The following is a 57095-nucleotide window of genomic DNA, read 5'->3' as shown; positions in this document are numbered from 1 at the left end:
GCTTCGCGTAAATCAGTCCATAGAAATGGAAGCCCATCGAGATGTAATAGTCGCGCGGCCGGCCCGGTCCATCGGAGTACCAGCCATCGCCAAGATAGTAGTGCTCCATGGCAGCGAAATGCTTTTCCAGCGCCTGCGGATGGGTCGACATGTCACAATAATGGAAGCCAACCTGCACCAGAATCGGAAAGAAGTGCCAGTTGTTATCGGGGATATCCTGGGTCTCGCACTGCTTTAGCCAGCGCCATAGATTCTCTTTCTCCGTCTCAGTGAAATGTGCCAGTACGGTTTCGCCCGCCAGCGCCAGCAGTAAGCCGTAAGCCGCCATTTCGACGATTCGCTGATCGAAAGGACCGACATCGCCCCAGTAATCAGCATGCTGCGGATTGGTGCCGTTTTTTATCGCCTGTAAATAGAAAGAGAAGTGTTGCGGCTCGCTGCCGCCAGCCAACAATGGCGTGATGCCCCACAGCAGACGGGAAAAGGTTTCCATGCTCGCGACCTGCTGGCCGTAGTGAGCGGTAAAGTTCGCTAAATCAATGCGGCTGGCGTCTTTTTTAAAATAAGGCGTCACCGCGTTCAGCATATCGTTAACCAGCCGCAGTACCTCATCACGGCTCGTCAGTGGGTTATCCACATGAATATTTTCAGGTTGCACAGGGTCCTCCCGCATAACACGAGGGTAGAGATAAGTTATTGTTATTTGGCTTTTTAAAGCCACGAGTGCGACGTCTGAATGAAGAGTAACCGCTTTTATTCCCGGTGCTGAGTGAGCAGACTCACAAAATTAAACCGGCATTTCATTTTTGCTGGATTTTGTCGATCGAGAGAGGGATAAATTACAAATGATGGTCTAAAAATTTAAATCTGTTGTCCTGGAGGGAAAATGGGTGAAACGCAACTGCTGGAACGCATTACGCTCGATCGGCAGGCCATTTCATTTAACCGCATGTACACCACCAGCGCGGTTTACTACCACTGGCATCAGTGCGTTGAATTGCTCTATATTTCCAGCGGTTATGGCATCGTGGTGGTGGACAATCAGCACTACACCGCCCGTCCGGGGCGTTTATTTGTCTTCCCGCCCTTCCGTTTGCACAAAGTGCAGGTCGATCATAGCGATAAGAACCCCTATCACCGCACCACCATGCACATTGCGCAATCGGTCGTCGAAAGTGCGCTCAGCACCTTTCCGCGCCATCAGGCCCGCTTCGCCTCGCTGGCCGCCAGCAATCTCCCGGCACAAATTTACGATCTCAGCACGCACGCGGCGTTTATTGAGAGAATACTTGAACAGTTTCAGCGCCTGGAGGACAACGCGCAGACCGAAGCCTGCGAGGTGGCATTTCTGGTGATGCAGTTGATGACATGTCTGCCCGAGCAGCCGCAGCCCTACCCGCCGCGCCAGCAGACCGTCGCCTCGCGGATAATGAGCTGGGTCGAAGCCCACTATGCCAGCAAGTTTTCGCTCGATCGGTTAGCGCACGACCTGGGGCTCTCGCGAAGCTATACCTCACGCATTTTCCGCCAGCAGACCGGCGGTAGCATCCACGAATATTTGCTGACCCGGCGGATTAAAAGCAGCTGCGATCTGTTACGGTACAGCGATGAGCCTGTTGACGCCATTGCACTGGCAGTGGGGTTTAGCGAGGTGACCTATTTCATTACCTGCTTTAAAAAGATGATGCGTAAGACGCCGCTGCAGTATCGACGGAGTAACTCCGGCACCAGAATTCCCGGTTAAGGCGGTTTTAACAAACAAAAAACCCAGGTCGCATAACGACCTGGGTTTCGAATTTGGCGGAAGCGTAGAGATTCGAACTCTAGAACCCTTTCGGGTCGCCGGTTTTCAAGACCGGTGCCTTCAACCGCTCGGCCACGCTTCCAAAGTGAGGCGCACTATAAACATCTATTAGCGCCTTGTAAAGCAGGAATTTTTCTATTTCTACGCCCTGGCGTTTAACTGCGCAAAAAATCGCTCATTCCCCGATCCCCGCGTCGCTCTCTCCCACTTGTACATACCGTTACACGGCAACGCTCATCCTTCTAAATCGCTCTGGTATAGAATGCCCCAAAATAGACGGCCATTTGTTGTGTAATTGTTATAAAGCCGATTATCAACGGATTTTAGAAAATTGCCGCCATGTAGTCTTACTGGTTAATGATGAAAATCAAAAATACGTTTTGCTTACATATCCTGATGGCAGCCCTGGCCATTTTATTCCTCAGCATTCACCCGCTGGTGACCAGCTTTGATCCGCCGCTTAAATTCCAGCCGCTGATCAAATCCATGGCGGGCACACCGAAAGAACAAGCGGAAAAAATTGCCACCATTTCCCATGCCCTGGAGGGGAATGCCATTTTCTTCATTGGCGCCTCTGAAGTTGCCACCTCTGAAGATGAACATTACGCGGTCTATCATTATTTTAATCAGCAATTACACCAACCCGTCGTGGCGTATGGCGATGCGTTTGTCGATGATGAAACACAATTTTTACTGTTTTCACGTTTTAAAAATAGCCTTAACGCAAACAGTAAAGTGGTTTTATTGTTGGCACCTGACAGCTTTTACTCAAAAGGTCTGCCACCCGCTATCTATGCGGATAATTTTCCGGGCTCTGTTTTTGATCCCCTGATGAAGGATCCGCAGGCACGTCCGATCCTCGTGAATTATTTAAAACATATTGATGCTAAAGAGATAAGCCATTTAACCTTTGGGCAAATGCGTGTCTTCGGCTGGCACCCCGATCTGATTTGGGATGAGATCGGTTTCCAGTTCGCTAATTTTTGTACCCTGATAAAAAACGACTGGCTGTCGCTGCTCAATATCAGGCCTGAGACGGCGCAACCCTGGCCGCAACAGCCAACCACCCACATGACTCCGGACTGGAATAAAGAGCTGGCGAATGCCCGTGAATTAAATAAAGTTCGCCAGCAAAGCGCGGCGACCCTGTGGATGGACAAAACGATTTACGAAGAGGACGGTAAGCCGCAGCAGTGGGATGACACGCCGGTGGTGCCCGGCCAATTCGCTGCGTTCAGGAAAACCGTCCAGCTGCTGAAGGCACATCACGTGCAGGTCATTGCTATCGTCGACCCGGTTAACCCGTGGGCGCTTTACCATACCGACACTTTCCGCCCGTACGATAAGCAAATTCAATCCATTCTGAAAGAGAACCAGATCCCTTATTTAGATATGTACGCTATGCCTTATCAGAATGGCTGGAACTGGGACCGACTGCACCCGACTGAACTGGCCTGGGTGCCTATGCTTCGCTTTATTGCACAGAGTTTTAAATAATGAAAATCGCGATCCGTCTGTTTATCCTTTATCTCCTGCTTGGGATCACCATCGTCGCGTGGACCGCTGTCGATGACAGCATGAGTATGCAACTGCATTTTGAATATCAGAAATTCTGAGGCCGAATGATGTACAGCTCAGGACTGTTTTTTGTCTGTTTATTTTCATCGGCAGGGGTATTTGCGCTGATTAATCGCCTGCTGCGCCATCGCCTGACCTGGTTATCGTCCTTGGTCGTCCTGACAGCATTAGGCTGGGGCTATATTTTTCAGGGCGATTATCGTATTCCGGCGATCGTTTTTGGCTGTTTTTATCTTTTCGCCACGTTAAAAGAAAAAGGATGGTTAAAAACCTGGCAGGCGATCGTGTTAACGCTGCTGCCACTGTTTTTGGTGAAATTACATTTTAATCACCATCTCGGCATGATCGGTCTCTCTTTTATGACCTTTCGCGCGGTGGATGTGCTGTTGTATCGCAGTAAAAAAGAGGGCCAGAATATTCTGCACTATTTCTGCTACCTCTTTATGCCCTTTATTATTCTGGCCGGGCCGATGTACCGCTGGCGGACATGGATGAGCGATGTGAATAAACCCGCATTCACCCTTAACCGTGAACAATGTTTAACAGCGTTAGAGCAGATCGTCACCGGCATCATCCAGAAGTTCCTGTTTGCCATGCTGATCGATTCGCTTGTGGTGCAGCCCTGGAGCCATAAGCCATTTTCGCTGACCGTCGGCGTGGTGATGTCGATTGCTTACAGCGCCTATCTGTACTTTGATTTTGCAGGTTACAGCAATATGGCCATCGGTGCCGGGCGCTTATTCGGGCTGAATATTCCGGCAAACTTCAATATGCCGCTGCTTGCAAAGAACCCTCAGGACTTCTGGCGGCGCTTCCACATCAGCCTGTCTGAATGGCTGCGCGATGTGGTGTTTATGCCCGTCTATATGAACCTGATGAAGTTCAACTTTTTCCGTCAGAACAAAACGCTGGCGCAAAATATCGGTATTTTTTGCACCCTGTTCTGCATGGGGGCATGGAATGGCCTGGAACGCCATTATGTCATCAGCGGCGCGCTGTTTGGCGCCATTTCTGTCGCACACAACATGCTGCTGTGGTCAGCCAAACGCAGCCCGGCATTACACCGCGGTTTGCAGTATCCGGCAGTTGCGTTTTTGGGGCGAATTCTGACGCTGGGCAGCGCCGCAGGATCCCTTTACATCTTTAGTGGAATGTCTCCTCTATGAAATATCACACCGATCTACAGGAACTGCAGGATTTCTTACGTGCGGCATTGCGCGATCCCGCCTCCCCGCAGCAGCTGGCCATCACGGGTAGCGACGAAACCCTCAGCTGGCTACAGCTTTCCGCCGCCGTGATGGACTGGGCGGAACGCTATCAACGCTGCAAGCCTATCGAAGGCACACCGGTCGTATTATATGGTCATCAGCAGGCCGAGTTCGCCGTGGCGATTTATAGCTGCCTGTTGCACAACATTCCGTACATCCCGGTGGATTGCATCTACCCGCAGGAGCGGCTCCGGGAGATTTGTAGCCTGGCCAGTGTCCCTTACTATTACGACGTTGCAACCCGGCAGTTTATTGCCACCGGTGAAGCGGGCAAGGTCCTGGAAGAGCAGGATCTGGCCTATATCATGTTTACCTCAGGCAGCACCGGCAAACCGAAAGGCGTGCAGATTGGACGTGAGAGCGTCTGGCACTTCATGAAATGGGTCAGCCAGGACTTTTCCCTGCCGGCAAAACCGGTGCTGATGAACCACGCGGTGTTCAGCTTTGACCTCTCCCTGATCCCTTTGCTGGCGAACCTGGCGATGGGCGGACACATCGTGCTCAACGCCAAAGAGGCTATTCAGAAAGAGAACTGGCTGGCGCGACTCAAAAGAAACGCGGTCTCCGCCTGGGTGTCCACGCCCTCTTTTGCCTACCAGCAGCTGCTGTCCCCGCAGTTTAACAGCGAGTATTTGCCTGAACTCGGCGTCTTTATCTTCATTGGTGAAGTGCTCAATAAAGCGCTGGTTAAACAGCTGCGCCGCCGTTTCCCGCAGGCCAAAATCATCAACTCCTATGGCCCAACGGAAGCGACCATTGCGACGACGGTGGTTGAAATTACGGATGAGATCCTCAACCAGGACAGCGCCGTGCTGCCGGTGGGGGTCATGATGCCGGAGAGCAGAATGGACATTTCCGCCGAGGGCGAGCTGATTATCTGGGGTAAAAACGTCATGCGCGGCTACCTCGGCCTGCCGCAGGAGAACGCGGCAAAATTACTGCATCGGGAAGATGACGCGTGTCGCGGCTACCGGACCGGCGATCTGGGTTATGAAGCGGGGATGATCTATTGCCAGGGTCGCAACGATAGTCAGGTCAAACTGAATGGCTACCGTATTGAAATCAACGAGATCGAAAACCGTCTGCTGGCCATGTCCGGCATTAATGAAGCGGTAGTGATGCCGCTGATGAAACCCTGCGGCAGCGTGCTGCGTATTGCCGCGTTCTGCGTGACGGAAATGGCACCGGACACGATCAAAACCTCGCTGTCGAAAGTGGTTCCCCACTATATGGTGCCTTCACAAATTATCGTAAAAGACGCGTTGCCGCTGAACCCTAACGGCAAAATTGACCGCAAATTGCTGGACGCTTACGCCCGCACTCATTAATTATCCAGGAAACATAATGGAAAACGAAATTCTCGCCCTGTTCGAAAAAGTATTATCCCGTAAAGTGGGCTTTCACGATGAACTGATTGAATCTGATATTCTCGACTCTATTCTGGCAGTCGATATGGTGCTGGAAGTGCAGGACGTTTACGGCTGTATGATCCCGCCAACTGACGTAGCGACGGTGTTGAAGACCCCGGCAGATCTCGCCCGCTATATTGAAGAGAACCGCTAAGCCCCGCTGTATGACCCCGCCCTGGGGGCTCTGGCGCGCCGCACCAGAGCCCTGAATGCAAAATGAATACCTTTCACGGGAATGAAACCCACCGCTGATATGATTTCTCCTACACTTTAGGGGTCGTGTTGTTTTTAACAGAGGAGTCTGCGGTATGGCATTCGTAACAACGAAAGACGGCGTCAACATTTATTACAAAGACTGGGGTCCGAAAGAAGCTCAACCCATTGTTTTCCATCACGGCTGGCCATTGAGTGCCGATGACTGGGATAACCAGATGCTCTTCTTCCTTGCAGAGGGCTATCGCGTTATCGCTATCGATCGTCGTGGTCATGGACGTTCGGATCAGGTCAGTGAAGGTCACGATATGGATCATTATGCGGCCGACGCGTCGGCCGTGGTTGAAAGCCTGGATCTGCACAATGCCGTGCATGTCGGTCACTCTACCGGCGGCGGCCAGGTCGCCCGCTATGTAGCGAAATACGGCCAGCCGCAGGGGCGCGTCGCCAAAGCGGTGCTCGTCAGCGCCGTTCCCCCGCTGATGGTCAAAACAGAGAATAACCCCGGCGGGACACCCATCGAGGTGTTTGACGGCTTCCGTAGTGCGCTGGCAGCCAATCGCGCGCAGTTTTACCTCGACGTAGCCAGCGGCCCTTTTTACGGTTTTAACCGGGATGGCGCGGAGGTTTCACAGGGTACGATTCAGAACTGGTGGCGTCAGGGAATGATTGGCAGTGCCAAAGCGCACTATGAGGGGATTAAGGCGTTTTCAGAGACTGACCAGACGGAGGACTTAAAAGCCATCACGGTTCCCGTTCTGGTAATGCAGGGCGATGACGATCAGGTCGTACCGTATAAGAATGCCGCCCTTCTGCAGGACAAGCTGCTGGCGAACAGCGTGCTGAAAATTTATCCAGGCTTCCCGCACGGGATGCACACCACGCATGCGGAGACCATCAACGCGGACATTCTTGCGTTTATCCGTTCATAAAGGTCAGGTTTTAAATTCACGCCAAAAGAAAAACCCCAGCTTAACGAGTAAGCTGGGGTTTATATCTGGCGGAAGCGCAGAGATTCGAACTCTGGAACCCTTTCGGGTCGCCGGTTTTCAAGACCGGTGCCTTCAACCGCTCGGCCACACTTCCTAAGTGAGGCGAACTATAAACACCTCACCGCGTGCTGTAAAGAGTGGCTGCAATCGTTCGCTGTAAAAATAGCCAAAACGCGTTTAATCGGTTGAACTGACGACATATCGGCGATTTTAACAGCATAACATTCAGCCCGCCCTCTTAATGCTTTTTGATGTACATGTCTTTTGTGAAATAGTACCCGAGCTTATCCGGTGTGAATCCCCCTACCCACGGTTTGACCAGGTGGGTACGAACGTAGTGATAAACCGGAATGGCTGGCACATCACGGCCAAGCAGATCCTCCGCCTGCTGGTAGAACTTACCCCGTTCCCCGGCTGTTTTCGCTTTCGCGGCGTTGATCAGGGCCTGGTCGTACTCCGGATTGCTGTACTGGCTGGTATTTTCGCTGTCGCCGGTACGGAAGTTGTTCAGGAAGGTTGCTGCATCGTCGTAGTCCGCAATCCATGCGTAACGCACCGCGTCAAAGTTGTGGGTGTGCATGGTATCCAGCATGGTTTTCCACTCCTGATTTTGCAGCTTCGCGTCCACGCCGAGGTTTTTCTTCCACATGGAGCTGGCGGCAATCGCGATGCGCTGGTGCGATTCAGAGGTGTTATAAAGCAGGTTGAAGCGCAGAGGATGGCTTTCGTTATACCCCGCTTCGCTGAGCAGTTTTTTCGCCTCCGCGATGCGCTTGTCCAGCGGCCAGCTGGCGTAATCCGGGTTCTGCAGCTTGACCCCACCGATGTCCGGCTGGCTAATCAGCCACGCCGGACGCTGCCCCTGCCCTAACACTTTCCCTGCAATGATGTCTTTATCCAGCGCCATATTCAGCGCCTTACGCACGCGCGCGTCGTTGAACGGCGGGCGCGTGGTGTTGAACTCGTAGTAATAGGTCGCGAGCTGCGGTGAAACGTCCAGCTCGCTGCCAAGGGTTTTCTTCAGCTGGGCAAACTGGTTAATGGGGACCGTGTAGACAATATCAATTTCACCCGCTTTATAGCGGTTCACATCCGAAGCTTCAGAGGTGATGGGCAAATACGTCACTTTGTTGATAACGGTATGCGCATTATCCCAGTAGCGCGCGTTACGCTCCGCCACAATGCGTTCGTTGACCACCCACTGAGAAAGTTTATACGCCCCGCTGCTGACGAAATGCTCCGGCTTGGTCCACTTATCGCCAAAACGCCCAATCAGCACTTTGTCCACCGGTACCAGCGACGGGTGCGCCAGCATCGCAAGGAAAGCCGCGTTTGGCTGCGTGAGCGTCACTTCCAGGGTGGTATCGTTAATCGCTTTTACCCCCAGCGTATCGGGGGCTTTTTTCCCCTGGGCGATATCGGCCGCGTTGGCAATATGCATGTTGCCCGGATAGCTGGCATACGGTGACGCCGTTTTAGGATCGATCAGGCGCTGCCAGCTCCAGACCACATCTTCTGCGGTAATCGCTGTCCCGTCGCTCCAGGTGATGCCCGGCCGCAAATGGAACGTCCAGACGGTATTGTCTTTGTTCTCCCACTTTTCCGCCAGCCGGGGCTGAATTTCACCCGTCGGGGAGACGCTCACCAGACCTTCGAATAAATCGCTGATAATATTGAATTCGACATCGCTTTCGACTTTATGCGGATCGAGCGAAGCCGGTTCACTGCCATTATTTCTGACCAGTTCCTGTTTCTCTGCCAGCGCGGTTCCTGCCGGGACGTTGGCCGCCCAGGATGCCGTACTGGCGCACAGGATCCCGGCGGTAAGTAAAGAGAGTGTAAAGCGCGTGCGTGTTTGTGGTTTCATGTCCTTCGCCTTATTGTCTGTTTTATGACGATCCGGAGATAACTCTTAGCGCCACAAGGGTAATAACGCAATATTTTTCAGTAACCTATAAGAGGTTGATCTGGTAAATTTTCTCAAACCGCTGTTCATTCTGGTGAAATGCATTTCTGCAGAAGAAATAACCATCTCCTTCGCTAACGTGCTGAGTAAAGATGGGTAAAACCACTTTGAGACTGGCTCGCCGTTTCCTATTCTTTCCGCTAATTACATCTGTCATAAGAGAGTGACTCATGGATCGTATTATTACTTCTTCACGCGACCGCACATCGCTACTCAGTACCCACAAGGTGCTGCGCAATACCTATTTCATGCTCAGCCTGACGCTGGCGTTTTCGGCGATCACTGCCACCGCCAGCACCGTGCTGATGCTGCCGTCTCCGGGGCTGATCCTGACGCTGGTGGGGATGTATGGGCTGATGTTCCTGACCTACAAAACCGCGGATAAACCGGTCGGTATTCTGTCCGCGTTCGCCTTCACCGGCTTCCTGGGCTATATCCTGGGGCCGATTCTGAACGCGTATCTGTCTGCCGGTATGGGCGACGTGATTGGCATGGCGCTGGGCGGTACCGCGCTGGTGTTCTTCTGCTGCTCGGCCTACGTGCTGACCACCCGTAAGGACATGTCCTTCCTCGGCGGTATGCTGATGGCGGGTATTGTGGTGGTGCTGATTGGTATGGTGGCAAACATCTTCCTGCAGCTGCCTGCTCTGCATCTGGCGATTAGCGCGGTGTTTATCCTGCTGTCATCTGGCGCGATCCTGTATGAAACCAGCAACATCATTCACGGCGGTGAGACGAACTACATTCGCGCCACCGTGAGCCTGTATGTATCGCTGTACAACATCTTCGTCAGCCTGCTGAGCATTCTGGGCTTCGCCAGCCGGGATTAATTTGCATCACTGATACGAAAAAAGAGAATGCCCATGGCATTCTCTTTTTTTTGTCTTATTCTCCCCGGCAGATATAGGTAGGATAACGCCGGTCCTGAATCAGCCACACGGCGGGCGACAGTTCAGAGATCGTCAGGTAGTAACGTGCGGTCGGATAGGCGAAGCTTCCCCATTGAGCATCCGGGGTATTGTCATTGTGTCGACGCCAGGTTTTGGTGTAGCTCAATACAATGACGTTATCATCTTTCCGTTGCTCCCAGGTAAAGTCGACATCCCTGTCAACGATCAAACATTGCCCGCCAGCCCTTGCCGCGCCTTTGTAAGTCGTCAACCCGGTTCCATCCTGATGAAAATAGAACTGAGCAAAGGTATTGACCTTCACCTCACTTGCTTTTCCCTCATTGCGCGTGAAATTAAATTCTGTACTGCAGGCAAGCACATCCTTTTTACCCAGGCCGCCAGAATAGTAAAAAAGCGCTATTGCACCACCAACCAGTACACCGCTCAGCCCAAAAATAAGTTTTATTTTCATTTTTCAGCCCCGCTTTTATAACGAATGGTTTTGCACAGTCTGGTTTTACTTCCCGGGCAGGCACCAATGAAAACCTCATCCGCGGCGGAAATAGCAAAACGGGCGCTGAAATAATAAATATTATACTCTTCTCGCTCGCATGCCACGTTATTCGCCTCCAGCTGTTTCGCTAATTTCGATAACACTAACGGCCGTCCATGATCGTTAATTATCCAGATACTGCAACGCGCAATTTTTTCCTTAACTGGCGTGAGTTTCGCCGGAACGGTTATCCCCTGCGGGCGGCTAAAGTACAGGCATCCCCCTAGTGCAGCGACGATCGCGACCGCCGTAATCGCCCCCCTTTTCAGGAATGTGCGCCGCGGCTTTACGTCTTGCTGTTCAACCGGAGACTGAGAATCAACGGGTTGAATATTCTCCCGAGGCTGAAAAATCACATCGGCCTCAAAACGAAATCCATAGCGGGGTACGGTCACGATAAATTCATGCCCCTCTCCCAGCGACTGAAAGCTTTTACGTAATTCGCTTACCGCTTTATTGAGATTATTTCCTGATGGCGTAAAGCCGAACGCTTCCCACACGCGAGCGATCAATTCATCCCGGCTAAGGTCACGACCTCTGTGCTTAATAAACTCCTGTAAAAGACGAACGGCCGGTGCCGAAAGCGTTAATACAGACTCGGGTTGTCCAACAAGACTTATTGCATGTGATTCAGGATCGAATAACAACGAATTATTGCATATAAAAAACATCTTTTATTCTCGGCTGTTACCGCATGCTTTTTAATCCCTGGTACATCGACATGAAAATCACCTCCTGATCTGCTTATTTTGTAATCAGAAGGAATTTTCTTCCCATCCCTGGTCGCGGTATTTTCGCTTAACTATACAACCTTAAAGACAGAAAAGCAGGATAAAAAACTGTATTTAACGAGTTAATTAATACAAATTTTCACAAACCGCTGTTCTGGTTAAAGTTTCCCTGCCCTGAAGCGATACGAAAGCAGACGGTGTCCTGGTGTTAACGCGCCACCGATGAACTCAGAGCAGGCAGGCAGAATGTGAAACAGAAAAAAAGAGTGAACATGACAACCGCCTTTTATGTCGCCGCGCTGTCATTACCATTTTTCTCAGAAATGGCAATGGCCAATATGAGCGTGTACCCGATGGAACTTAACGTGGATAAGTCCGGGGCGGCGCAAATAAAAGTGGCTTCAAAAACGGATGATATTCAGTTCATTCGGGTGAGGCAAAAGAAAATTCTTAATCCCGGCACTGCCGAGGAAAAAGAGATTGATGTGGCCTCGTGGAAAGAAGGTGGCGTTGTTGTGACGCCAGAAAAATTTGCCCTGGCGGCTGGCGCAATGCGCGTCGTTCGTCTGGTATCGCTCACGCCACCGGAAAAAGAGACCACCTGGCGCGTCTATTTTGAAGGGGTAAAGCAACCTGACAGCATTATTCCAGGTCAGGCAGAAAGCGCTGCGGCGAAGGCGACATTGGGCGTCAATGTCATCTGGGGCGCCCTGATCCACCTCGCCCCGGAAAAAAGTGTGGTTTCACTCTCGATAGACCCTCGCAGGGGGACGTTAAAAAACAACGGTACGCTGCGCGTGCCGCTGAGAGAGATCGGTATTTGTGACGCAAATTCGTCGTGTAAATGGATTAAAGAAGACGCGACGATTTATCCGGACACCGAACGGAAATTAAAAACGCTCACAAAGACACAAGGCCATAAATATAAATTCCGCTACTTCAACTGGGTGAATAAAACCGCTGAAGAAGCTGATTTACCCGTCGTGCAATAACACGACGTTACCGTAAAGACCCCAAAGGGTTTGTTTAAAGAGCCAGGGTGCTCATTTGTAAATATGGAGATATCAATGCGTAAGTATTTTAAACCCCTGATGATTGTTGCCGCGATGACCACGTCCGTTAGCGCGCTGGCGATCCAAAAAGATATTACCGTCAACGCCAGCGTTGATTCACAGCTGGATATGACCCAGGCCGATAATACGCCGCTGCCGGCAAGCATCGATATGCAGTACCTGCCAGGCCGCGGTCTGGAAAGCTACCGCCTGAATACCAAGGTATGGTCTAACTCCGCCACCAGCAACGTGAAAGTCCGTCTGGTGAGTGCCGCGAAGCTGGCAAATGCCGACGGTGCTGAGTCCATCCCAATGACGGTGAAGCTGGGCGATAAAACCCTCTCTACCGCCGATGTTGAATATACCGGTACCGAACTGTTCCCGGGGAGCATTGAAAACGGTTCAGCGGTACTGCCGCTGACCATTTCTCAGACCACCAAAGGCATTCTGAAAACCGGTCAGTACAGCGGCGTTGTCAGCCTGATGCTGACACAAGCGACGACCACGGAAGGCGGTGCGTAACACCACAGCACCTAAGGAATAACGTCAGAGGGTGCCCACCCTCTGACGTCAGGATGATGTCGAGGCTCGTTCATGGCGTTTCACAGAAATACTCTCCTCTTTGTTGCTTTGTTACCCGCTTCCATCCAACTCGCCTGTGCCGGGATGACCGTCCCGGCAGGTTTTGAAGATCTGGCGAAAACCCAGCGCCTGTGGACAGAGGTAAACCTCTATGGTGAGTCGCTTGGCCTGTTTGAAACGGATATCACGCTTGAAACGGTCAGTTTTGTCGCACCTGAAACCGTTGTAGCAGCCATCAAACGACGGTTTAACGACGACCCTGCTCTCGTTGCCACCGTGTCTGCCACGCTGGCCGTTCCGCTTGCCCGTAACGGCAACCTGGCCTGCAGCAGCAACAGCTCCGCAGCGGGCTGCGATTACATTGATACCGACCGCGCGGCCATTATCTATGACGAGAATAACGCCCGTATTAGCCTGTTTTTAGACAAGAAATTCCTGCCTAAAGCCACCGCGGAAAATCAGTGGTATCAGCCCACGCAGGACACCGAAAATGCGCTTATCCATCAGCAGAATGTTAATTTTGTTGCCGACAGGGATTATCAGTCAGCCACCGTGCAGGGCAATGGCGCGCTGGCGCTCACGCAGGACGGCTATGTTAACCTCGACTGGACCTGGCTGGGACAGCGTTCAAGGCACCAGCAGCAACAGGAAATCACCGTTAACAATGCCTGGTTCCGCCAGGATATCTTGCGCCAGTACTATGTCCAGCTGGGCGAAATGGATACCCGCGATCTGTTCAGTAATGCCGGTGGAAATATCAACCTCAGCCAGCTGCCGCTGGGGAAAATTCGCGGCGTGCGCGCAGGCTCAACACGGGCGTGGATAAATCCGGTTCAGCAGTCAAAGGGAACCCCTATCACCGTGCTGCTTTCCCATGACGCGCGTATTGATGCCCGCCGTGGCAGTCAGCTGCTGGCCAGCTTTTACCTGAATGCCGGGGCGCAAACTCTCGACACAAGATCGTTTCCGGACGGGAGCTACACCGTCACGCTGTCGGTCTATGAAAATAACCGGCTAACACGTACCGAGCAGGTGCCGTTTACCCGAACCGGCATTACGCCATTCGACCGCGTCGAGTGGTTCCTGCAGGCGGGTGAAACCGACAATAGCGATCAAAACGAAGAACCCAGCGCGGTTGCGCAGGCGGGCGTACGCCTGCCCGTCACCGAGACCTTAGCGCTTACCAGCGGAGCAACGATAAAGCAAAACCAGCGCTTCCTGGAAAATGCGCTCGACTGGAGCCGGGGCTTCAACGCGGGCCCGATCGACGGCGTGCTGAGTACCCGGTTTAGCTACCTTTACGGCAGCGAAGGCCAGCGCGGCAATATTCAGCAAATCAGCTACAACGACGGTTTTTCACTGAGCCTCTATCGCAACGCGCTATCAGCGGAAAACTGCAACACCCGAAGCGCCGGGTTTGACGCCGTGAACGGCTGTTATCGCACCCTCTCGGTGATGTTTTCCGTCCCTGTCGGCGCCTGGTATGCGAGCCTCGGCTATTCGGATAACCGCAACGAAGGACGGTACGTTTCACGCCGGGAGCTGCCGGATAGCGACGATCGCCACGATGCGGGTTTGCCGTGGGAATCGGTCTATATGACCCGCTCGCGCTCGCGGGCCTGGCAGGGAGGCCTGAGCAATGCCTTTAGCACCCATGGTCTGAACATTAACAGCAGCGTTAACCTCTTCATGCGCAACGATGATGCCCGCGACGGCAGGGACAAAGGCGGCTACCTGAGCGTGAACCTGTCCATGGCGCATAACCGTCAGGGTGATGCGTCTAGCTATACCTCTCTGGGGGTGACCTGGCAGCACCAGCAGCGTGAAAAAAATCAGCTGAGCTACAACGTGGCGCATAACTGGTATAGCGATGCACGCGGTGAAAACGAGTACGGCCTTAGCGCATCAGGCATTAACAGCGACTCGCTGAATACCTCAGCCTATACGCGCCAGGGCGGGCGATATGGCAACGGCAGTCTGACCGTCAGCGACGCCTGGGATCGTCAGGACAGACGCCATACGCTGAGCACCAGCGGCAACTATAGCTCGACACTTGCGCTGTCGCGTTCTGGCCTGTGGCTGGGCCGCTGGAGCGACGGACGCCCTGCTTCCGCCGTCGCGGTTAACGTTGCCACACCGACTGATACCCAGGCTCCGAGCGTTGCCGTGTCGCTGGATAACAGCGGGAGCGCAGACATTCCGGGTAATAGCCGCGCCCTCTTCGCCGTACCGGGCTACCAGCAGACCACGTTGACGATTAACGAATCGCTGGATGTATCCCGGGGAGCCAGCAGTGAGATCACGCAAGGTTCAGGCAGCAGAACGCTGTTTATGGTGCCAGGCAAACTGCTGCGTCGGGATGTGCAAACCACCGCAAGCTACACCTGGCTCGGCCAGTTAACCGACGAGCGTCATTCGCCGTTTATCGGTGGTGTGCCGCTGAACGTTAACGGCTGGAGCGATCTCGGCAACGGCGGATTCAGCGCCCAGAGCGATGCCCTGCTGCATAACCTCTACCTGGTGCGTCAGCAGCAGTTTTATCAGTGCGAACTCAACGTGAAAAGTATGCGCGACGTGGTGCGCTATGTCGGCTCAATTCCTTGTCGGGAATTAACCTTCTCGGCCCTGCCGGATGCCGTCCAGCAGCAGGCACAGCTGATGCTCGCCGGACGATCGGTACCTGCCGGGCCAACTGCCATGAACGCCGACAACCTCACTAAAGGGAAATGATGTGATGAAGTACCTCTTTATTTTACTGTTGTTAAGCCTGTGGACAGGCCAGACGCTGGCGGGCGCCCCTGCGGGACGAAACACCAGCGTTGGGATCAGCTTCGATCGCACGGCACCGCCTGCGCGTTTCGATATCTGGTTGCATGAATCGGGCGGCTTTGACACCGCCGACCCGCAAAAGTGGGGACGTAATACCCTGACCTGTCAGTCCCGGACCGACGCCACGTACGGGGCCTGCATGAACTCTCCGGTCTGGTTCTCGGGTAACCCGGCCGCGCCCTATGCCATCAATTTACGTTTCACGCATACCCTCACCAGCAAGACGGTGGATATCAAGGTGTATGGCGATCACTACATGTTTATCAACAATAAAGTGTTTACCTTCGCCAGCTTTGTGACAGGCGGAACAGCCACAATTGCTGACTGGAACAGAGAGCCCTACTTCGATTTCTATATTGTGAAAAGCGAACTGGATAAGCTCGCCCTGCCGGGGATCTGGACCGCAACGCTGAAGCAGAACCTGCGTCAATGGGGGAGCGCCGACTGTGGCGGGAACTTCAATGACGTAAACGTCGGATGCCCTGGCTATCTCACTATCGCCAGGTGGCAGGCAAACATTCGCATTGAGGTGGTCGATCCGGGTAATCAGCAGATTTATCTGCCGGCATTTCCGCACTCCACGCCCATCGTTAACCTCAACCTGACTAACTTCCCGGGGCGGCCGGGTGGCAGTGAGATCCAGGGAGAAAATACGCTGGATATGTGCCTGTACGATGGTAAAAACAGCACCAGCACCCGCACCTACCTTCGGTTTGAGGACGACGGACTCGCCTCAGCGGGCCGTACTGAAGGTGCGTTTTCAATCAGGCGACGCGGAGGAAGCCAGACCGATGCGCGAGACCGTCTCGACTATCAGGTCTTTGTCACCCATCCCATCACAGGCGCAACAGACATCGTCGCTAACGGTAAAACCGTGGTCTGGCAAGGGACTAACGATCCGCAGTATCTGCGTCAGGTCGTCCTGCCCGGCGGACGCGAGAGCGTACTGTGCGTGCCAGCCCCTATTATCCTGAAAACCCCTTCATTTACTGCCAGCAGCAAAAATGCCGGGGATTACACCGGCACGCTACGCATTATCTACACACCCAGTACGTTATAAAGAGGCCGCCGTGAATTACGTTATTCTTGATAATAATCGCTTTTATGCCGAAGGTTTACGCTACGCCCTTCTGCGCCGTAACGCTCAAATGCTGGTTGAAAGCGGCGCGGTAACGTGGCGCCATTCGTTATTGGCCTGCGACACCCTCGTTGTGCGCTGCCGCTTTTCCGTCGCCGGGACGCATCAGGCGCTGGTTGAGATTCTGCTTCAGCTGGAGGCCAGCCGCTGGGAAGGAACGCTTTATCTGGTGTGCAATGAAAAAGGCTGGGCGCTGGCCACGCATCTGCGAAAGCGTTTTGCCACGCTGACCTCATATATTATTGATGACAGAATTGCCGTCGCGGATGCAGCGTATCTGCTTGCAAAAGAGCCCCGTCGGGTCCGCAGCCTGAATTGTTGCCTGACGGGCATGGAGTTCAATGTTCTCGACAGGCTGGTTAACGGGCAATCGGTAAGACATGTTGCGACAATGACGCAGATGAGCGAAAAACAGGTCTCGACGTACAAATGCAACGCGTTAAAAAAGCTGAATGCCAACAATCTGCTACAGCTTCTTCTGTAGACCGAAGTTTCTCATGCCGCCCCTTCTTTGCTAGACTAGGGGCGGTTTTTACTTTATCGACAGAGCACTATGTTCATTTTTGCAGGCCAGGAAATTGAGACCGATAGCGAAGGCTATCTGAAAGATACCACGCTATGGAGCGAACCACTGGCGGAAAAAATCGCCGAAAACGAAGGTATCACCCTCTCCCCCGAACACTGGGAAGTCGTGCGTTTTGTGCGCGAATTTTATCTCGAATTTAATACCTCTCCGGCGATCCGCATGCTGGTGAAAGCGATGGCCAATAAGTTTGGCGAAGAGAAAGGCAACAGCCGCTATCTGTATCGTCTGTTTCCGAAAGGCCCGGCTAAACAGGCCACCAAAATTGCTGGCCTGCCAAAGCCGGTGAAGTGCATTTAATAACGAATACTGAAGTTCTCGTATTCCCGGCCGGGTTGATGCGGTTCTGTTAGCACCCTGTCAACCCGCGCGCTGCGCGGGCCACCCGCTTTCAGCCACACCATCAGTTTTTCTACCTGCTTCGCGTCTCCACAGGCGACCACCTCAACGCTGCCGTCATCCATGTTTCGCGCATAGCCCGTGATCCCGAGCTGAAGAGCCTCACGCTGGGTGCTGTAGCGGAACCCGACGCCCTGAACGATGCCGTGAACCCAGGCAATAGTGCAAACTTTTGACATTTTTCTTCTCCTTAACGTAGCGTTTTCGGCAAACAGCCGTAGTGTTGCCGAAAACGGGCGGTGAAACGAGAACTGGAAAGATACCCACATTGTAATGCGATTTCGCCAATGGGTAATCGGGTCGATTGCAGCTGTGACAGCGCAACGGCCATTCTCACCTCTTCCACGATCTGGCGAAAACTCTGCGACTCTTCACGCAACTTTCTGCGCAACGTCGGCACGCTTAAGGCCAGACGGCTTGCGATATCCTGCGCAGTCCAGGATCTGGCCGGCGATAGCATAATGAACTGTCGCACCTGCTCAGTCAGGTTACTGCTTCGCTCAATAAGCAGCGGACCTGCCACGCCTTCATGCAGCAATGCCAGCAAAAGACCGAAGGCCTGATGTTTTTGTAACGCCTCCGGTAAATCCTGACGCACGGCGTGCAGCAGGTTATCCCACATAAACGTCAGCCCCTCGCTCAACGGGACACAAAGGGAATGTAACGTCGTGCCCGGCCAGGATTTCAGGTAATGCGCTTTAAACTCGGCCAGGATTTCTGGCGACAACATCAGCAAGTCCGATCGAAACATGCCGTTCGCAGGCTGATTAATAATCTCCATTGACGTATTGGCCGGGATAATAATCAGCGCATCCCTCGTTGCCACCAGGCGATTGTCATCCTGAACAATGACCTTACTGCCGTGAGTAATGTGACAAATGGCCGGAAAAAAAAGTTTAACCTGGTGCAGGCGATGCATTTTGCTGGCACTGACTTCGCCCGCCGTCAGCTGTTTATGTTGAAGGTAAAACTCCTGCACCGGGTCATCCTTATCTGCTGTACGTTGCGGTTAACTGCGTTTTTCCCAGAACGTGACTGTTTATCATATAACCGACCAGCGCGCCGCTGGCATTGTTATCAAGGGGCAGTGTGTCCACGTTCAGCGCCCAGACGGTAATCTGGTAACGGTGCGGTTTGTCTCCCTCAGGTGGACATGCTCCGCCAAATCCAGAATAACCGAAGTCATTACGCCCCTGCACCGCGCCAGCGGGTAATTTCTCACTCTTTGGGTTACCCGCGCCCGCAGGCAGTGCCATTGTTTTCGCAGGAATATTGGCGACTGTCCAGTGCCACCAGCCACTGCCGGTGGGGGCATCGGGGTCATATACCGTGATGGCAAAACTTTTCGTACCGGCTGGAGGATGTTTCCATGCAAGCTGCGGAGACTGATTATCACCGTGGCAGCCAAAACCGTTGAACACCTGCTGTTGCGCTAAACGGTGCTCCCCGGAGATATCCTGACTGGTGATACTGAAAGGCGTTGCCGCTAAAACCTGAAAACTTATCGCCGCCAGAGCGGTTGTTGCTATTACACTGCGCTTTTTCATAGGGGGGTCCTTTGCTGAACGGGAAGCCCCAATGTAAGGCACGCGGCCATACCGTAATGTGCTTAAGCGATTTGATTTTGTGCCGAAACGCTCAAAGGCATCCACAGATGATTGCGACTTGCTGAATGTGATAATCTACGCGCCATTTCCCTGAAATCGACAGAACAGCAAATTATGAGTGTACGTTTAGTGTTAGCCAAAGGGCGCGAGAAATCCTTACTGCGCCGTCATCCCTGGGTTTTTTCTGGCGCAGTTGCCCGCATGGAAGGCAAAGCCAGCCTCGGTGAAACCATTGATATCGTTGACCATCAGGGGAAATGGTTAGCGCGAGGCGCATACTCGCCTGCGTCCCAGATCCGCGCTCGCGTCTGGACCTTCGACAAAGATGAAACCATTGATATCGACTTCTTCGTTCGCCGCCTGCAGCAGGCGCAGCAGTGGCGTGAATGGCTGGCAAAGCGTGACGGTCTGGACAGCTATCGTCTGATCGCCGGTGAGTCCGACGGCCTGCCGGGTGTGACAATCGATCGCTTCGGCAACTTCCTGGTGCTGCAACTCCTGAGCGCCGGAGCGGAATACCAGCGTGCCGCGCTGATAAGCGCGCTGCAAACGCTGTTCCCGCAGTGTGCCATTTACGACCGCAGCGATGTGGCAGTGCGCAAAAAAGAGGGCATGGAGCTGACTCAGGGGCCAGTAACGGGCGAACTGCCGCCAGCCCTGCTGCCCATTGAAGAACATGGCATGAAGCTGCTGGTGGATATTCAGGGCGGTCACAAAACGGGCTATTACCTTGACCAGCGCGACAGCCGTCTGGCGACCCGCCAGTACGTCGCCGACAAGCGCGTGCTTAACTGCTTCTCCTATACCGGCGGTTTCGCCGTTTCGGCGCTGATGGGCGGCTGTGCTCAGGTCGTCAGCGTGGATACGTCGCAGGAAGCGCTTGACGTGGCAAAACAAAACGTCGAGCTAAACAAGCTGGATTTGAGCAAAGCGGAGTTTGTACGCGACGACGTTTTCAAGCTGCTGCGTAAATATCGCGATCAGGGCGAGAAGTTCGACGTTATCGTGATGGATCCCCCTAAGTTTGTGGAGAATAAAAGCCAGCTGATGGGCGCCTGCCGCGGGTACAAAGATATTAACATGCTGGCCATCCAGCTGCTGAACCCGGGCGGCATTCTGCTGACGTTCTCCTGCTCCGGTCTGATGACCACAGATTTATTTCAGAAAATCATCGCCGATGCCGCAATAGATGCTGGTCGTGATGTACAATTTATAGAGCAGTTCCGTCAGGCAGCCGATCATCCCGTGATTGCTACCTACCCGGAAGGGCTGTATCTGAAAGGGTTTGCCTGTCGCGTCATGTAACTTGAAAAGAGAAATATTGACCACACATAACGTGTAAGTCGTATTTCCCGGGAGGTGACTATGATTGCCAGCAAATTCGGTATCGGCCAGCAGGTCCGCCACACTTTGCTAGGGTATTTGGGTGTGGTCGTCGATATCGACCCGGAGTATTCCCTTGATGAACCGTCAGCAGACGAGCTGGCGGTTAACGCCGAGCTTCGCGCTGCGCCCTGGTACCATGTGGTGATGGAAGGTGACGACGGACAACCCGTTCATACCTACCTTGCCGAAGCGCAGCTGAGTAGTGAGTTGCAGGAAGAGCATCCGGAGCAACCTACGATGGATGAACTTGCTCAGACCATCCGTAAACAGCTACAGGCTCCGCGCCTGCGGAACTAAGCGTGTAAAAAAAGCCCGATAACGGGCTTTTTTTTATTATTTCGCCAGCCCCAAACGGGGGATCTCAATCGCCGGGCATCGGTCCATGACCACCTTCAGACCCGCTTCACGCGCCAGCACGGCCGCCTGCTCGTTAATCACACCCAACTGCATCCACAGGGTTTTCGCCCCGACGGCAATAGCATCCTGCGCTACGCCCCATGCGGCCTCGGAATTACGGAAGACATCGACCATATCAATTTTTTCGGGTACGTCAGCGAGCGTCGCATACCCTTGCTGGCCCAGCAACGTTTTCCCCGCCACTTTTGGCGAGACCGGGATGACGTGATAACCCTGATCGAGAAGGTATTTCATCACCCGATAGCTGGGACGATCGGGTTTATCGCTCGCGCCCACCAGCGCAATGGTCCGCGTGGATGTCAAAATCTCAGCAACATCATTCTCTTTCATGGTTTTTCTCCTGGCTTTTTTAAAAGTGTACGCCAAAGCGCACATCTCAACCATCCATCCCATACAGATGCATGAGGGCAAAACGGCAAAATATGTCTATATGTTAGTAAACGTGATTATCGAAAAATTTAGATACATTAATGCGGCGACAGTATGTCTGACGGGAGCCTCCTATGAAAACCGGTATTGCCACGGCTCTGATTGCGTTAGTGATGCCGGTTTGCGTATTTGCTACCACGCTTCGGCTCTCTGGCGACATTGATCTTCTGGTACTGGACGGAAAAAAAGTGTCCAGCTCATTATTACGCGGTGCTGACAGCATCGAATTAGATAACGGCCCCCATCAACTGGTCTTTCGGGTAGAAAAATCGATCGGCCTGGCTAACCATGAGCAACGACTGTACATCTCGCCGCCGCTGATTATCAGCTTTAATACCCGGCAAATCAGTCAGGTGAACATTACCCTGCCTCGCCTTGAAACAGAAAAGGAATCGGCGGCCTTTGACGCGTCGCCGCGCATTGAACTGCTGGACGGCGATGCGATGCCGATCCCGGTGAAGCTGGATATTCTGGCATTAACCACGTCCCCGAAAGGCCCGGATTACGAGGCGGCTACGCAGGTTTATAACAAAGCCGGTAAACGCGCCTCCCTTCCGCAGTTTGCCACCCTGATGGCCGACGACAGTACGCTGCTTTCCGGCGTATCAGAACTGGATGTTATCCCGCCTCAGTCCCAGACGCTGACGGAACAGCGCCTGAAATTCTGGTTCCAGCAGGCCGATCCCGACACGCGGGCCCGATTTTTACAGTGGGCAAAGCAACAACCTTCATCCTAAGCCACATTTTTTTCGCCTGAGGCTTGCAGCGTCAGGCGCTTCCCGTCATCGTGTAGTCAGTTAACCTGATGGATATGATTATGGAACTGACAACACGCACGCTGCCTGAACGCAAACACATTGCACTGGTGGCGCACGATCACTGTAAACAAATGCTGCTTAACTGGGTGCACCGCCATCAGTCTTTGCTGGAAAAGCATGCCCTTTCAGCGACCGGCACCACCGGAAACCTGATCCAGCGCGAAACGGGTCTGGAGGTCAATGCGATGCTGAGCGGCCCGATGGGCGGCGATCAGCAGGTCGGCGCGCAGATTTCCGAAGGGAAGATTGACGTGCTGATCTTCTTCTGGGATCCGCTGAACGCGGTTCCGCACGATCCCGATGTTAAAGCCCTGCTGCGTCTGGCGACGGTGTGGAATATTCCGGTGGCGACAAACCTCTCGACGGCGGATTTCATCATCGAATCACCGCAGTTCAATTCGCCGGTTGATATCCTGATTCCGGACTATCAGCGTTATCTTTCTGAGAGACTGAAGTAGCTTTTTTGCCGGGTGGCGGCTTCGCCTTACCCGGCCTACCCATCCTTGCCCGTCGTCGCTACGGCTTTCTCGCTACCGGCACATCAATACTCTTCAGAATATCGACAAACACGGATGGCTCCGCTTTATTGAACAGCAGCCAGACGCGGTGACGTGCGCGCGTCATTGCCACATATAGCAAACGTCGCTCTTCGGCATCCGGGAAGTCTTCCGGCACCGGCAGTAGGGCCTGTTCCATCACCGATTCACGGGCCGGAGCCGGGAAACCGTCGCTGCCCTCTTTCAGCCCCATCACAATCACATAATCGGCCTGCTGCCCTTTGCTGGCGTGAATGGTCATAAATTCAAGCTGCAGTTTCGGCCAGCGGGTAGCTGCTTTTTCCAGCGCTGCAGGTTTAAGGTGATGATAACGCGCCAGCACCAGGATACGCTCATCGGGCTTCGCATAGCCGCTGAGCTTGTCCAGCAGCGGTTCCAGCTGGTCATCCGCCAGCAGGGTGACGGCTTTTTTATCCCCAGGCCGCAGGCTGTTAAGCGGCTTGGTCAGCTGATGCGGGTTTTGCTGGATAAAACGGTTGGCGATTTCACCAATCCGGGAGTTGAAGCGATACGTGGTGTCCAGATCGCTGCGATCCCCTTCACCAAAATAGTGGTGGAACGCGGTCGTGAGTGAAAGCTGTGCGCCGCTGAAGCGATAGATAGCCTGCCAGTCATCCCCCACCGCAAACAGCGAGGTATGTTTATTTTGCGCCCGTAGCGCACAGAGCAGTGCTGCGCGCTGGGGTGAGATATCCTGAAACTCATCCACCAGAATATGTTTCCACGGACTGACAAAACGTCCTTTCTCAAGAATGACGATCGCCTGATGGATCAAACCGGAAAAATCGACGGCATTTTCCGCCTTCAACGCGGCTTTCCAGGCTTTTAAGAGCGGTGCCATCAGTTTGACCCGCTTCGAAAATAGATCGCGGATCCCCTCTGGCGCACCTTCAATCATTTCTGCCTGTGAGCCACCGTGCATCCGCATCAGGCTGACCCAACGGTCAAGACGCGATCCCAGCCGACGCGCCAGTTTATCATCCTGCCAGAAACTGCCTTCCGGCACTGCCCAGTTGAGCTCCTCTTCCAGCCACTGACGCCACCCTTTCGCCTGCGCTTTTTTCTCACTGCACTGCTGACGCCACGTTTTGATAAACAGCGCCTGGCGCGCCTGCGTGTCATTTTCCAGTTTACTGACGGAAGGCACTTTTTTACTGCCCTGCTGAATGATATGCAGCGCAAGGGCATGGAAGGTTCTGGCAGTAATGTCCCGGGTATGCAGACGCTGCTGAATGCGTTCGTCCATCTCCTCAGCAGCCTTACGGCCAAAAGCCAGCAGCAGAATCTGATCGGCAACCGCTTCACCGGTCGTCAGAAGCCAGCCTGCACGCGCCACCAGTACCGACGTTTTGCCGCTTCCTGCCCCCGCGAGCACCAGCAGCGACTGCTCGCCATTGACCACCGCGCGAGCCTGCGCAGGGTTGAGCGGCGAAGATTCCACCGTACTGAAAAAGTCGGCGTACTGGGCCAGCATGGCATCTGTCCAGGCCTGGTTATGCGCCAGCCGACTCTTATCCCTATCGTTCAGCCAGGCCTGACACTGACGCCAGGCGTCGCGACAGTTGTCGAACTCATCAAGACGCGTTACGGCAATCGGCAGGGCCGAGAGAGCCTGGCGAATCTTTTGCTGCAGCCCGGCAGTCTGCTGGCGGGTCAACCACGTTTGTTGCGCGTTGCTCTGGGCGATCTCGTCCAGCACCTGGTGCAGAACCTGGGCGGCAATCACGCTCATGTCGTGACTCCACTGCTGCCAGCGGGCGTTCAGGTGGTGATGAAAACGCTGGGTTTCCGCCCACTCGGTGCCGTGAAGACGCACGACTTTATCGTCTGGCAGAACAAACTCCAGCTCACCCCATACCAGCCCACGCTTACAGTGGATGGCCAGAAGCTGATTAAACGGAATAAGGTATTCGTGGCGTTCTCCGGAGACTTTCACCCCGGCGTTGAGCAAAACAACGCTGTCATAAGGGTGTTGTGCCAGGCGTTTGCCTAATGAAGTTGCTTTCAGTTCCATGTCCCGCCAAATCCACGAAGAGATAATTTACCTGACAGTTTAACTGCCAGTTTTAAGGTGCTCCAGCCTAAAAAAACGTTACAATCATTGGGCGTTAATTTTATCGAAAGGAAGTGAGGGTTTATGCGTACCGTTCTGAATGTCTTGAATTTTGTGCTGGGCGGTTTTGCCACCACCCTTTCCTGGCTTTTTGCCACACTGGTGAGCATCGTCCTGATTTTCACACTCCCCCTGACCCGCTCCTGCTGGGAAATCACCAAACTCTCGTTAATCCCCTACGGTAACGAAGCCATCCACGTTGACGAACTGAATCCGGAAAGTAAGAACGCCCTGATGAACACGGGGGGAACCCTGCTGAACATTCTGTGGCTGATTTTCTTTGGCTGGTGGCTATGCATCATGCATATTTTTGCCGGTATTGCCCAGTGCATCTCAATTATTGGGATTCCGGTAGGGCTCGCAAACTTTAAGATCGCCGCCATCGCCCTTTGGCCCGTCGGGCGCAGAGTTGTTCCGGTTGAAGTGGCCCAGGCGGCGCGTGAAGCGAACGCACGCCGTCGTTTTCAGTAAATAAGGACTGGCCGCGTTTATGCTAAGCCCACTGCTTCGCCGTTATACCTGGAACAGTTCCTGGCTTTACAACGTCAGGATTTTTATCGCGCTTTGCGGCACGGTAGCCCTGCCGTGGTGGTTGAATGACGTCAAACTCACCATCCCGCTCACGCTGGGGGTGGTGGCCGGGGCGCTTGCGGATCTGGACGATCGCCTGGCCGGTCGTTTGCGTAATCTGGTGATTACGCTCGTCTGCTTTTTTATTGCGTCAGCGTCCGTTGAGTTGCTCTTCCCCTGGCCGTGGCTGTTTGCGCTGGGCCTGACGCTTTCGACCAGCGGGTTTATTTTGCTGGGTGGACTGGGGCAGCGCTATGCCACCATCGCCTTCGGCGCCTTACTGATCGCCATCTATACCATGCTGGGCGTGTCACTTTACGACCAGTGGTACCAGCAACCTCTACTGCTGTTGCTGGGCGCCATCTGGTATAACCTGCTGACGTTAACCGGCCATCTTATCTTCCCGGTTCGCCCGCTGCAGGATAACCTTGCCCGTAGCTTTGAGCAGTTGGCCCATTATCTGGAACTGAAATCCCGGCTGTTTGACCCGGATATTGAAGAAGAAAGCCAGGCGCCGCTTTACGATCTGGCGCTGGCAAACGGTCAGCTGGTCACCACCCTTAACCAGACGAAAGCCTCACTGCTTACCCGTCTGCGCGGCGATCGCGGTCAGCGTGGAACGCGAAGAACCTTACACTACTATTTTGCCGCCCAGGACATTCATGAACGCGCCAGTTCCTCGCATGTTCAGTACGCCGCCCTGCGTGAAAAGTTTCGTTACAGCGACGTGATGTTCCGCTTCCAGCGCCTGCTGTCCATGCAGTCCCTGGCCTGCCAGCAGCTCTCGCGATCCATTCTGCTGCGCACGCCCTATCAGCATGACCCCCGTTTCGAACGCGTGTTTAGCCATCTTGATGCGGCGCTCGACCGCGTTCAGGCCAGCGGAACATCACCGGAACATATCAAAGCGCTGGGTTTTCTGCTCAACAACCTGCGGGCTATAGATGCTCAGCTGGCGACCATCGAATCCGAACAGGCGATGGCGCTACCGGGTAATGATGTGGAAAATCAGCTGGCTGATGACAGCGTGCATAGCTTTAGCGATATGTGGCTACGGCTGAGCCGCAACTTTACGCCAGAGTCGGCGCTCTTTCGCCACGCGGTGAGAATGTCTCTGGTGCTATGCGTCGGTTATGCCTTTATCCAGATAACCGGTTTGCAGCATGGCTACTGGATCCTGCTGACCAGCCTGTTTGTCTGCCAGCCAAACTATAACGCCACCCGGCACCGCCTTGCGCTGCGTATTATCGGTACGCTGGTCGGTGTCGCGATTGGACTTCCCGTGCTGTACTTCGTGCCTTCTGTTGAAGGGCAGCTGGTGCTGATTGTGATTACCGGCGTGTTGTTTTTCGCGTTTCGCAACGTGCAGTACGCTCATGCCACCATGTTCATCACGCTGCTGGTGCTGCTCTGCTTTAACCTGCTGGGTGAAGGGTTCGAGGTCGCCCTGCCTCGCGTGCTCGATACCCTGATCGGCTGTGCGATTGCCTGGGCAGCGGTGAGCTTTATCTGGCCGGACTGGCGTTTCCGTAATTTACCGCGGGTGTTAGACAGGGCATTGAACGCCAACTGCCGATACCTGGATGCCATCCTTGAGCAGTACCACCAGGGACGCGATAACCGTCTGGCTTATCGGATAGCCCGCCGCGATGCGCACAACAGTGATGCTGAACTGGCTTCGGTTGTCTCTAACATGTCAACGGAGCCTCGTGCCACGGCCGAGATGCGTGAGACGGCTTTCCGGTTGCTCTGCCTCAACCATACCTTCACCAGCTATATTTCCACGCTGGGTGCACACCGCGAGAAACTGGTCAACCCGGGCATACTCAACCTGCTGGATGACGCGGTCTGCTACGTCGATGATGCACTGCATCACCGGCCAGCCGATGAACCGAAAGTGAGACAGTCGCTGGATGAACTGACTCAACGTATCGCGCGTCTTGAGCCAGGAAACGACAGCAAAGCGCCGCTGGTGCTACAGCAGATTGGCCTGCTTATCGCTCTGCTGCCAGAAATTTGCCGGTTACAACAGCAAATCGCTACCTGGAGGAGTGATTCTTCTGTGGCTCAGGCAGCGCATTAAACCACTCCGTCAACTCCCGGCGAGTGCCTGCCGGGAGTGCCGCCTCATGCAAACCCTCAATAGCCCCCTCAAGGGCGAAGAGCACTTTAATACCGAGTGCCCTATTTTTAGCCCGCATCTTTAACCAGCACTCCCTGGCACCCAGTGCCCGCAGCGTCTCTTCGTTAGTAATGCCAGCTTCAAAAAGTAATACCTCAAGCTGAAAGGTCAGGTTTGGCAGATCTTTAAGCCGGTTTCGTTGATGGCGCTGACAGCGCTCTTTCCTCGCCGCATTGAGCGCGAAAGAGGAGAGCTGAAGCAGCCGTTCCCTGTCTTGCCACAGTCCATCATCGACACGGTAATAGTTGAGAAGTACCGGGCGGCCTCGTTTCATCAGCGTCAAAAAAGAGGCGGCATTTTTTACACAGTATTTCGCGCTTTCTTCACAGGCGCGAAGGTACAGCTCGCCATCTGACACCATGGCAAAAACCGCGTCATCTACCGCCAGGGTATAGCCACCGAACAGGGCGCGATGATGAATTTCTCCTAGCGGTGAGAGGTATTCCTGGGATTGATAAATCCGTTCATAAGATATCTTTTTCATGATATTTCCCTTCTAAATCATAAAGTAACAGCGAAATTTCTTACTAGCGGATCCGTTAGCAGGAAAATAGGCAACTTAGCGCCGTTGAGCAAGATGATTTTTCGAGGGGCATCAACATTGAACGAATTTTGCGAGTCGCTTTCCGAAAATGAGGTTGATCTTTATGCATACAGGGGTTACTGTATATCCATACAGTAACTACAGGGCTGGAATGAATATGTACACTTCAGGCTATGCAAATCGCTCAACTTCTCTCTCCTCTACCGCGGGCACTGTCGCGCACAACACCGTTGGGGGTGTTTCGACGGGGCTTATTAGTGAAGTGGTTTATCGTGAAGACCAGCCTCTGTTGACCCAACTCCTGCTACTGCCTTTATTACAGCAGCTTGGTCAGCAATCGCGCTGGCAGCTCTGGCTGACGCCACAGCAAAAATTGAGCCGAGAATGGGTTCAGTCCGCAGGCCTGCCGCTGGCTAAGGTGATGCAGATTAACCAACTCTCTCCCTGCGATACCGTTGAGTCTATGGTTCGCGCGTTGCGCACTGGAAATTACAGCGTGGTGATCGGCTGGTTACCCGAAGAACTGACGGAAGAGGAACATTTTCGTCTGACTGAAGCGGCTGAAGAAGGGAATGCGATCGGGTTCATCATGCGCCCGGTTCGTCCAGATTCTTATCGCAGAGGACAACTTTCTGGGCTAAAAATTCACTCAAATTTGTATCATTGAGCGAAATTAAGATTTTTCCTGGAATTTTTTTTGACCGCAAGATACAGATTTAGTTCCTAGAGTCAAAATTGCGGCAAGGCGCGTCTGGAGCGGTTCTCCTTAATTTTACTGCACAAAATTCGTTCTAAAAATGTTAAATAATAGGTATACGGAACTTTTTTTTTCATATGCCTGACAGACTTCACACTTGTAAGTTTTCAGCTACGTTGTAGACTTTACATCGCCAGGGGTGCTCGGCCTAAGCCGAAGATATCGGTAGATTTATATTTGACCACGCCCCCCGGTGAAGGATTTAACCGTGATTCTCTACTTGAGACATTCATGGCGAATTTTGGATGATAACGAGGCGCAAAAAATGAAAAAGACAGCTATCGCGATTGCAGTGGCACTGGCTGGCTTCGCTACCGTAGCGCAGGCCGCTCCGAAAGATAATACCTGGTATGCAGGTGGTAAACTGGGCTGGTCTCAGTTCCACGACACCGGCTGGTACAACAGCAGCCTGAACAATGATGGCCCTACTCACGAGAGCCAGCTTGGTGCAGGTGCGTTCGGTGGCTATCAGGTTAACCCGTATGTTGGTTTTGAAATGGGTTACGACTGGTTAGGTCGTATGCCATACAAAGGCGACAAGGTTAATGGCGCTTTTAAAGCTCAAGGCGTACAGCTGACCGCTAAACTGGGTTACCCAGTTACTGACGATCTGGACGTGTACACCCGTCTGGGTGGTATGGTATGGCGCGCTGACTCCAGCAACAGCGTCGCTGGCGACGACCATGACACCGGTGTTTCCCCAGTATTCGCTGGTGGCGTTGAGTGGGCTATGACCCGTGACATCGCTACCCGTCTGGAATACCAGTGGGTTAACAACATCGGCGACGGTGCTACCGTTGGCGTTCGTCCAGACAACGGCATGCTGAGCGTAGGTGTTTCCTACCGTTTCGGCCAGCAGGAAGATGCAGCACCAGTTGTTGCTCCAGCGCCGGCTCCAGCTCCAGAAGTACAGACCAAGCACTTCACTCTGAAGTCTGACGTTCTTTTCAACTTCAACAAAGCGACTCTGAAACCGGAAGGCCAGCAGGCACTGGATCAGCTGTACACCCAGCTGAGCAACCTGGATCCTAAAGACGGTTCCGTAGTGGTTCTGGGCTTCACCGACCGTATCGGTTCTGACGCTTACAACCAGAAACTGTCTGAGAAACGTGCTCAGTCTGTTGTTGATTACCTGATCTCTAAAGGTATCCCAGCTAACAAGATCTCCCCACGTGGTATGGGCGAATCTAACCCAGTTACTGGCAACACCTGTGACAACGTGAAAGCTCGCGCTGCACTGATCGACTGCCTGGCTCCAGATCGTCGCGTAGAGATCGAAGTTAAAGGCGTTAAAGACGTTGTAACTCAGCCAGCGGCATAAGTTATCGTCTTATAAAAAAACCCCGCAATGCGGGGTTTTTTATTGTCTGAAGAAAAACACAAATCTACTTTTTGCCCAGCAACGCCTGAAGGTCGTTTTTCAGCGACGACATTTGGTTAGCATACTTCTCTTTATGTTCGGCATCCTCAATCAACTGCACGATGGTTTCCGACAGCGTTTTACCACGCCGTTGCGCCAGCCCAGCCAGACGCTGCCAGACCACGAACTCCAGATCGATTGATTTTTTACGCGTGTGCTGATGCTCAGCATTAAAATGCCGTTTGCGTCGCGCGCGGATCGTTTGCTTCATCCGGTTTAACAACGCGGGATTGATGTGTTTCTCAATCCAGCCGTTAACCTGTACCGGTTCATTCTCGAGGGTCAGCAAAATATCCACGGCTTCTTGTGCAGCGCTGGCTTCGATGTAGCAGGTGATCAGCTCCCCTTCACGGTGCTTTTTGACCAGGTACTTCCATTTCCAGCCGCTTTCGAGATTTTCCAGTTGTTGATATTTCATTGCGATCTCAGTGTTACCACGTAACTCTGTTCAGAATATCAGTTTTTTGGCAATCTGCTGAAAAGAAATCATATCCTGTGAGTCAATGCAGCCATTCCCGCTGTCGAAATACCCAATCCTGCTTGGGTAGATCCCCCCGCTTACGGTATACTCCACGCTTTTACATCTGACTAAAAAACATCAACTTTGACGATTACGAAACTTGCATGGCGTGACCTTGTTCCGGATACCGAGAGCTATCAGGACCTGTTTTCACAGCCCGAACTCGCAACAGAACATCCATTCATCCTTAGCGATACGCAACCCCGTTTGCATTATGCGCTGGAGCAGGCGTTAAGCCCATGGGCGACATCGCCCTTCATGCTGCTGAAAGCCCCCGAAGAGGCGGAATATCTGACGCTTCTCGGGGATGCTATGCGCCAGTTGCGCCCGGAAGCGAACGCGGTCTTTGGCGGCCAGTATCGTATCGCGGGAGATAAGATCGCCTTCGAACCGGCGGACCAGGCCGATGACCGTTTTGCAGCGACAGGTGAAGTCATTACCGCTAACTGGGTCGAGGCTGAACAACTCTTTGGCTGTCTGCGTCAGTTCAACGGTGAGCTTTCACTGCAACCGGGTCTGGTACATCGCGCAAACGGCGGCGTGCTGATCATCTCTCTGCGCACCCTGCTCTCGCAGCCGCTGCTGTGGATGCGCCTGAAAACGATTGTGACCCAGCAACGCTTTGACTGGGTCGGTTACGATGAGTCTCGCCCTCTGCCGGTCTCCGTGCCGTCAATGCCGCTGTCGCTGACCGTCGTGCTGACGGGCGATCGTGAATCGCTGGCTGACTTCCAGGAAATGGAGCCGGAACTGGCTGAGCTGGCGGTTTACAGCGAATACGAAGACAACATCCAGGTAGCCGATGCTGATGACATGGCACAGTGGTGTCAGTGGGTGCTGGCCGTTGCGGAACGCTTTGCATTGCCAATGCCTGCCGCTGACGCGTGGCCGGGTTTGATCCGCGAAGCGGTTCGTTATACCGGTGACCAGGAAACCCTGCCGCTCAGTCCACTCTGGATAGGCAAGCAGCTGCGTGAAGTGGGTGTGATCAGCGGTAAAGGTGCGTTTACTGGCGAACAGCTCACGCAGATGCTGGCGCAGCGTGAGTGGCGCGAAGGCTATCTTGCTGACCGTATGCAGGATGAAATTCTGCTGGAACAAATTCTGGTCGAGACCGAAGGTGAACGCGTCGGCCAGATTAACGCCCTGTCCGTGATTGAATTCCCTGGCCACCCGCGCGCGTTCGGGGAACCCTCACGCATCAGTTGTGTTGTGCATGTTGGCGATGGCGAGTTCACCGATATTGAACGCAAAGCCGAGCTGGGTGGCAACATTCACGCCAAAGGCATGATGATCATGCAGGCGTTTTTGATGTCTGAGCTGCAGCTTGAGCAGCAAATCCCCTTCTCCGCCTCGCTGACGTTTGAACAATCCTATAGCGAAGTGGATGGCGATAGCGCCTCTATGGCGGAGCTCTGCGCCTTGATCAGCGCCCTGGCAGACGTGCCGATCAACCAGAACCTCGCGATCACCGGTTCGGTCGATCAGTTCGGTCGTGCTCAGCCTGTTGGCGGTCTGAACGAAAAAATTGAAGGCTTCTTCTCTATCTGTCAGCAGCGTGGTTTAAACGGCAAACAGGGTGTGATTATTCCAGCACCCAATGTACGCCATTTAAGCCTTAGCCAGGCTATTCTGGACGCGGTTGAGCAGGAACAATTCGCCATCTGGGCCATCGAAGGGATTGAGGATGCACTACCCTTACTGACAAACCTGGTATGGGATGGCGAGGGGCAGACGACCCTGATGCAGACCATCCAGGAGCGAATTGCTCAGGCGACACAGCAGGATGCTCGCCACCGTTATCCATGGCCGTTACGCTGGCTGGGCTGGTTTAATTCAAACTGATCGGACTTGTTCAGCGTACACGTGTTAGCTATCCTGCGTCCTTCACTAAAATAAGGCTTACTGAGAACATGGTAGATAAACGCGAATCCTATACAAAAGAAGATCTTCTTGCCTCTGGTCGCGGTGAACTGTTTGGCGCGAAAGGCCCACAGTTACCGGCCCCGAACATGCTGATGATGGACCGTGTCGTGAAAATGACCGAAACCGGCGGCAACTTCGATAAGGGTTACGTAGAAGCAGAACTCGATATCAACCCGGACCTGTGGTTCTTCGGTTGCCACTTCATTGGCGATCCGGTAATGCCTGGCTGCCTGGGCCTGGATGCCATGTGGCAGCTGGTTGGCTTCTATCTGGGCTGGCTGGGTGGTGAAGGCAAAGGCCGCGCACTGGGCGTGGGCGAAGTGAAATTCACCGGCCAGGTTCTGCCTACAGCGAAGAAAGTGACCTATCGTATTCACTTCAAGCGCATTGTTAACCGTCGCCTGATTATGGGCCTGGCGGATGGCGAAGTGCTGGTAGATGGTCGTCTGATCTATACTGCGAACGACCTGAAAGTTGGCCTGTTCCAGGACACTTCCGCATTCTGATTTTGCGTTAAGCCCTCCCTGAAAGGCGAAACCTCCGCAGTGCGGAGGTTTCTTTCTTTAAAGAGACGTTATCAGGCAATGAGTGCCCTGTCGCCGATGGCTTCTCGCCAGCCTCCAAGCCATTGTGACCTTTGATTTATCGTCTGATAAGGACACATTTCTTTAGAACGTCCAGCGATGCCGGCCTGATAACCACGTTGATGAGCCCGTTCCAGGCGATCTCGTTTCTGTCTCTTCATGCCTCGTTTCCCTCATTCTTTTGTCTGGTGGAAAGAAAACAGTGTCTGCACTAAATGTACAGGCACAGATAACGAATACCCCGAATTCATTGCAGCGTCAATGTTCAAAATTCATACGGGTGTCATATTTGTGAGCTAGCCAGAAGATCATTTGTACAAAAAGTGTGACCCGGCACAAGTAACAACCTGAAGCCAAAACGAAAAAAAAACCGCAATCAGCGACAGGCTAACTGCGGTTTTTGATGATGAATTTTACTTATGGCAGCCGGGAAATCTCCCTGGCGATACTGGCTGACTCCTGCGCCCAACCCTGAGCAAGGACTTTCACCATTTCATCATAGCCATCTTTCTGCTGCTTCAGTTCCAGATGGAAAGGACGTTTAATCAGCTGTCCCTGATGATTCAGCAGCCACTCTCCGCTGATGATAACGGCACCGTCATACCGACCATGGAAGCCCGTTACCGTGACGTTCAGCGTATCCTGATCGCTACCCAGTGGCTGGGAAGCGACAACCCAGCCCGGAAGCTGGCTGCTCAGATTTGCCACCAGCGTATTGCGCAACTGCTGATCCAGCGGGCTGGCCCACAGATTATTGTTGGCGATGGTGTACTGTACATCGCTGGTCTGGTAGACCACCCCGTTGCCGGCCAGGTAGTCCGGCACGGCAACTTGCTCAACCCACAGCAGACGGTTGCCTTGCGAAGCGGTACTCTGGGTACCTGCCTGCGCCATCAGCGGTAGCTGATAGTAGCTTTTCGTTTCACTTCCTGAGCTACAGGCCGTGAGTACCATCGCTCCTACAATCGCTAGCCATTTTTTCATTGTTTCGCCCTCTTCGGCTCAGGATCCTTTTTATCTTTCGCTTCAAACACCAGCGCGTTGCTCTTCTCGTTGAGCGTTTTCAGAACCGGCTGCAGTTCGCGCAAGACCTGATCAAGACGCTGCATATCTGCCACCATCTTGTTGTACGCCGCCGAGCCTGGCTGGAAGCCCTGCATACTGCGGTTCAGCTCACGCAGCGTTTTCTGCATATCCTGCGGCAACTGCTGCATGCTCTGGCTTGCAGTGAGCTTATTGATGTTATCCAGCGTGGTTTGCAGGCGTTGCATCGTCGCCTGGCTCTGATGTAACGAACCTGTCGCGGCTTCAATCATTGGGTTCAGCGGCAGATTGTTAATCTTATCCAGCGTTTCCATCAGACGCTGCTGGATCTGAGCCAGTCCGCTGCTCACGGTTGGGATGATTTTATAGCCACCGAATTCACGAATGCCGGTAATCGGCGGTGCTTTCTGATAGAAATCCATATCCACATACAGCGCGCCGGTCACCAGGTTGCCGGTCTTCAACGACCCGCGCAGACCACGTTCCATCAGTTGAGAGATATGCGTGGCAATATCCTGGTTCTCGCCAATCTGGTTGATCAGACGTTCTGGTTCGATACGAATCAGCACCGGAATGCGGTAATCATCATCCAGGACCTGCTGCAGACCAGGCACAAAGAACGGTACTTGCCCAACCGTACCGAGACGAATGCCGCGGAACTCAACCGGCGCCCCCGGCTGCAGGCCACGAACGGAGTCTTTAAAGAACATCAGGAAGTCAACGTGATCGGTGTAGAGCGCATCCTGAATGCTTTTTTGATCGTCAAACAGGCGGAAAGCAGTGTTCTCCGCAACCGGCTGCCCCAGATCCAGACCTTCCGGCACGTCAAAACTTACGCCACCGCCAAACAGCGTTGTCAGGGAGCCCATTTCAACACGCATGCCTGCCGAGGTCAGATCGACCGCGATGCCGCTGTCTTTCCAGAAACGGACATTGCTGGTGACCAGACGATCGTTAGGTGCATTGATGAACAGCTGATAGCTGATGGACCTTTTCTGTGGGTCAAACGTGCTTTTCTCAACCGAACCCACACGATAACCGCGGAACAGCACCGGATCGCCCGCCGTGAGCTGGCCCGCTTTTTTACTGTCTAAAATCACGCGAATACCTTTTGCATCCGGCGGAGCAAGCGGCGGTGAATCCAGAAGCTGATATTGCCCCGGCTGGTTACCTTTTGTACCCGGCTGGAGTTCAATATAGGCACCTGACAGCAACGTCCCTAAGCCGCTGATCCCTTCGCGCCCCACCTGCGGTTTAACCACCCAGAAAACAGAATCGCCATGCAGCAGTTTTTCCATGCCGGCATTCAGGCGCGCCTTGATCTCCACATGGGTTAAATCGTCGGTCAGGGTTGCGCTTTCCACCACGCCCACATCCACGCTGCGGCTTTTGATGGTCGTTTTACCGCCCTCAATCCCCTCAGCATTGGTGGTAATCAGCGTCACTTCCGGTCCCTGATGGCTGTAATGATAAAACAGGATCCAGGCACCGATCAGCGCCGTCACGATGGGGAAAATCCACACCGGCGACCAGTTTTTGACCTTCTGCACTTTCGCCTCTCCACTCTTATTTTCCATGCTCTTACTCTTCCTCATGGCTTGATTCAGGCTCACGATCCCACGATAAACGAGGGTCGAAGGTCATGGCAGCAAACATGGTCATAATCACGACCAGCGCAAACATTAAAGCCCCCATCGCGGGATAAATACTCATCAAACCGCCCATCCGCACCAGCGCAGAGAGAACGGCAATTACAAACACGTCGATCATTGACCAGCGACCAACAAACTCGACCACCTCATAAATCAGATGCATGCGTTCGCTGTCGCGCTTTCCGTGACCTTTTGCATCCCAACAGAGCCAGGCAATGGCGATCATTTTTAAGGTGGGTACCATAATACTGGCGATGAAAATCACGCCGGCGACCGGGTAGGATCCTTCACCCCAAAGCAGGATCACCCCCGCGAGGATCGTCGAGGGCATTTTGTCACCGAGCAGGTCGGTGATCATAATCGGCAGAATATTGGCGGGAAGATATAGCATGACGGATGTCACCAGCAGCGCCATTGTCCACTGCAGGCTGTTCTTGCGACGGACGTGGCCTTTCGTTTCGCAGCGCGGACACACGTCGAGATCGGCGGGCAGCACGGCGGTACAGCACGGACAGGAACGCAGCCCCTGGCGGATACCCGGCACACCGACCTTCACCGTCTGTGCAAGCGTCGGTGCCGGGGCGATATCGTCCCACGCCCAGCGCCTGTCCACGCACTGGAAGGCGCGCAGCTGCAGGACGCAATACAGGCACCAGGGCACAAAGCTACTGCCAATCCCGACATCGCCATACGCCATCAGCTTCACGAAACTGACCAGTATCCCGGCCAGAAAGATCTCAGCCATCCCCCAGCTTTTGAGCTGGAAAAGGACACGCGCGAGCCGGATTTTCAGTGATGTCGGCATCCTGACGCGGTTGACCAGCAGAAGAATGACCACCAGGCAAAACGCCGGGACTATCTGGACAAACAGCAGAAAAAAGGTGCCGAGGCTGGCGTAATCTTCCGAGAACATCACGCCCGGGATTTCAAGCAGATCCACCTGGCTTGTCATCCCCCCCACCTTCATATAGATGAAGGGGAAGAGATTGGAGAGCAGCAGCATAAATAATGCCGCCAGTGCGTAAGCAGTGGGACGCTGCCTTGGCGCGTCCCACTCGGTCGTCAGCGTTGCGCCGCAACGTGGACACAGGGCTTTATGTCCGTGACCCAGCTCTGGCAACGCCACGAGCATATCGCATTGCGAGCATAATATATGCCTGTCGGCATGGTGCTGGTCACACATATGTTATCCCTGTTTATGCGCCGTTCTTCAGAGACTCAAGGTACTCCCAGCGCTCAAATGCTTCTTCCAGGGCTTTTTCAGCCGCGGACAGTTCAGCCAATACTTTCTGAGTATAGTCATGCGACTGGGTAAAGAATGAGGCATCAGCAACCTGTGCCTGAAGATCTTCAAGCGCCGCCTCCAGCTCTTCCAGACGCTGAGGAAGCCCCTCCAGTTCGCGCTGCAGGTTATAGCTTAGTTTAGCCGAGCTTTTCTTGACTGTTTCTGCTTTTGTTACAGCAGGTTCAGCACTTGTTTTGGACTTTGACTGTTTTTGCGCCAGAGACTGTGACTGCTGCCCTTTTGCATCGTGGTACCCGCCCACATACTGTCCAATTCGCCCTTCCCCTTCGAAGATCCAGCACTCGGTCACGGTATTATCAACGAACTGACGATCGTGGCTGACCAGCATCACGGTTCCCTGGTACCCGTCGATCAGCTCTTCCAGCAATTCCAGCGTTTCGACATCCAGATCGTTCGTCGGTTCATCGAGGATCAGCAGGTTGCTTGGCTTCAGGAACAGACGTGCCAGCAACAGGCGGTTACGTTCCCCGCCGGACAGGGCGCGAACCGGCGTCATCGCACGTTTCGGATGGAACAGGAAGTCCTGCAGGTAGCCCAGCACATGGCGCGGCTTACCGTTTACCATGACCTCCTGCTTACCTTCAGCGAGGTTATCCATTACCGTGCGGTCCGGATCCAGCTCCGCGCGGTGCTGGTCGAAGTAGGCCACTTCAAGTTTGGTGCCGCAGTGAATACGGCCGCTGTCAGCCTGCAACTGGCTCAGCATCAGCTTCAGTAATGTGGTTTTGCCGCAGCCGTTGGGGCCAATCAGCGCAATTTTGTCGCCGCGCTGGACCTGAGCAGAGAAATCTTTTACCAGCACTTTGCCGTCAACCTGATAGTTAACGTTTTCCATTTCGAAGACAATCTTGCCGGAGCGGGATGCCTCTTCAACCTGCATTTTGGCGCTGCCCATCACTTCGCGGCGTTCGCTGCGCTCGCGGCGCATCGCTTTCAGGGCACGCACACGGCCTTCGTTACGGGTACGGCGGGCTTTGATGCCCTGGCGGATCCAGACCTCTTCCTGCGCCAGTTTGCGGTCAAACTCAGCATTCTGCAGCTCTTCCACGCGCAGGTTTTCTTCTTTCTCCAGCAGATAGGTATCGTAATCGCCAGGATAGGTGACCAGCTTACCGCGGTCGAGATCGACAATACGGGTCGCCATATTGCGAATAAACGAACGGTCGTGCGAGATAAAGATGATGGTGCCGCTGAAGGTTTTCAGGAACCCTTCCAGCCAGTCAATGGCTTCGATATCCAGGTGGTTCGTCGGTTCGTCCAGCAGCAGTACTTTCGGCCCGCTGACCAGCGCGCGACCCAGGGCCGCTTTACGCAGCCAGCCGCCGGAGAGCGCAGACAGCTCCATATCCGCTTCCAGACCAAGCTGTGCCAGCACTTCATTAATGCGGTTTTCAAGCTGCCACAGGCCGTGGTGATCGAGCATCTCCTGCACTTTTGCGAGCTCATTGAGATTCTTGTCGCTCGGGTCGGTCATGACCAGATGCGAAATCTCGTGATAGCGCTTCAGGTATTCCGCCTGCTCTGAGATCCCCTCCGCCACGAAGTCGTACACGCTGCCGGTGACATGGCGCGGCGGGTCCTGCTGGAGGCGGGAGACAATCAGATCCTGCTCGTACACGATGCGGCCGTCATCCAGCCCCTGCTCGCGGTTGAGGATTTTCATCAGCGTGGATTTACCCGCGCCGTTACGGCCCACCAGACAGACGCGTTCGTTATCTTCGATATGCAGCTCTGCATTATCGAGAAGCGGTGAGTCACTGAAAGAGAGCCACGCGCCGTGCATACTAATTAAAGACATTTATTATTCCTTTCAGACCGCGGTAATCAACCAGCAGTTATGGATTTGACGGTTACGGGCGAAGTCCTGAGACAGCGTTTTTTGGCTAATTTCTTGTGCTTTCAGTCCCAGGGCTGCTAAACCGTCGTGATCCATACGGAAGCCGCGTTTGTTGTTCGAGAACATAATGGTGCCGCCTTTACGCAACAGGCGCTTCAGGTCGGTCATCAGGCGCAGGTGGTCGCGTTGAACGTCAAAGCTATCCTCCATGCGCTTAGAGTTGGAGAAGGTCGGCGGATCGATAAAGATCAGGTCGAACTGTTCATCGGTATCACGCAGCCAGCCCAGCACGTCGGCCTGCATCAGGCGATGCTGGCGCCCGGTTAAACCGTTCAGACGCAGGTTACGCTCGGCCCACTCCAGGTAGGTACGCGACATATCCACGGTAGTGGTGCTGCGCGCGCCGCCGAGGCCGGCATGCACACTCGCGCTGCCGGTATAGGAGAACAGGTTGAGGAAATCTTTCCCCTTGCTCATCTGGCCGAGCATACGGCGGGCGATACGGTGGTCAAGGAACAGACCGGTATCGAGATAGTCGGTCAGGTTAACCCACAGGCGGGCGTTATATTCGCCCACTTCAATGTAGTCACCCTTCTCGCCCATCTTCTGGTACTGGTTTTTGCCCTTCTGACGCTCGCGGGTTTTCAGCACCAGCTTGTTCGGCGCAATGCCCAGCACGGCGATGGTGGCCGCAATCACGTCCAGCATACGCTGACGCGCTTTTTGTGCATCAATGGTTTTTGGCGGAGCATATTCCTGAATGACGACCCAGTCGGCGTAGCGATCAACCGCCACGTTGTACTCCGGCAGGTCGGCATCGTACAGGCGGTAACATTCAATCCCTTCCTGCTTCGCCCACTTCTCGAATTTCTTCAGGTTCTTGCGCAGACGGTTGGCGTAATCTTCCGCCACGCCAGTTGGCTTACTGTCCGCCGCTTTTTCTGCCAGATGGTAGTTTTTCTGCACACAGTCCAGCGGACCGTTTTTTGCTTTAAACTGGCGATCGGCGCGCAGTTGCAGACAGCTCAACAGCTCCGGCGATGCGCTGAACAGAGACAGATTCCAGCCGCCAAAATAGTCTTTCATATTGCGGCCCAGCAGGCTGTGCAGGGCGATCAGCGCCGGTTCGCTGTCCAGACGCTCACCGTATGGCGGGTTACTGATGACGGTACCGTACGGGCCTTTCGGCAGCGGGTTGGTCAGGTTCGCGACATCTTTCACGTCGAAGGTGACCAGCTCACCGATACCCGCTCGACGGGCGTTGCTTCGCGCACGTTCAATCACGCGCGGGTCGCTGTCCGAACCATAGAAATGCGAGGTGTACTCTGCCAGGCCTTTACGCGCACGGCTCTGCGCGTCATCTTTGACCTCTTTCCAGAGGGCTTCATCATGCTGCGCCCAGCCTTTAAAGCCCCAGTGACCGCGGTGCAGCCCTGGCGCACGGTCGGTAGCCAGCATTGCGGCTTCAATCAGCAGCGTACCGGAACCACACATCGGATCGAGCAGCGGTGTGCCCGGCTGCCAGCCGGAGCGCATCACAATGGCTGCGGCAAGGGTTTCTTTGATCGGCGCCATCCCGGTGCGATCGCGATAGCCACGTAAATGCAGACCCGCGCCGCTCAGATCGAGAGAAATGCTCGCCGTGTCGCCGTTCAGCCAGACGTTGATACGCAGGTCCGGATTTTCGCGATCGACATTAGGGCGTTCCTTATTCTTGCGGGTGAAGCAGTCCACAATGGCGTCTTTCACGCGCAGCGCACCGTACTGACTGTTGCGGATCTCATCGTTCACGCCGTTGAAATGCACCGCAAAGGTGGCATTTGGGGTGAAGATCTCTGTCCAGTCGATCATCTGTACGCCGGTATAGAGGTCAAGGTCGCTATAGACCTTGCACTCCTTCATCGGCAGCATGATGCGCGACGCCAGACGGCTCCACATCAGGCTCTGGTAAATAAGCCGCGTGTCGCCCTCAAAATGGACACCACCCTGAACTACCTGGCACTCTTGCGCACCCAGGGCTTCCAGTTCAGTTTTTAACAGCTCTTCCAGCCCACGGGCCGTACTGGCAAACAGAGAATTCATATCGTCACTTTTACTCTTAGAAAATTGTCGCGCATTATAGCTAATATGGCGTGTATGTCATAAAGTTGAAGGCTTATTTTCATTTGCGGGAGTATGCAGTGGCGACGTTATCCAGGCTTTTTATTCATCCGGTGAAATCCATGCGCGGCATTGGCGTTTCTCACGCACTGGCAGACATGAGCGGATTTGCCTTCGATCGTATTTTTATGGTCACCGAGCCTGACGGTACGTTCATCACCGCGCGCCAGTTCCCGCAGATGGTTCGCTTTACCCCTTCCCCGCTTCATGACGGATTGCATTTGACCGCGCCGGACGGTTCCAGCACGGTGATTCGCTTTGCTGATTTTGCGCCCGTCGACGCGCCAACGGAAGTCTGGGGTAACCATTTTACCGCGCGCATCGCCCCGGAAGAGATTAACCGCTGGCTAAGCGGCTTCTTTTCCCGCGACGTGCAGCTGCGCTGGGTGGGGCCTGAACTGACGCGCCGCGTGAAGCGCCACGATGCCGTTCCGCTCTCCTTCGCCGACGGCTTCCCGTTCCTGCTGACCAACGAGGCGTCGCTGCGTGATTTACAAAACCGCTGTAAGGCCAGCGTGCAGATGGAGCAGTTCCGTCCGAACCTGGTGGTAACCGGTGCCGATGCGTGGGAAGAAGACACCTGGAAAACGATCCGCATTGGTAGCGTCATCTTTGATGTCGTCAAGCCGTGCAGCCGCTGTATCTTTACTACCGTGAGTCCGGAAAAAGGCCAAAAGCACCCCTCTGGCGAACCGCTGAAAACGCTGCAATCGTTCCGCACCGCCCAGGATAACGGCGATGTCGATTTCGGCCAGAACCTGATCCCCCGCTCCAGCGGTGTGATCCGCGTGGGCGATGAGGTCGAAATCCTCGCCCGCGGGCCTGCGAGAGTGTACGGCGCCGGTCAGGAAGAAGAAAGCGTTGAAGTTGAGACGAACGTCGCCTCTGCCGTGGATATTCACTGGCAGGGCAAAATTATTCGTGGCAACAATCAGCAGGTGCTGCTGGAGCAACTGGAACAGGCCGGTATTCGCGTACCGTATTCTTGTCGTGCGGGAATCTGCGGATGCTGTCGCATCAAGCTGGTAGAGGGAGAAGTGACAGCGCTGAAGAAATCGGCAGTGGGAAACGACGGCACAATTCTGTGCTGTAGCTGCGTACCGAAAACATCCGTACAGCTGGAAGCTTAAACCGCCTGTTCGAGGCTGAAGGAATCGACACGCACCTGTGGCTTCAGCCTGTCATTCATGACTTTGATCGCATCCCCTAACTGCATTACGCGCCCGGCAATCGTCACGCCGGGTTGCGCCAGCAGACAAAGCGCAGCATTTTCGCCCGGCTCCACCACTAACAAACTCACCTCTTCGGCGGTATCGCTCAGATTGACGCTGGCCGCATCACCCGTTGCTGGCGTCCAGTTCATGTCGTGCGGCAGGAAATGCCAGCTTTTCGGCATTTGCGGTTTCAGGAAACGAATCGCCACCAGCGCATTTAATACCAGCTCGGCACGCTGCTCTTTAGAGAGCACCAGATCGCGACATTTTTCTTCAAAGGAGAAATAAAGTGCAGCATCGTCAACGCAAAAGCCCGAGGGTGAAAACGCGTCCGGGGTTAACATTCGGCGGGCAAAACGAGAACGAAACAACATGCCATTGGCTAAATCGAGCATCATACGATCGTGCTCGTCGCAAAAATACCAGCGCCAGTTATCGTCAGGTTTAATTCGCATCTTTCTCTCCCGTCCCCAAACGTCCTGTACTAAAAATGTCCTGATTGTCGCTTCGTTTATAACAACATTAATAAAAGACCAGAATGTCTAAATAAGCAACAGTGACGGAATATAAAACAACCAGGGCTGGAAATAAAGCCCTGGTTGTCTGATTAAGAGAAAAGATTAGATATGCGTAACGATTTCTTTAATCAGCGGCGGTCCTTTAAAAATAAAGCCGGAATAGATTTGCACCAGCGATGCCCCTGCCGCCATCTTCTCGCGCGCAGCAATGACCGAATCGATACCGCCGACACCAATAATCGGCAAACGCCCTTTTAATTCTGCAGACAGAGCACGAATAATTTCGGTGCTTTTTAATTGTACCGGACGGCCACTTAACCCACCCGCTTCGTCACAGTTTTTCATTCCCTGAACGAGGGAGCGATCGAGCGTCGTATTGGTCGCAATAACACCATCAATATTATGGCGAACTAAACTGTCGGCAACCTGGATCAATTCTTCAGGCGAAAGATCCGGCGCGATCTTCACCGCGACCGGAACATATTTATGGTGGATCGCCTGCAGTTCATTTTGTTTATTTTTAATGGCGCTGAGAAGATCGTCCAACGCTTCGCCGTATTGTAAAGAACGCAGGCCCGGGGTATTCGGCGATGAAATATTCACCGCGATGTAACCGGCATAGGCGTAGACTTTTTCCATACAAATCAGATAGTCATCTTTACCTTGCTCAACCGGCGTGTCTTTATTTTTACCGATATTAATGCCCAGCACCCCATCGAAATGGGCTTTTTTCACGTTCTCGACCAGGTGATCAACGCCGAGATTATTAAAGCCCATGCGGTTGATCAGACCTTCGGCTTCCACCAGGCGGAACAAACGCGGCTTATCATTTCCCGGCTGTGGGCGCGGGGTAACGGTACCGATTTCAATGGAGCCAAAGCCCATTGCGCCCAGGGCATCAATGCACTCGCCGTTTTTGTCCAGACCGGCCGCCAGACCCAGCGGGTTTTTAAAGGTCAGACCCATGCACTGCACAGGTTTTTCCGGCACATTCTGGCGCACCAGAGCCGCCAGAGGCGTTCCGGTAATGCGACGTAATTGCTGGAATGTCAATTCATGAGCGCGCTCAGGGTCGAGCTGAAAAAGGGCTTTACGAACGAAGGGGTAGTACATGAACTCTCCTGGATTCCCGGTGTGCAAACCGGGAGGGGATTATGGGCGATCCCGCTGCGAAAAGGAATTGACCTGCGGCAAAATAATCAGCGTAAAACGCAAACGTTTACCTCCCGGTCTCTTTCTTATGCACTTTTTCGCATTTTAATTGCAGATAAATCATTTAGTGGAATAACCGCGCGGTGTCACACTCCTGAAAATTGTTATGAATGTTAGATAAAAGCAAACAATTGGTTATAAGGAGGAAGTATGCGCGTCATTACCCTGGCCGGAAGTCCACGATTCCCTTCGCGTTCCAGCGCCCTGCTGGAATATGCCCGTGAAAAGCTCAATGCGCTGGATGTGGAAGTGTGCCACTGGAATCTGCATAACTTCGAACCCGAAGATTTGCTGTACGCCCGTTTCGACAGCCCTGCGCTGAAAACCCTCACAGAACAACTGAAAGAGGCAGACGGTTTAATCGTGGCGACACCGATCTATAAAGCCTCTTTTTCTGGCGCACTGAAAACCCTGCTCGATCTACTGCCGGAGCGCGCGTTGGACGGCAAAGTGGTGCTGCCGCTGGCAACGGGCGGAACGGTTGCCCATTTACTGGCGGTGGATTATGCCCTGAAACCGGTCCTGAATGCCCTGAAAGCACAAGAGATTCTCCATGGGGTTTTCGCGGACGATTCGCAGGTCATTGATTATCAACACAAGCCGCACTTTACGCCGAATCTGCAAACGCGCCTCGATGCTGCGCTGGAAACCTTCTGGCACGCGCTGCATCGCCGGGATATCCAGGCACCTGCGTTTGGCCAGCCTCAAGGAGTCGCACATGTTTAAAACCTTAACCCGCCTCGGGCTGGCTGGTCTGATGGCCTTGACCGGGCTGGCTCAGGCCGCAGAAACAGCGCCGGACAGTTTACGCATTGGCTATCAGAAAGGCAGCGTCAGTATGGTGCTGGCAAAAAGTCACCAGCTTCTGGAAAAACGCTTCCCGGACACCAAATTTGCCTGGATCGAGTTTCCTGCCGGTCCTCAAATGCTGGAAGCCTTAAACGTAGGCAGTATCGATCTTGGCACCACAGGCGATATTCCGCCGATATTCGCCCAGGCTGCGGGGGCGGACCTCGTTTATGTCGGCGTTGAACCGCCTAAACCGAAGGCCGAAGTCATTCTGGTGCCTGAAAATAGCGAGATTAAAAGCGTTGCCGATCTAAAAGGTCATAAGGTCGCTTTTCAGAAAGGCTCCAGTTCACACAACCTGCTGCTGCGCGCTTTACAGGAGGCCGGGCTGAAATTCACGGACATTCAGCCCGTTTACCTGACTCCAGCCGACGCTCGTGCCGCGTTCCAGCAGAAGAATGTTGATGCCTGGGCTATCTGGGATCCGTACTACTCCGCAGCATTACTGCAAGGAGGCGTGCGTGTGCTGAAGGATGGCACGACGCTGAAGCAGACCGGCTCGTTCTACCTTGCCGCGCGTCCTTACGCGGAAAAGAATGGCGCATTTATTCAGAACGTACTGGATACCTTTACGCAGGCCGACACGCTGACCCAAAGCCAGCGTCAGGAAAGTATTGCGCTGCTGGCGAAAACCATGGGCTTACCTGAACCGGTGATTGCGAGCTACCTCAGCCACCGTCCGCCGACCACCATTTCACCCGTGGATGCGCACGTCGCCGCGCTTCAGCAACAAACCGCTGACCTCTTCTATCAAAACCGCCTTGTGCCAAAACAGGTCGATATTCGCGAACGCATCTGGCAACCCGCAGGCAAAGAAGGAGCTAAATCATGAGTCTGAATCTTTTCTGGTTTTTACCCACCCACGGAGATGGCCACTATCTTGGCACTGAAGAGGGTTCCCGCCCGGTTGACCATGGCTACCTGCAGCAGATTGCACAGGCGGCGGACCGCATCGGTTTCACCGGCGTGCTGATCCCAACCGGGCGCTCATGTGAAGATGCCTGGCTGGTCGCCGCGTCGATGATCCCGGTCACCCAGCGTCTGAAGTTCCTGGTTGCGTTACGTCCAGGCGTGGTTTCCCCCACCGTGGCAGCGCGTCAGGCGGCAACGCTGGACAGACTCTCCAACGGTCGTGCCCTGTTTAACCTGGTGACGGGCAGCGATCCGCAGGAACTGGCAGGCGATGGCGTGTTCCTCGACCACACCGAGCGCTATGAGGCTTCTGCCGAGTTCACCCGCGTCTGGCGACGCCTGCTTGAAGGTGAAACCGTCACCTTCGAAGGCAAGCATATCCACGTTCGTGACGCGAAACTCTACTTCCCGCCGGTACAACGCCCACGCCCGCCGCTCTATTTCGGCGGGTCGTCGGATGTAGCCCAGGATCTGGCTGCCGAGCAGGTCGATCTGTATCTGACCTGGGGCGAACCGCCTGAGCTGGTAAAAGAGAAAATTGCCCAGGTGCGCGCAAAAGCGGACGCCCATGGCCGCAAGGTGCGCTTCGGTATTCGTCTGCACGTGATTGTTCGCGAAACCACTGAAGAGGCCTGGCGGGCGGCAGACCGTCTGATATCCCATCTGGACGATGAGACCATCGCAAAGGCGCAGGCCGCGTTTGCCAAAACCGACTCCGTCGGACAGCACCGAATGGCATCCCTGCACAACGGCAAGCGCGAGAAGCTGGAGATCAGCCCGAACCTGTGGGCAGGCGTTGGCCTGGTTCGCGGCGGTGCGGGCACGGCGCTGGTCGGGGACGGCCCGACCGTGGCAGCGCGGATTAATGAATACGCCGACCTCGGTATCGACAGCTTTATTCTCTCCGGTTATCCGCACCTGGAGGAGGCCTACAAAGTGGGCGAGCTGTTATTCCCGCATCTGGATGTGGCCATCCCGGAAATACCGCAGCCACAGCAGCTTCAGCTGCAGGGAGAAGCGGTGGCAAACGAATTTATCCCTCGAAAAGCCGCGCAAAGTTAAGGAGTGACCATGTCTGCCACCTCACAAAAATGGCTGCTGCGCGCCGCGCCGTGGTTTTTACCCGTCGGCATTGTGGCTCTCTGGCAGCTCGCATCATCCACCGGCTGGCTGTCGAGCCGTATTCTGCCCTCTCCTGAGGGCGTTGTAGAAGCGTTCTGGTCGCTGAGCGTCAGCGGTGAGCTGTGGCAGCATCTGGCGATCAGTTCCTGGCGCGCGGTGATTGGGTTTTCTATTGGCGGCAGCATCGGCCTGGTGCTGGGGTTGATCAGCGGTCTTTCCCGCTGGGGTGAGCGGCTGCTGGATACCTCCATTCAGATGTTGCGTAACGTGCCGCATCTGGCGCTGATCCCGCTGGTCATTCTGTGGTTTGGGATTGATGAGAGCGCGAAGATCTTCCTCGTGGCGCTGGGCACGCTGTTCCCGATTTACATTAATACCTGGCACGGCATCCGCAATATCGATCGCGGCCTGGTGGAGATGGCGCGAAGCTATGGCTTGTCGGGTTTTTCGCTCTTTCTACACGTGATCCTGCCGGGCGCCCTGCCCTCCATCATGGTCGGAGTGCGTTTTGCCCTCGGCCTGATGTGGCTGACGCTGATTGTCGCGGAAACCATTTCGGCTAACTCTGGTATCGGCTACCTGGCGATGAATGCCCGCGAGTTCCTGCAAACGGACGTCGTGGTGGTTGCCATTATCCTTTATGCCCTGCTCGGCAAACTGGCCGACTTCAGCGCCCAGTGGCTGGAACGCAGCTGGCTACGCTGGAACCCGGCGTATACCCTTCAGGAGGCGAAAGCATGAATACGGCACGACTGAATCAGGGGACACCGTTACTGCTAAACGGCGTGACCAAACGCTACGGCGAAAACACCATTCTTAACGCGCTGGATCTGCATATTCCCGCCGGGCAGTTTGTGGCCATTGTCGGGCGCAGCGGCGGCGGCAAGAGTACGCTGCTGCGCCTTCTGGCCGGACTGGAATCCCCTAACGGCGGCGACATTCTGGCAGGGACAACGCCGCTGGCCACTATTCAGGACGATACCCGCATGATGTTTCAGGATGCGCGACTGCTGCCCTGGAAGACGGTGATTGATAACGTCGGGCTGGGGCTCAAAGGACACTGGCGGGATGAAGCCCGTCAGGCGCTGGCCGCCGTCGGACTGGAAAACCGCGCCGGTGAATGGCCTGCTGCGCTGTCGGGTGGGCAGAAGCAGCGCGTGGCGCTGGCACGGGCGTTGATTCATCGTCCGGGCCTGCTGTTGCTTGATGAGCCGCTCGGCGCGCTCGACGCCTTAACGCGGATCGAAATGCAGGATCTGATTGAATCCCTGTGGCAGACGCATGGATTCACGGTTCTGCTGGTCACGCATGACGTCAGCGAAGCCGTGGCGATGGCCGACCGGGTGCTGTTAATAGAAGACGGAAAAATTGGTCTGGATCTGACGGTGGATCTTCCACGGCCTCGTCGTGTCGGTTCGGCAAGACTGGCGGAGCTGGAGGCAGAAGTGCTGGATCGGGTGATGAAGCGCGGGGGAACGGAGTTACAGCGAGTTAAGGCTAATGCCTGATGCCCTCACCCCGGCCCTCTCCCACAGGGAGAGGGAGAAAACACAAAAAACGGCAACCTGGGTTGCCGTTTTGCTTTTACCTGCCCACCGGGCTTTTTTACATCACGCTAAGGCTTTCGCGATCTTCTCGTACAAATCGCCGGACAGGTTTTCCAGCCCTTTCAGCTGTTCAAGCGCGGCGCGCATTTTCGCCTGACGCTTCGCATCGTAGCGTTTCAGACGGATCAGCGGCTCAATCAGACGCGACGCCACCTGCGGGTTACGGCTGTTCAGTTCGGTCAGCATTTCTACCATGAACTGATAACCGCTACCGTCCTCCGCGTGGAACGCGGCCGGGTTGCTGCTGGCAAACGCACCAATCAGGGAACGCACGCGGTTCGGGTTACTCATGGTGAACGAACGGTGCTTCAGCAGGCTGCGGACTTTGCTGAGCGCATCGGCCGCCGGGCTGGTCGCCTGCAGAATGAACCATTTGTCCATCACCAGACCATCCTGGTGCCACTTGTCGTCGTACTCCTGCATCAGCGCATCGCGGCACGGCAGTTCAGCGGCAACGCTCGCCGCCAGCGCGGCCAGCGCGTCGGTCATATTGTCCGCTTTATGATACTGCGTGCTCACCAGCGTGTTCGCCAGCTCGGTTTCACCAAACGCCAGATAACGCAGGCAGGTGTTACGCAGAGAACGTTTACCAATGTCCGCGTGCTCAACGCGATAAGCATCAAGCTTATTGGCGTTATAGATGGCGAGGAATTCGTCCGCCAGTTCAGCAGCCAGCGTGCGGGTCAGCGCTTCACGCACGGCCACGATGGCAATCGGGTCAATGATGTCAAACAGCTCGGCAATTTCAGTTGCCGACGGCAGGGTCAGAATTTCAGCCGCCAGCGCCGGATCAATAGATTCATCCAGCAGGATCGCACGGAACGCGTCTGCTACATGCACCGGCAGCGTCAGCGGCTGGCCCTGCTGGTAACGGTTCACGTTCAGCTTGATGTAGGTCGCCAGCAGACTCTGCGCGGCATCCCAGCGGGAGAAATCGTTGCGGGCGTGACGCATCAGGAACGTCAGCTGCTGATCGCTCCACTTGTACTCCAGCTTCACCGGGGCGGAGAATTCGCACAGCAGCGCAGGCACCGGCTGGAAATAGACGTTATCGAAGATAAAGGTCTGCTCTGCCTGGGTTACGTTCAGTACGTGGTGTACCGGATGACCGCCCTTCTGCAGCGGGATCACTTTGCCTTCGTTGTCATACAGCTCAATGCTGAACGGGATGTGCAGCGGATGTTTTTCTTCCTGCTCGGCGGTTGGCGGCGTGCGCTGGCTGATGGTCAGGGTGTATTGCTCGGTTTCCGGGTTGTAGTCGTCTTTAACGGTGACAATCGGTGTCCCGGCCTGGCTGTACCAGCGGCGGAAGTGCGAGAGATCCACGTTAGAGGCATCTTCCATCGCCTGCACAAAATCGTCACAGGTCGCCGCGCTGCCGTCATGACGCTCAAAATAGAGTTGCATCCCTTTCTGGAAGTTCTCTTCGCCCAGCAGGGTGTGGATCATACGGATAATTTCAGCGCCCTTCTCATACACCGTCAGGGTGTAGAAGTTGTTCATCTCAATGACTTTATCCGGACGGATAGGGTGCGCCATTGGGCTGGCATCTTCCGCAAACTGCAGGCCGCGCATAGTGCGGACGTTGTTGATGCGGTTAACCGCACGAGAGCCCAGATCGGAGCTGAACTCCTGATCGCGGAAGACGGTCAGTCCCTCTTTCAGGCTCAGCTGGAACCAGTCACGGCAGGTGACGCGGTTACCGGTCCAGTTATGGAAATACTCGTGGCCGATGACGCGTTCGATATCAAGGTAGTCTTTATCGGTAGCGGTGTCGGTACGTGCCAGTACGTATTTGGAGTTAAAGATGTTGAGACCTTTATTCTCCATCGCGCCCATGTTGAAGAAATCGACGGCGACGATCATATAGATGTCGAGGTCGTATTCGAGGCCGAAACGTTCTTCGTCCCACTTCATGGAGTTGATGAGCGAGGTCATCGCCCACGGTGCGCGGTCAAGGTTGCCACGGTCAACAAACAGCTCCAGCGCCACTTCACGCCCGGAGCGAGTTTTGAACGTATCGCGCAGCACATCAAAATCACCCGCCACCAGCGCAAAGAGGTAGCACGGTTTCGGGAACGGATCCTGCCACTGCACCCAGTGACGACCATTTTCCAGTTCGCCCTCACCGACGCGGTTACCGTTGGAGAGCAGGAACGGATAAAGCGTTTTATCGGCGATGATTTTCGTCGTGAAGCGCGCCAGGACGTCCGGGCGGTCCAGGTACCAGGTGATATGGCGGAAACCTTCGGCTTCACACTGGGTACACAGAGCCACGCCTGACTGGTAAAGCCCTTCCAGCGCCGTGTTGGCTGAAGGGCTGATTTCATTCACGATGCGCAGCGTAAAGCGTTCCGGCAGGTTGTCGATGACCAGCTGGTTGCCTTCTTCTTTATACTCTGACCAGGGTTCATCATTAATATGCAGGGAGACCAGCGTCAGGTCTTCGCCATCGAGACGCAGCGGCACGGCAGTCGCACTGTGGCGCGTCACCTGACTCACCGCCGTCACGACGGTTTTTGTGGCATCCAGGTCAAACGTCAGGTCGATATCGCTAATCAGGTATTCCGGCGCACGGTAGTCGTGGCGGTATTTGGCTTGTGGCTGTTGTGTCATAGAAAACCTTATGCATCGTTTGTCGAGTAACGTTTCAATATATTCCTGTTGCGCAAAACGCGCTATGCAGAATGTTCATCTTTTCAGGCAGAAACACCTTTTTCGCTACATTTGTATAATATGAACGCATAATTTTTAAAATCGATAAAGATCGTCCAGGAGCGCATTAAACAAGGGATGAGAGAGATCGATTCAAAGCGAGATTTGCGAACTTTAACGAACTTCACAAGGCACTTTTGCCCCACCCATGCCCCACGACTAATTTTACCCGAGAGCAGACACCATAAGGCTTGTAGACCATTCCAAACATCAAAAAACATTCAAAGCTGAACTGCTAATTCGCCAATTGACTTGACAGTCTTTAGTTCTGGGTTACAGGTGCTGTATATTTAACCAGGCATTAGCGGTGACTATCATGCGTGTCGAGATTAGTATTGCCAAAAATAAAACGATGGCTATGCCGAAGGACTCAATTGACGCACTGACTCAGGAGCTGACAAAGCGCCTGAGTACGTATAATGAAGACGTAGAGGTGATCGTCAAGACAGCAAGCAAAGATGGCTTTTCCATTCTGCGGCTTAGAAAAAGAAGACAAAAAGACATATGTACAGGAAGTGCCACAAGAAGCGTTGGAAAGCGCAGATAACTGGTTTACACGATGATTGCACTTCCTTAGAATCTGCGTCGGTTGCTCTAACATCAACAACCGACAAATTTTTACTTTATAAAATATATAGAAAAATCACCAATTGGTATTGGACCAGACGTTGACATTCTCAATAACATTCGAGATTTTTGCTTCAACAGAAGTTAAAAAAACCTTCCTCCACAAACTGAAACGACATGCCCTGCCGCCAATAATCACTTTGATTTATATTAAAAAACGGGTGAAAAATATCTCAAAGGATATTTAATAAAAACTAAGCGTCCAGCTGAACAATTTTTCCACCTAACCACTCTTGTTTATACAATAATTGCCTAACAAACTCGTACCTCATATTTTTTACAATATTGTTTTTATCTGATACAAAATTCTTTACGTCAACTACTTCTACAACTGCGTGTTTTTTGCATATTGCCGTAGTTATCTTATGTAAGGCATCCAGTCTGAAATTACCTGACCTTGTTCTTATTCTGTCAATTTTCTTTTTACTTTTTAGCCAATTATTACTGTGTTTTACTTTCCTACTTAACTCTTTATTAAGACGTTTTATTTTTTTTTCATCAACAATGCCAGTAAAGCTTTCGACTGAAACCTCATTCCCAGCACACAGGGTAACATATCCATCATTGAGTAAAACTTTTGTCTTATTGATTGATGGATGAACCGGCTCAGAAACAAATTCCTCAGTATTAAAACTTATGTACCACTTATCAAGTTTTTTTGAAATAGTAACATTTTTCAAATTCCCCGTGACTTCGCGACTTTTACGGTACTTAACCCATCCTAATTTAGGCAAAGATACTAAACCTTTTTCTTGGTTTAATCTGACTCTTTGACATGGGACTCTAAAAGAATCACTGCGGCCTTTCTTTTTAAATCGAGGATACAGTGCTCTTCCTGAGAAGAAATTCTGAAAAGCCCTATCGAGATCACGTAAAGATTGCTGTAGGCATTGAGATGGACAAAGTTTAAGCCACTCAAATTTATGATCACTTTTCCACTCAACTAATAAAGGTGCGAGTTTATTGTAGTTCAGGAACGGCTTGCCATTATTATAGTTTTCGCTTAGGAGAGCAAGGCCTTTATTATATACAAAACGGCAGGCACCAGCAAAAACCAAAACGTCAGAAATCTGACTTTTACTTGGTTCAAGCAAAAATTTAAATGCCTTTTTTTTGATCACAATAAATCCTATAAGAACAACAAAACCACTGTAAGTATCCTAAGCTAAAATTGATATTTTCTATCAGTGGATTTAGCCACAAAATACATCTTTATTTATTCAATAAAAAGCCCTGCATTTGCAGGGCTTCGTGTATTGAAATTGAATTAGCCTTGCAGCAGAGACAGAACCTGCTGAGGAACCTGGTTGGCTTTAGACAACACGGAGTTGCCAGCCTGCTGAATGATCTGCGCTTTAGACATATTTGACACTTCGGTCGCATAGTCTGCATCCTGAATACGGGACTGCGCTTCAGACAAGTTAGTGGTAGTGTTGTTAAGGTTGGTCACAGCAGAGCTCAGACGGTTCTGTACTGCACCCAGAGAAGAACGGAACTTATCGATAGAGGCAATAGCATCGTCCAGCGCTTTCAACGGGTCAGGAGTAGCCGCAGACGCTCCCTGAGCTTCTGTGGTGATAGAACCATCAGCTGCTTTATAGAGAGCAGCTCCTTTATCATCAATAAAGCTGCCGTTGGCAAATTCTTGATAAGTAGTAGTTACAGTTTTTTCTGTATCAGTAGTCAGTTTGCCATCTAAATCCAGATTCACGGCCGTACCACCAGCAGTTACCGCACCAGCAGCATCAACGTCGTAAGACGCAGCACCGTTAGTAACAGTGTAATCTTTGCCAGATAATGCTGTTGCCATATCGCTAGCAGAGATTGATGCACCCGTAATTTTAAATCCTGCTGCACCTACACCAGTAGTAACCAACGTACCTTTATCAGCCGTTGTAATTGTGGTCATAACACCAGTAGTACCGGCATCGTTTGTGTTAGCCATCAATCCGGCAAGCGAAGCTGGTGGAGGAGTGCCTGCACTGTTCTTGGTCAAGTTACCAGTAGTATCAAGATACAGTTGTGAGTTATCATCAGCCGCCGTGATGTTTCCTGCGCTATCAATGATTACATCTTGGGTTGTTGTTCCAATTTTAACTGTAGCAGTAGCGGAACCACCCTTAGTAAGATAACTCAGAGCATTCGCTGATGTTACATCTGTAGCATCAAATTTGTAGGACTTGCTGGTGGAATCAAAAGTGTAATCAGCGTCAGCATTAACACCTAAACCGTTCACGATGGTCGGTGCTGTCTGGCTGATTTTGCTGCCGTTTGCAACGCTATTCAGCAAATCAGCTGTAGTCGCTGACTTATAAGTAGTAACATCGTCTTTAGTCCAAGTGCTGTTACCGTTTGCCCCTGGGGTTTTCGTGAAACCAGTCAGATCTGCTTCGGTCAATTTAGCATTATCAACTGCACCTTTACCATTTACGTTAAAGCTCGTAAGTTTCAGGGTATTAGAGTCGATTTGTTTCAGGTCTATGGTAATGGTCTGGCCATCGTTAGCACCAACCTGAATTTTCATGGAACCGTCTTTTGCCAGCACATTCACACCGTTGAACTGGGTCTGACCGGATACACGGTCAATTTCATCCAGACGGGATTTGATTTCGTCCTGGATGGAGTCCAGGTCAGACTGTGAGTTAGTACCAGTAGAGGACTGAACGGTCAGCTCACGGATACGCTGTAAGTTGTTGTTGATTTCAGACAGTGCACCTTCAGTTGTCTGTGCAACGGAGATACCATCGTTAGCGTTACGTGCAGCCTGGGTCAGACCTTTGATGTTAGAGGTGAAGCGGTTAGCGATCGCCTGACCAGCTGCATCATCTTTTGCGCTGTTGATACGCAGACCGGAAGACAGGCGCTCAATAGCAGTGGCCATTGAGGATTGATTCTTATTGATGTTATTCTGAGTTATCAGCGAGAGGCTGTTGGTATTAATGACTTGTGCCATGATAGTAATTCCTGTTTGACTGGTCGTAATTTAAGTTTACGGCTTCCACCACTAGGCTCTTGCGCCGCTAAATTTACTATCGGCAACCATTGCAGATCCTTTAGAAAAAAAACAAAAAAACAATATCCTACTGTTTTATAAATTGTTTATCCTGAATCGTACATACCTAGATGCACGACATTTTCTTCACTCGGTAGTCGTCATCAAACCAAAAAGACTACCCGATGTTCAACATAGTCAGTAGTTGGCGAAACTAACCCCATCAGAAAACACTCCCCATGTTACGCAGGATCCAGTATCGGTTCTCACTTCCGTTTGTCGTCTTATCGGCGAAGTCCGGCTGGTATCGCTCGATCCATGAATTTGCATCCGCTTGGCTGAAATGCCAGTGCCTCTCCTGCAGTTCAGCGATGAATTTGTCTGTATGCAGGCAGAGATAGCCCTTCGGGTTTTGCTGTATGGCCGCAATAAAAGCAGCACGAATATCCGGTTGACGAGGCATGAACACACCCTCACTCACTTATTGACTGTATGCATATACAGTAGTATTTTTATAAAAACAGATCAAGCACAGGCAATTTTTCACTTTTAAGAGGATCGGTATGTTTGTTGAACTGGTTTATGACAAGCGAAATGTTGAAGGGCTCCAGGGGGCCAGAGAGATCATCTTGGCCGAGCTAACAAAGCGAGTGCACCAGATTTTTCCTGATGCAGAAGTGAAGGTGAAGCCAATGCAGGCGAACGGCTTGAATAGTGATGCCAGCAAAAGCGATCGGGAAAAGTTGAACTGCATGCTGGAGGAGATGTTTGAAGAGGCCGATATGTGGCTGGTTTCTGAATTTCCTACAGTTCGCCAGGCTGGGCTCTAATATGGCCGGGCAGTGACAGTATTAGCTGACTGCCCGACCATGGCTGATTTATCCCACAGGAAATTTTTTATAAAGCGTGCATACTGCAACGTCATAAATTATCGCCACCTGCTTCCTGTCCACACCATTCGCTATCAACCGACCTGCCTGCGCCCATTGTTCCTCGGTGAGCTTCGGACGCCTGCCACCGATTCGCCCTTTCTCCCGCGCTGCAGCCAGGCCCGCGCGGGTGCGCTCCACAATCAACTCCCTCTCCATTTCCGCCAGGGCTGACATGATATGAAAGATGAAGCGCCCCATCGGGCTTGATGTATCGATACTGTCCGTGAGGCTCTTAAAGTGGATACCGCGCTGCCGGAGTTCGTCCACCAGCAGCACCAGATTTCGCATGCTGCGCCCAAGGCGATCCAGCTTCCAGACCACCAGCGTATCCCCCTCATTCAATGCCCTAAGAAGCTTTTTGAGTGCTGGCCGGTTTGCCACTGTTCCGCTCATTTTTTCTTCGAAAATCTGTTCACATCCTGCGCGTTCGAGTGCTTGCCGCTGAAGATCAGTATTTTGGTCATTTGTTGACACCCTTACATAGCCAATTTGCATATTTTTCACCCAGTTATTTCTGCAAAAAAATCAGGTGAAGCTATCGGCCAGGCCGCTCAAGAGCAATCTATAAAACGTCGGTTT

At 53.3% G+C, this 57095-nt stretch carries 54 protein-coding genes, 2 tRNA genes and 1 pseudogene (1 of these 57 running past the window's edge); 31 read left to right on the top strand and 26 right to left on the bottom strand.

Annotated features, from left to right (window positions below; genetic code table 11):
- A protein-coding gene (locus ACOTYN_RS16550) for a DUF2264 domain-containing protein (RefSeq protein WP_332957157.1) crosses the window boundary here: on the bottom strand, positions 1–658 show its start. The gene continues 1181 nt to the left of window position 1, outside the view; only the first 658 of its 1839 coding nucleotides appear in the window; the start codon lies at positions 656–658; its stop codon lies beyond the left edge, outside the window.
- 228 nt (positions 659–886) lie between these two features.
- Between ACOTYN_RS16550 and ACOTYN_RS16545 the strand changes: the two genes are divergently transcribed.
- On the top strand, positions 887–1744 hold the full coding sequence (locus ACOTYN_RS16545) for an AraC family transcriptional regulator (RefSeq protein WP_096218160.1): 858 nt from the start codon (positions 887–889) through the stop codon (positions 1742–1744).
- 54 nt (positions 1745–1798) lie between these two features.
- On the opposite strand, the gene ACOTYN_RS16540 is transcribed toward ACOTYN_RS16545, so the two are convergent.
- Positions 1799–1886 (bottom strand) — tRNA-Ser (locus ACOTYN_RS16540).
- Positions 1887–2164: 278 nt separating this feature from the next.
- Here ACOTYN_RS16540 and ACOTYN_RS16535 point away from each other — a divergent pair.
- The 5 genes from ACOTYN_RS16535 to ACOTYN_RS16515 all read left to right on the top strand — a co-directional run bounded on the left by ACOTYN_RS16535 (position 2165) and on the right by ACOTYN_RS16515 (position 7204).
- Positions 2165–3301 (top strand): D-alanyl-lipoteichoic acid biosynthesis protein DltD, encoded by a 1137-nt coding sequence (locus ACOTYN_RS16535; RefSeq protein ID WP_045134641.1) that lies wholly within the window; start codon positions 2165–2167, stop codon positions 3299–3301.
- Between the two features lie 128 nt (positions 3302–3429).
- Positions 3430–4548 carry an MBOAT family O-acyltransferase gene (locus ACOTYN_RS16530; RefSeq protein ID WP_058689798.1) on the top strand — a complete coding sequence of 373 codons (1119 nt, stop codon included), beginning with the start codon at positions 3430–3432 and terminating at the stop codon, positions 4546–4548.
- A complete protein-coding gene (locus ACOTYN_RS16525; RefSeq protein WP_332957154.1) occupies positions 4545–5978 on the top strand; it encodes an AMP-binding protein in 1434 nt (477 codons plus the stop codon). Before ACOTYN_RS16530 ends, ACOTYN_RS16525 begins: the two co-directional genes overlap by 4 nt.
- 16 nt (positions 5979–5994) lie before the next feature.
- Positions 5995–6213, top strand: a complete 219-nt coding sequence (locus ACOTYN_RS16520) for an acyl carrier protein (protein WP_023332630.1) — start codon at positions 5995–5997, stop codon at positions 6211–6213.
- A gap of 154 nt (positions 6214–6367) precedes the next feature.
- Positions 6368–7204 carry an alpha/beta fold hydrolase gene (locus tag ACOTYN_RS16515; protein ID WP_014883268.1) on the top strand — a complete coding sequence of 279 codons (837 nt, stop codon included), beginning with the start codon at positions 6368–6370 and terminating at the stop codon, positions 7202–7204.
- 66 nt (positions 7205–7270) lie between these two features.
- On the opposite strand, the gene ACOTYN_RS16510 is transcribed toward ACOTYN_RS16515, so the two are convergent.
- Positions 7271–7358 (bottom strand) — tRNA-Ser (locus ACOTYN_RS16510).
- Positions 7359–7502: 144 nt separating this feature from the next.
- Positions 7503–9131 (bottom strand): ABC transporter substrate-binding protein, encoded by a 1629-nt coding sequence (locus ACOTYN_RS16505; protein ID WP_023338218.1) that lies wholly within the window; start codon positions 9129–9131, stop codon positions 7503–7505.
- 269 nt (positions 9132–9400) lie between these two features.
- On the opposite strand from ACOTYN_RS16505, the gene yccA reads away from it, so the two are divergent.
- Positions 9401–10060 (top strand): FtsH protease modulator YccA, encoded by a 660-nt coding sequence (yccA, locus tag ACOTYN_RS16500; RefSeq protein WP_013097244.1) that lies wholly within the window; start codon positions 9401–9403, stop codon positions 10058–10060.
- 55 nt (positions 10061–10115) lie between these two features.
- On the opposite strand, the gene ACOTYN_RS16495 is transcribed toward yccA, so the two are convergent.
- Together ACOTYN_RS16495 and ACOTYN_RS16490 are read right to left on the bottom strand one after the other, a co-directional pair.
- Positions 10116–10592: a hypothetical protein gene (locus ACOTYN_RS16495; protein WP_032637041.1), complete on the bottom strand. Its 477-nt coding sequence runs from the start codon at positions 10590–10592 to the stop codon at positions 10116–10118.
- Positions 10589–11344 carry a winged helix-turn-helix domain-containing protein gene (locus ACOTYN_RS16490; RefSeq protein WP_032637043.1) on the bottom strand — a complete coding sequence of 252 codons (756 nt, stop codon included), beginning with the start codon at positions 11342–11344 and terminating at the stop codon, positions 10589–10591. The genes ACOTYN_RS16495 and ACOTYN_RS16490 overlap by 4 nt, the downstream gene beginning before the upstream one ends.
- A gap of 308 nt (positions 11345–11652) precedes the next feature.
- On the opposite strand from ACOTYN_RS16490, the gene ACOTYN_RS16485 reads away from it, so the two are divergent.
- From ACOTYN_RS16485 to tusE, 6 genes are all read left to right on the top strand, one after another.
- A complete protein-coding gene (locus tag ACOTYN_RS16485; RefSeq protein ID WP_032637044.1) occupies positions 11653–12396 on the top strand; it encodes a fimbrial protein in 744 nt (247 codons plus the stop codon).
- Between the two features lie 75 nt (positions 12397–12471).
- Positions 12472–12978, top strand: a complete 507-nt coding sequence (locus ACOTYN_RS16480) for a CS1 type fimbrial major subunit (protein WP_023332625.1) — start codon at positions 12472–12474, stop codon at positions 12976–12978.
- Positions 12979–13050: 72 nt separating this feature from the next.
- Positions 13051–15768: a TcfC E-set like domain-containing protein gene (locus tag ACOTYN_RS16475; protein WP_332957150.1), complete on the top strand. Its 2718-nt coding sequence runs from the start codon at positions 13051–13053 to the stop codon at positions 15766–15768.
- Position 15769: 1 nt separating this feature from the next.
- On the top strand, positions 15770–16927 hold the full coding sequence (locus tag ACOTYN_RS16470) for a CfaE/CblD family pilus tip adhesin (RefSeq protein WP_200925087.1): 1158 nt from the start codon (positions 15770–15772) through the stop codon (positions 16925–16927).
- 10 nt (positions 16928–16937) lie between these two features.
- Positions 16938–17489, top strand: coding sequence for a LuxR C-terminal-related transcriptional regulator (locus ACOTYN_RS16465; RefSeq protein ID WP_023332622.1), 552 nt, complete (start codon positions 16938–16940; stop codon positions 17487–17489).
- 69 nt (positions 17490–17558) lie between these two features.
- Positions 17559–17888, top strand: coding sequence for a sulfurtransferase TusE (gene tusE, locus ACOTYN_RS16460; RefSeq protein WP_008499913.1), 330 nt, complete (start codon positions 17559–17561; stop codon positions 17886–17888).
- Here tusE and yccX read toward each other — a convergent pair.
- The 3 genes from yccX to ACOTYN_RS16445 form a co-directional block, all read right to left on the bottom strand.
- Positions 17885–18166 (bottom strand): acylphosphatase, encoded by a 282-nt coding sequence (gene yccX, locus ACOTYN_RS16455; RefSeq protein WP_023332620.1) that lies wholly within the window; start codon positions 18164–18166, stop codon positions 17885–17887. The genes tusE and yccX overlap by 4 nt on opposite strands.
- A gap of 11 nt (positions 18167–18177) precedes the next feature.
- Positions 18178–18906: an AraC family transcriptional regulator gene (locus ACOTYN_RS16450; RefSeq protein WP_234449864.1), complete on the bottom strand. Its 729-nt coding sequence runs from the start codon at positions 18904–18906 to the stop codon at positions 18178–18180.
- Positions 18907–18976: 70 nt separating this feature from the next.
- A complete protein-coding gene (locus ACOTYN_RS16445) occupies positions 18977–19534 on the bottom strand; it encodes a kinase inhibitor (RefSeq protein WP_014883261.1) in 558 nt (185 codons plus the stop codon).
- A 174-nt stretch (positions 19535–19708) separates the two neighbouring features.
- On the opposite strand from ACOTYN_RS16445, the gene rlmI reads away from it, so the two are divergent.
- Entirely contained in the window at positions 19709–20899 is a 1191-nt protein-coding gene (gene rlmI, locus ACOTYN_RS16440) for a 23S rRNA (cytosine(1962)-C(5))-methyltransferase RlmI (RefSeq protein ID WP_063434371.1), read from the top strand.
- 60 nt (positions 20900–20959) lie between these two features.
- Positions 20960–21277 carry a heat shock protein HspQ gene (gene hspQ, locus ACOTYN_RS16435; RefSeq protein ID WP_008499919.1) on the top strand — a complete coding sequence of 106 codons (318 nt, stop codon included), beginning with the start codon at positions 20960–20962 and terminating at the stop codon, positions 21275–21277.
- A gap of 36 nt (positions 21278–21313) precedes the next feature.
- Here hspQ and ACOTYN_RS16430 read toward each other — a convergent pair whose 3' ends face one another.
- Complete coding sequence (locus ACOTYN_RS16430; RefSeq protein ID WP_014883259.1) at positions 21314–21727, bottom strand: CoA-binding protein; 414 nt, start codon at positions 21725–21727, stop codon at positions 21314–21316.
- A 173-nt stretch (positions 21728–21900) separates the two neighbouring features.
- Here ACOTYN_RS16430 and csgI point away from each other — a divergent pair, with 173 nt between their 5' ends.
- Both csgI and mgsA read left to right on the top strand, forming a co-directional pair.
- On the top strand, positions 21901–22563 hold the full coding sequence (csgI, locus tag ACOTYN_RS16425) for a curli synthesis inhibitor (protein ID WP_023332617.1): 663 nt from the start codon (positions 21901–21903) through the stop codon (positions 22561–22563).
- 80 nt (positions 22564–22643) lie between these two features.
- Entirely contained in the window at positions 22644–23102 is a 459-nt protein-coding gene (gene mgsA / locus ACOTYN_RS16420; RefSeq protein WP_050862070.1) for a methylglyoxal synthase, read from the top strand.
- 58 nt (positions 23103–23160) lie between these two features.
- On the opposite strand, the gene helD is transcribed toward mgsA, so the two are convergent.
- Positions 23161–25215, bottom strand: a complete 2055-nt coding sequence (gene helD / locus ACOTYN_RS16415; RefSeq protein WP_221703689.1) for a DNA helicase IV — start codon at positions 25213–25215, stop codon at positions 23161–23163.
- 123 nt (positions 25216–25338) lie between these two features.
- Between helD and ACOTYN_RS16410 the strand changes: the two genes are divergently transcribed.
- Together ACOTYN_RS16410 and yccS are read left to right on the top strand one after the other, a co-directional pair.
- On the top strand, positions 25339–25785 hold the full coding sequence (locus ACOTYN_RS16410; protein ID WP_014883256.1) for a YccF domain-containing protein: 447 nt from the start codon (positions 25339–25341) through the stop codon (positions 25783–25785).
- 19 nt (positions 25786–25804) lie between these two features.
- Positions 25805–27967, top strand: a complete 2163-nt coding sequence (yccS, locus tag ACOTYN_RS16405; RefSeq protein WP_179120688.1) for a YccS family putative transporter — start codon at positions 25805–25807, stop codon at positions 27965–27967.
- Here yccS and ACOTYN_RS16400 read toward each other — a convergent pair.
- Positions 27924–28550 carry a TfoX/Sxy family DNA transformation protein gene (locus tag ACOTYN_RS16400; RefSeq protein ID WP_045134652.1) on the bottom strand — a complete coding sequence of 209 codons (627 nt, stop codon included), beginning with the start codon at positions 28548–28550 and terminating at the stop codon, positions 27924–27926. The genes yccS and ACOTYN_RS16400 overlap by 44 nt on opposite strands.
- 217 nt (positions 28551–28767) lie before the next feature.
- Between ACOTYN_RS16400 and sulA the strand changes: the two genes are divergently transcribed.
- Entirely contained in the window at positions 28768–29277 is a 510-nt protein-coding gene (gene sulA / locus ACOTYN_RS16395; protein WP_014883253.1) for an SOS-induced cell division inhibitor SulA, read from the top strand.
- A gap of 355 nt (positions 29278–29632) precedes the next feature.
- A complete protein-coding gene (gene ompA / locus ACOTYN_RS16390) occupies positions 29633–30688 on the top strand; it encodes a porin OmpA (protein ID WP_139243817.1) in 1056 nt (351 codons plus the stop codon).
- Positions 30689–30752: 64 nt separating this feature from the next.
- Here the strand turns inward: ompA and matP are convergent, their stop codons facing one another.
- Positions 30753–31205 (bottom strand): macrodomain Ter protein MatP, encoded by a 453-nt coding sequence (gene matP / locus ACOTYN_RS16385; RefSeq protein WP_023332611.1) that lies wholly within the window; start codon positions 31203–31205, stop codon positions 30753–30755.
- 186 nt (positions 31206–31391) lie between these two features.
- Between matP and ACOTYN_RS16380 the strand changes: the two genes are divergently transcribed.
- Together ACOTYN_RS16380 and fabA are read left to right on the top strand one after the other, a co-directional pair.
- Positions 31392–33152, top strand: a complete 1761-nt coding sequence (locus ACOTYN_RS16380) for an AAA family ATPase (RefSeq protein WP_014883250.1) — start codon at positions 31392–31394, stop codon at positions 33150–33152.
- Positions 33153–33220: 68 nt separating this feature from the next.
- On the top strand, positions 33221–33739 hold the full coding sequence (gene fabA, locus ACOTYN_RS16375; protein ID WP_000227926.1) for a bifunctional 3-hydroxydecanoyl-ACP dehydratase/trans-2-decenoyl-ACP isomerase: 519 nt from the start codon (positions 33221–33223) through the stop codon (positions 33737–33739).
- Positions 33740–33810: 71 nt separating this feature from the next.
- Here fabA and rmf read toward each other — a convergent pair whose 3' ends face one another.
- The 6 genes from rmf to rlmKL all read right to left on the bottom strand — a co-directional run bounded on the left by rmf (position 33811) and on the right by rlmKL (position 41738).
- Entirely contained in the window at positions 33811–33978 is a 168-nt protein-coding gene (gene rmf / locus ACOTYN_RS16370; protein WP_013097261.1) for a ribosome modulation factor, read from the bottom strand.
- A gap of 256 nt (positions 33979–34234) precedes the next feature.
- On the bottom strand, positions 34235–34801 hold the full coding sequence (gene pqiC, locus ACOTYN_RS16365; RefSeq protein WP_014883249.1) for a membrane integrity-associated transporter subunit PqiC: 567 nt from the start codon (positions 34799–34801) through the stop codon (positions 34235–34237).
- The gene (gene pqiB, locus ACOTYN_RS16360; protein ID WP_014883248.1) at positions 34798–36438 is read right to left on the bottom strand and encodes an intermembrane transport protein PqiB; all 1641 of its coding nucleotides are present in this window, start codon (positions 36436–36438) and stop codon (positions 34798–34800) included. Before pqiB ends, pqiC begins: the two co-directional genes overlap by 4 nt.
- Positions 36439–36442: 4 nt before the next feature.
- On the bottom strand, positions 36443–37696 hold the full coding sequence (gene pqiA, locus ACOTYN_RS16355; RefSeq protein ID WP_014883247.1) for a membrane integrity-associated transporter subunit PqiA: 1254 nt from the start codon (positions 37694–37696) through the stop codon (positions 36443–36445).
- Between the two features lie 13 nt (positions 37697–37709).
- Positions 37710–39617 (bottom strand): ABC transporter ATP-binding protein, encoded by a 1908-nt coding sequence (locus ACOTYN_RS16350; RefSeq protein ID WP_014883246.1) that lies wholly within the window; start codon positions 39615–39617, stop codon positions 37710–37712.
- A 12-nt stretch (positions 39618–39629) separates the two neighbouring features.
- Positions 39630–41738 (bottom strand): bifunctional 23S rRNA (guanine(2069)-N(7))-methyltransferase RlmK/23S rRNA (guanine(2445)-N(2))-methyltransferase RlmL, encoded by a 2109-nt coding sequence (rlmKL, locus tag ACOTYN_RS16345; RefSeq protein ID WP_023332608.1) that lies wholly within the window; start codon positions 41736–41738, stop codon positions 39630–39632.
- A gap of 98 nt (positions 41739–41836) precedes the next feature.
- Here rlmKL and ACOTYN_RS16340 point away from each other — a divergent pair, with 98 nt between their 5' ends.
- Positions 41837–42946 carry a YcbX family protein gene (locus tag ACOTYN_RS16340; RefSeq protein ID WP_032637058.1) on the top strand — a complete coding sequence of 370 codons (1110 nt, stop codon included), beginning with the start codon at positions 41837–41839 and terminating at the stop codon, positions 42944–42946.
- On the opposite strand, the gene zapC is transcribed toward ACOTYN_RS16340, so the two are convergent.
- A complete protein-coding gene (gene zapC, locus ACOTYN_RS16335; protein ID WP_014883243.1) occupies positions 42943–43485 on the bottom strand; it encodes a cell division protein ZapC in 543 nt (180 codons plus the stop codon). The genes ACOTYN_RS16340 and zapC overlap by 4 nt on opposite strands.
- A 165-nt stretch (positions 43486–43650) precedes the next feature.
- Positions 43651–44661: a quinone-dependent dihydroorotate dehydrogenase gene (pyrD, locus tag ACOTYN_RS16330; protein WP_014883242.1), complete on the bottom strand. Its 1011-nt coding sequence runs from the start codon at positions 44659–44661 to the stop codon at positions 43651–43653.
- A 249-nt stretch (positions 44662–44910) separates the two neighbouring features.
- On the opposite strand from pyrD, the gene ssuE reads away from it, so the two are divergent.
- From ssuE to ssuB, 5 genes are read left to right on the top strand one after another with little or no spacing between them, the layout of a single operon-like run.
- Complete coding sequence (ssuE, locus tag ACOTYN_RS16325; protein WP_014883241.1) at positions 44911–45486, top strand: NADPH-dependent FMN reductase; 576 nt, start codon at positions 44911–44913, stop codon at positions 45484–45486.
- On the top strand, positions 45479–46441 hold the full coding sequence (locus ACOTYN_RS16320; RefSeq protein ID WP_332957137.1) for a sulfonate ABC transporter substrate-binding protein: 963 nt from the start codon (positions 45479–45481) through the stop codon (positions 46439–46441). Before ssuE ends, ACOTYN_RS16320 begins: the two co-directional genes overlap by 8 nt.
- Positions 46438–47583, top strand: a complete 1146-nt coding sequence (gene ssuD, locus ACOTYN_RS16315; protein WP_023332605.1) for an FMNH2-dependent alkanesulfonate monooxygenase — start codon at positions 46438–46440, stop codon at positions 47581–47583. The genes ACOTYN_RS16320 and ssuD overlap by 4 nt, the downstream gene beginning before the upstream one ends.
- Before the next feature lie 9 nt (positions 47584–47592).
- Positions 47593–48384 (top strand): aliphatic sulfonate ABC transporter permease SsuC, encoded by a 792-nt coding sequence (gene ssuC, locus ACOTYN_RS16310; protein WP_032637062.1) that lies wholly within the window; start codon positions 47593–47595, stop codon positions 48382–48384.
- Positions 48381–49151, top strand: coding sequence for an aliphatic sulfonates ABC transporter ATP-binding protein (ssuB, locus tag ACOTYN_RS16305; protein ID WP_014883237.1), 771 nt, complete (start codon positions 48381–48383; stop codon positions 49149–49151). Before ssuC ends, ssuB begins: the two co-directional genes overlap by 4 nt.
- Positions 49152–49253: 102 nt before the next feature.
- Here ssuB and pepN read toward each other — a convergent pair whose 3' ends face one another.
- A complete protein-coding gene (gene pepN, locus ACOTYN_RS16300; RefSeq protein ID WP_059373114.1) occupies positions 49254–51866 on the bottom strand; it encodes an aminopeptidase N in 2613 nt (870 codons plus the stop codon).
- Positions 51867–52281: 415 nt separating this feature from the next.
- Between pepN and ACOTYN_RS16295 the strand changes: the two are divergent.
- A pseudogene (locus ACOTYN_RS16295) lies at positions 52282–52528 on the top strand (DinI-like family protein).
- Positions 52529–52786: 258 nt separating this feature from the next.
- Here the strand turns inward: ACOTYN_RS16295 and ACOTYN_RS16290 are convergent.
- The 3 genes from ACOTYN_RS16290 to ACOTYN_RS16280 form a co-directional block, all read right to left on the bottom strand.
- A complete protein-coding gene (locus tag ACOTYN_RS16290) occupies positions 52787–53713 on the bottom strand; it encodes an RNA-guided endonuclease InsQ/TnpB family protein (protein WP_178295309.1) in 927 nt (308 codons plus the stop codon).
- 146 nt (positions 53714–53859) lie between these two features.
- Entirely contained in the window at positions 53860–55545 is a 1686-nt protein-coding gene (locus ACOTYN_RS16285; RefSeq protein ID WP_178295307.1) for a FliC/FljB family flagellin, read from the bottom strand.
- A 262-nt stretch (positions 55546–55807) separates the two neighbouring features.
- Positions 55808–56047: a hypothetical protein gene (locus tag ACOTYN_RS16280; protein WP_178295305.1), complete on the bottom strand. Its 240-nt coding sequence runs from the start codon at positions 56045–56047 to the stop codon at positions 55808–55810.
- A gap of 100 nt (positions 56048–56147) precedes the next feature.
- Between ACOTYN_RS16280 and ACOTYN_RS16275 the strand changes: the two genes are divergently transcribed.
- The gene (locus ACOTYN_RS16275) at positions 56148–56414 is read left to right on the top strand and encodes a DinI family protein (protein WP_256027049.1); all 267 of its coding nucleotides are present in this window, start codon (positions 56148–56150) and stop codon (positions 56412–56414) included.
- A gap of 48 nt (positions 56415–56462) precedes the next feature.
- Here ACOTYN_RS16275 and ACOTYN_RS16270 read toward each other — a convergent pair whose 3' ends face one another.
- Positions 56463–57011, bottom strand: coding sequence for a recombinase family protein (locus ACOTYN_RS16270; RefSeq protein ID WP_221552789.1), 549 nt, complete (start codon positions 57009–57011; stop codon positions 56463–56465).
- Positions 57012–57095: the final 84 nt, after the last annotated feature.

The organism is Enterobacter cloacae complex sp. IR5458 (assembly GCF_049238025.1).
In the GTDB taxonomy this organism is placed as follows: domain Bacteria; phylum Pseudomonadota; class Gammaproteobacteria; order Enterobacterales; family Enterobacteriaceae; genus Enterobacter; species Enterobacter kobei.
This window is presented reverse-complemented; position numbering and strand designations above follow the sequence as displayed.

Excerpts from the sequence above, each read along its gene's own strand:
- csgI (WP_023332617.1), top strand. The coding sequence starts at position 21,901 with ATGAAAACCGGTATTGCCACGGCTCTGATTGCGTTAGTGATGCCGGTT.
- yccS (WP_179120688.1), top strand. The coding sequence starts at position 25,805 with ATGCTAAGCCCACTGCTTCGCCGTTATACCTGGAACAGTTCCTGGCTT.
- ACOTYN_RS16285 (WP_178295307.1), bottom strand. The coding sequence starts at position 55,545 with ATGGCACAAGTCATTAATACCAACAGCCTCTCGCTGATAACTCAGAAT.
- ACOTYN_RS16350 (WP_014883246.1), bottom strand. The coding sequence starts at position 39,617 with ATGTCTTTAATTAGTATGCACGGCGCGTGGCTCTCTTTCAGTGACTCA.
- zapC (WP_014883243.1), bottom strand. The coding sequence starts at position 43,485 with ATGCGAATTAAACCTGACGATAACTGGCGCTGGTATTTTTGCGACGAG.
- ssuE (WP_014883241.1), top strand. The coding sequence starts at position 44,911 with ATGCGCGTCATTACCCTGGCCGGAAGTCCACGATTCCCTTCGCGTTCC.
- ACOTYN_RS16400 (WP_045134652.1), bottom strand. The coding sequence starts at position 28,550 with ATGAAAAAGATATCTTATGAACGGATTTATCAATCCCAGGAATACCTC.
- rlmKL (WP_023332608.1), bottom strand. The coding sequence starts at position 41,738 with ATGAATTCTCTGTTTGCCAGTACGGCCCGTGGGCTGGAAGAGCTGTTA.
- rmf (WP_013097261.1), bottom strand. The coding sequence starts at position 33,978 with ATGAAGAGACAGAAACGAGATCGCCTGGAACGGGCTCATCAACGTGGT.
- ompA (WP_139243817.1), top strand. The coding sequence starts at position 29,633 with ATGAAAAAGACAGCTATCGCGATTGCAGTGGCACTGGCTGGCTTCGCT.
- ACOTYN_RS16320 (WP_332957137.1), top strand. The coding sequence starts at position 45,479 with ATGTTTAAAACCTTAACCCGCCTCGGGCTGGCTGGTCTGATGGCCTTG.
- ssuC (WP_032637062.1), top strand. The coding sequence starts at position 47,593 with ATGTCTGCCACCTCACAAAAATGGCTGCTGCGCGCCGCGCCGTGGTTT.
- ACOTYN_RS16410 (WP_014883256.1), top strand. The coding sequence starts at position 25,339 with ATGCGTACCGTTCTGAATGTCTTGAATTTTGTGCTGGGCGGTTTTGCC.
- ACOTYN_RS16525 (WP_332957154.1), top strand. The coding sequence starts at position 4,545 with ATGAAATATCACACCGATCTACAGGAACTGCAGGATTTCTTACGTGCG.
- ACOTYN_RS16480 (WP_023332625.1), top strand. The coding sequence starts at position 12,472 with ATGCGTAAGTATTTTAAACCCCTGATGATTGTTGCCGCGATGACCACG.
- ACOTYN_RS16530 (WP_058689798.1), top strand. The coding sequence starts at position 3,430 with ATGTACAGCTCAGGACTGTTTTTTGTCTGTTTATTTTCATCGGCAGGG.
- ACOTYN_RS16490 (WP_032637043.1), bottom strand. The coding sequence starts at position 11,344 with ATGTTTTTTATATGCAATAATTCGTTGTTATTCGATCCTGAATCACAT.
- rlmI (WP_063434371.1), top strand. The coding sequence starts at position 19,709 with ATGAGTGTACGTTTAGTGTTAGCCAAAGGGCGCGAGAAATCCTTACTG.
- ssuD (WP_023332605.1), top strand. The coding sequence starts at position 46,438 with ATGAGTCTGAATCTTTTCTGGTTTTTACCCACCCACGGAGATGGCCAC.
- ACOTYN_RS16275 (WP_256027049.1), top strand. The coding sequence starts at position 56,148 with ATGTTTGTTGAACTGGTTTATGACAAGCGAAATGTTGAAGGGCTCCAG.
- pqiA (WP_014883247.1), bottom strand. The coding sequence starts at position 37,696 with ATGTGTGACCAGCACCATGCCGACAGGCATATATTATGCTCGCAATGC.
- ACOTYN_RS16495 (WP_032637041.1), bottom strand. The coding sequence starts at position 10,592 with ATGAAAATAAAACTTATTTTTGGGCTGAGCGGTGTACTGGTTGGTGGT.
- ssuB (WP_014883237.1), top strand. The coding sequence starts at position 48,381 with ATGAATACGGCACGACTGAATCAGGGGACACCGTTACTGCTAAACGGC.
- helD (WP_221703689.1), bottom strand. The coding sequence starts at position 25,215 with ATGGAACTGAAAGCAACTTCATTAGGCAAACGCCTGGCACAACACCCT.
- ACOTYN_RS16280 (WP_178295305.1), bottom strand. The coding sequence starts at position 56,047 with ATGCCTCGTCAACCGGATATTCGTGCTGCTTTTATTGCGGCCATACAG.
- pqiB (WP_014883248.1), bottom strand. The coding sequence starts at position 36,438 with ATGGAAAATAAGAGTGGAGAGGCGAAAGTGCAGAAGGTCAAAAACTGG.
- matP (WP_023332611.1), bottom strand. The coding sequence starts at position 31,205 with ATGAAATATCAACAACTGGAAAATCTCGAAAGCGGCTGGAAATGGAAG.
- pqiC (WP_014883249.1), bottom strand. The coding sequence starts at position 34,801 with ATGAAAAAATGGCTAGCGATTGTAGGAGCGATGGTACTCACGGCCTGT.
- ACOTYN_RS16520 (WP_023332630.1), top strand. The coding sequence starts at position 5,995 with ATGGAAAACGAAATTCTCGCCCTGTTCGAAAAAGTATTATCCCGTAAA.
- sulA (WP_014883253.1), top strand. The coding sequence starts at position 28,768 with ATGTACACTTCAGGCTATGCAAATCGCTCAACTTCTCTCTCCTCTACC.
- tusE (WP_008499913.1), top strand. The coding sequence starts at position 17,559 with ATGTTCATTTTTGCAGGCCAGGAAATTGAGACCGATAGCGAAGGCTAT.
- ACOTYN_RS16505 (WP_023338218.1), bottom strand. The coding sequence starts at position 9,131 with ATGAAACCACAAACACGCACGCGCTTTACACTCTCTTTACTTACCGCC.
- ACOTYN_RS16545 (WP_096218160.1), top strand. The coding sequence starts at position 887 with ATGGGTGAAACGCAACTGCTGGAACGCATTACGCTCGATCGGCAGGCC.
- yccA (WP_013097244.1), top strand. The coding sequence starts at position 9,401 with ATGGATCGTATTATTACTTCTTCACGCGACCGCACATCGCTACTCAGT.
- mgsA (WP_050862070.1), top strand. The coding sequence starts at position 22,644 with ATGGAACTGACAACACGCACGCTGCCTGAACGCAAACACATTGCACTG.
- ACOTYN_RS16445 (WP_014883261.1), bottom strand. The coding sequence starts at position 19,534 with ATGAAAAAGCGCAGTGTAATAGCAACAACCGCTCTGGCGGCGATAAGT.
- ACOTYN_RS16270 (WP_221552789.1), bottom strand. The coding sequence starts at position 57,011 with ATGCAAATTGGCTATGTAAGGGTGTCAACAAATGACCAAAATACTGAT.
- ACOTYN_RS16535 (WP_045134641.1), top strand. The coding sequence starts at position 2,165 with ATGAAAATCAAAAATACGTTTTGCTTACATATCCTGATGGCAGCCCTG.
- yccX (WP_023332620.1), bottom strand. The coding sequence starts at position 18,166 with ATGTCAAAAGTTTGCACTATTGCCTGGGTTCACGGCATCGTTCAGGGC.
- ACOTYN_RS16450 (WP_234449864.1), bottom strand. The coding sequence starts at position 18,906 with ATGCATCGCCTGCACCAGGTTAAACTTTTTTTTCCGGCCATTTGTCAC.
- fabA (WP_000227926.1), top strand. The coding sequence starts at position 33,221 with ATGGTAGATAAACGCGAATCCTATACAAAAGAAGATCTTCTTGCCTCT.
- ACOTYN_RS16430 (WP_014883259.1), bottom strand. The coding sequence starts at position 21,727 with ATGAAAGAGAATGATGTTGCTGAGATTTTGACATCCACGCGGACCATT.
- pepN (WP_059373114.1), bottom strand. The coding sequence starts at position 51,866 with ATGACACAACAGCCACAAGCCAAATACCGCCACGACTACCGTGCGCCG.
- ACOTYN_RS16515 (WP_014883268.1), top strand. The coding sequence starts at position 6,368 with ATGGCATTCGTAACAACGAAAGACGGCGTCAACATTTATTACAAAGAC.
- ACOTYN_RS16475 (WP_332957150.1), top strand. The coding sequence starts at position 13,051 with ATGGCGTTTCACAGAAATACTCTCCTCTTTGTTGCTTTGTTACCCGCT.
- pyrD (WP_014883242.1), bottom strand. The coding sequence starts at position 44,661 with ATGTACTACCCCTTCGTTCGTAAAGCCCTTTTTCAGCTCGACCCTGAG.
- hspQ (WP_008499919.1), top strand. The coding sequence starts at position 20,960 with ATGATTGCCAGCAAATTCGGTATCGGCCAGCAGGTCCGCCACACTTTG.